General features: G+C 73.5%; 3 protein-coding genes and 2 pseudogenes (1 of these 5 running past the window's edge). All 5 read left to right on the top strand.

Annotated features, from left to right (window positions below; all coding sequences use genetic code 11):
* Positions 1-3,311: pseudogene (locus tag EEJ42_RS10870) on the top strand (type I polyketide synthase); its annotated part reaches 1,995 nt to the left of the window's first position; the annotation flags it as partial.
* Entirely contained in the window at positions 3,305-28,819 is a 25,515-nt protein-coding gene (locus EEJ42_RS10865) for a type I polyketide synthase (protein ID WP_425472875.1), read from the top strand. The pseudogene EEJ42_RS10870 and the gene EEJ42_RS10865, both read left to right, overlap by 7 nt.
* Positions 28,820-28,929: 110 nt before the next feature.
* Positions 28,930-33,843, top strand: a pseudogene (locus EEJ42_RS10860) (type I polyketide synthase); the annotation flags it as partial.
* 279 nt (positions 33,844-34,122) lie between these two features.
* Entirely contained in the window at positions 34,123-49,662 is a 15,540-nt protein-coding gene (locus EEJ42_RS10855; RefSeq protein ID WP_425472874.1) for a type I polyketide synthase, read from the top strand.
* Positions 49,663-49,713: 51 nt separating this feature from the next.
* Positions 49,714-57,671, top strand: a 7,958-nt coding sequence (locus EEJ42_RS10850) for a type I polyketide synthase (protein ID WP_123099744.1), incomplete at its 3' end; no start/stop codon positions are given.

Here is a 57,671-nt window from a genome sequence, read left to right as displayed (position 1 = left end):
TGGCCGAGGGGCGCGGCGGCCCCGGGCTCGTCGAGGGCTCGGTGACCGGTGGCCGGATGGCGTTCCTGTTCACGGGACAGGGCAGCCAGCGGCTCGGGATGGGGCGAGAGCTGTACGAGGCGTATCCGGTGTTCGCGGAGGCGCTGGACGCGGTGTGCGCGGAGCTGGACCAGCACCTGGAACGGCCGCTGCGGGATGTTCTCTTCGGGGACGACGCTTCGGTGCTGGACCAGACGGCGTTCACGCAGCCTGCGCTGTTCGCGGTCGAGGTGGCGCTGTTCCGGCTGGTCGAGGCGTGGGGTCTGCGTGCGGACTTCCTGTCCGGGCACTCGATCGGTGAGTTGGCCGCCGCGCATGTGGCGGGCGTGTTCTCGCTGGCGGATGCGTGCGCGCTCGTGGCCGCGCGTGGGCGGTTGATGCAGGAGCTTCCGGCCGGTGGCGCGATGATCGCGGTGCAGGCGTCGGAGGACGAGGTGACGCCGCTGCTGACCGAGCGGGTGAGCATCGCCGCCCTCAACGGGCCCACCTCCGTGGTCATCGCGGGTGACGAGGACGCCGCTCTGGAAATCGCCGCGGCCTTTGAGGCGCAGGGGCGGAAGACCAAGCGGCTGACGGTCAGCCACGCCTTCCACTCGCCGCGTATGGACGGGATGCTGGACGCGTTCCGTGAGGTGGCCGAGGGGCTTTCGTACGAGGCCCCGCGTATCCCGATCGTGTCCAACCTGACGGGCGAGCTGGTCTCCGCCGAGGAGATCACCAGCCCCGACTTCTGGGTGCGCCATGTCCGCGAGGCGGTGCGCTTCCTCGATGGTGTCCGCACCCTCGAAGCGCAGGGCGTGACGACGTACGTCGAGCTGGGCCCCGACGGTGTCCTCACCGCCATGGCGCAGGACTGCGTCACCGCCGACGACAACACCGCCTTCGCGTCCGCCCTCCGCAAGGACCGCCCCGAGGCGGAGGCCGTCACCACGGCGCTCGCCCAGGCGTACGTCCGAGGCGCCGGGGTGGACTGGACGGCGTTCTACGCCGGGGCCGGTGCGTCCCGCGTCGAGCTGCCCACGTACGCCTTCCAGCGCCGCCGCTACTGGCCCGACACCACCCCTGAAGGGGCCGTCGAAACCACCGTGGACGCGGTGGACGCGCGGTTCTGGGACGCCGTGGAGCGCGAGGACTGGCAGTCGCTGGCCACCGAGCTGCGCGTCGAGGGCGACCAGCCGCTCAGCGCGGTGCTGCCCGCGCTGTCGTCGTGGCGCCGCACCCGGCGCGAGGAGTCCGCCGCCGACGGTCGCCTCTACAACGTGACGTGGAAGCCGCGCCCGCAGGCACCGTCCGGTGCCCCGTCCGGCACCTGGCTGGCCGTCGTCCCCGCGAGCCTCGCCGAGGACCCGCGGGTCGCGGCGGTGGCGGACGACCTGGCGCGGCGCGGAGTGCGCGTCGTACGCGTCGAACTGGACGTGGCGGACACCGATCCCCACGCCCTCGCCGTGCATCTCGCGTCGGCCGACGGCCCGGTGGCCGGTGTCCTGTCGCTGCTGGCGCTGGACGAGCGACCGCACCCGGAGCATCCGGCGGTGCCGGTCGGTCTCGCGCTGACCGGTGCGCTGGCCGAGGCGCTGGCGCTGCGGGGCGACGAGGCTCCGGCGCGCCTGTGGTGCGTCACCCGGGGCGCGGTCTCGACCGGGGCCGGCGACGCGCTGGACAGCGCCACCCAGGCCCAGGTCTGGGGCTACGGCCGGGTCGTGGCGCTGGAGCAGCCCGAGCGCTGGGGCGGTCTGGTCGACCTGCCGGACACGCTGGACGAACGGGCGCTGGACCGGCTCGCGGGCGTACTCGCCGGGGCCGACGACGAGGACCAGGTGGCCATCCGGTCCGCCGGGGTCTTCGTACGCCGCCTGGTGTCCGCTCCGCGTGACCCGGCCACCGCGGCCGCCGAGCCGTGGACGCCGCGCGGCACCGTGCTGGTGACGGGTGGCACGGGCGCGCTGGGGCGGCATGTGGCGCACTGGCTGGCCGACCACGGTGCCGAGCGGCTGGTGCTGCTCAGCCGCCGGGGCCCGGACGCACCGGGCGCGGCCGAGATCGTGGCCGAACTGTCCGGCACCGACACCGCCGTGACCGTCGAGGCATGCGACGTGGCCGACCGCGAGGCACTCGCGGCGCTCGTGGAGAAGCTCGCGGCCAACGGCACCCCCGTACGGGCCGTGGTGCACTCGGCGGGCATCTCGCAGGAGCCCGGTACGGGCAGCGAACTCCCCGAGTTCGCCCGGATCGTGGCGGCGAAGACCACCGGAGCGCTCCACCTCGACGCCCTCTTCGGGGAGGGCGCCGAACCGCTCGACGCGTTCGTGCTCTTCTCCTCCATCGCCGGGGTGTGGGGCAGCGGTGGCCAGGGCGCGTACGCGGCGGGCAACGCCTTCCTCGACGCGCTCGCCGAACAGCGCCGCGCCCGTGGCCTCACCGCCACGTCCGTGGCCTGGGGCCCGTGGGCGGAGAGCGGCATGGCCACCGAGGGCGACGCCGAGGAGCAGCTGCGCCGCCGCGGCCTGCCGCCGATGGCGCCGGACCTGAACATGGCCGCCTTCCAGCGGGTGCTGTCCCGCCGGGAGACCGCCGTGACCGTGGCCGATGTCGACTGGGAGCGTTTCGCCCCGTCCTTCACCGCCGCCCGCCCCCGCCCGCTGATCGACGACCTGCCGGGCGTCCGCACCCTGCTGCGGGGCGGCGCCGACGGTGAGTCGGCGGACCGGGGGACGGACGCGGACGGCGCGTCCGCGCTGCGGGAGCGTTTGGCGGCGCTGCCCGCGGGCGACCGTGAGGACGCGGTGCTGGAGGTGGTCCGTACCCATGTGGCCCGCGCCCTCGGTCACTCCTCGGCCGACGAGGTCGAGGCCGGACGCGCGTTCAGCGAGCTGGGCTTCGACTCGCTCACCGCGGTCGAACTGCGCACCCGGCTGGGCGCGGCCACCGGTCTCCGGCTGCCGACGAGCCTCGTCTTCGACTACCCGAACCCGGCCGCGCTCGCTGCGCATCTGCTCGGCGAGCTGGCACCTGCCGCTCCCGGCCACGTTCCGGCTGATGTGGATCTCGATCCGCAGGACGCCGAACTGCGCCGCACCCTGGCCACCATCCCGATGAGCCGGATCCGGGAGGCCGGTCTGCTGGACACGCTGCTCCAGTTGGCCGATCCGCAAGCAGCGACCCCTGGCACGAGCCGCGCCGAAGATGACGCCGAGTCCATCGACGACATGGACGTCCAGCACCTCATCGACATGGCGCTCGACCTCGACGGCCTCGACGGCACCGAATCCTGACGCGGCCCAAGCACGGAGTACACGACACGATGACTACCCCCAACGAAAAGCTCGTTGACGCGCTGCGGGCCTCGCTGAAGGAAACCGAGCGGCTGCGTCGGCAGAACCAGCAGCTCACCGACGCGTCCCGGGAACCGATCGCGATCGTCGGTATGAGCTGCCGGTTCCCCGGTGGCGTCGGCAGCCCCGAGGAGCTGTGGCAGCTCGTCGCGGGCGGCCACGACGCCATCTCGGGGTTCCCGACCGACCGCGGCTGGGACATCGAGTCGCTGTACGACCCGGACCCGGAGCACGAGGGCACCTTCTACGCCCGCGGGGGCGGCTTCCTCTACGACGCGGACCAGTTCGACCCCGGGTTCTTCGGGATCTCGCCGCGTGAGGCGCTCGCCATGGACCCGCAGCAGCGGTTGCTGCTGGAGACGTCGTGGGAGGCGTTCGAGCGGGCGGGCATCGACCCGGCGGTGCTGCGCGGCTCCCGCACCGGCGTGTTCGTCGGCGCGTCCACGCAGGCGTACGGGGCGGGTGAGTACGACCTGCCGGAGGGTGTCGAGGGCCATCTGCTCACCGGCACCGCCTCCAGCGTCGCGTCCGGGCGGCTCAGTTACGCCTTCGGCCTCGAAGGCCCGGCCGCCACCATCGACACCGCATGCTCGTCGTCCTCGGTCGCGCTGCACCTGGCGGTCCAGGCGCTGCGGCAGAGCGAATGCTCGCTCGCCCTGGCGGCGGGCGCGACCGTGCTCGCGTCGCCCGATGTGTTCGTGGAGTTCAGCCGTCAGCGCGGACTGTCCGCCGACGGCCGCTGCAAGTCCTTCGCTGCGTCGGCCGACGGCACCGGCTGGTCCGAGGGCGTGGCCGTGCTGCTGGTCGAGCGGCTGTCGGACGCGGTACGCAACGGCCACCAGGTGCTCGCGGTCGTGCGCGGTTCGGCGGTCAACCAGGACGGTGCGTCGAACGGTCTGACGGCGCCGAACGGCCCGTCGCAGCGGCGCGTCATCCGCCAGGCCCTGGAGAACGCCCGCCTCACGCCCGCCGACGTCGACGCGGTCGAGGCCCACGGCACGGGTACGACGCTGGGCGACCCGATCGAGGCGCAGGCCCTGATCGCCACCTACGGCCAGGACCGGCCGGAGGGGCAGCCGCTGTGGCTCGGCTCGCTGAAGTCGAACATCGGCCACACCCAGAACGTCGCCGGAATCGGCGGCGTCATCAAGATGGTCATGGCGATGCAGCACGGGGTGCTGCCGCAGACCCTGCACGTGGACGAGCCGACGCCGCACGTCGACTGGTCGGCGGGTGACGTGTCGCTGCTCACCGAGGCGCGGGAGTGGCCGGAGACCGAGGGCCGTCCGCGCCGGGCGGGCGTGTCGTCGTTCGGCGTCAGCGGCACCAACGTCCACACCATCATCGAGCAGGCGCCCGAAACCGAATCGGCGGAGGCCGCCCCGGCTCCGACGGTGGCCCCCGCCATGCTCCCGTGGGTCCTGTCCGGACGCGGCGCCGCCGCGCTGCGCGCCCAGGCCGAGCGCCTGGCCGCGCACGTCCAGACCCACCCCGACCTGCGCCCGCTCGACCTCGGCCACGCGCTCGCCACCACCCGGTCCGCCTTCGACCACCGCGCGGTGGTCGTCGCGGGCGACCGCGACGGCTTCCTGACCGGGCTCGGCACCCTGGCGACCGACGGGGACACCCCGGGGCTGGTGCAGGGTTCGCCGGTGCCGGGCAAGGTGGCGTTCCTGTTCACCGGGCAGGGCAGCCAGCGGCTGGGGATGGGGCGTGAGCTGTACGAGGCGTATCCGGTGTTCGCGGAGGCGCTGGATGAGGTGTGCGCGGAGCTGGACCAGCACCTTGAGCGACCGCTGCGGGATGTGCTGTTCGGGGATGACGCTGCGGTGCTGGACCAGACGGGGTTCACTCAGCCTGCGCTGTTCGCGGTCGAGGTGGCGTTGTTCCGGCTGGTCGAGGCGTGGGGTGTCAAGCCGGACTTCCTGTCCGGGCACTCGATTGGTGAGCTGGCTGCCGCGCATGTGGCGGGTGTGTTGTCGCTTGCGGATGCTGCGAAGTTGGTGGCGGCTCGTGGGCGGTTGATGCAGGAGCTTCCGGCCGGTGGCGCGATGATCGCGGTGCAGGCGTCGGAGGACGAGGTGGCCCCGCTGCTCACCGAGTGCGTCAGCATCGCGGCCCTCAATGGGCCCACGTCTGTGGTCATCGCGGGTGACGAGGACGCGGCGCTGGAGATAGCCGCCGGTTTCGAGGCACAGGGTCGTAAGACCAAGCGGCTCACGGTCAGCCATGCGTTCCACTCGCCGCGTATGGACGGGATGCTGGAGGCGTTCCGCGAGGTGGCGCAGGGGCTGTCGTACGAGGCCCCGAAGATCCCCATCGTGTCGAACCTGACCGGCACCGTGGTGTCCGCCGAGGAGATCACGACTGCCGATTTCTGGGTGCGTCATGTCCGTGAGGCGGTGCGTTTCCTCGACGGTGTCCGGGCCCTCGAAGGCAAGGGCGTCACGACGTTCATCGAGCTGGGCCCGGATGGTGTGCTCTCTGCGATGGGGCAGGAGTGTGTGTCCGGTGAGGAGGCGGCGTTCGTCTCCGTCTGCCGCAAGGACCGCTCCGAGGTGGAGTCGCTGACGACCGCTGTCGCGCGGGTGTTTGTGCGGGGCGTGGCGGTGGACTGGGCTGGCTTCTTCGCGGGGACCGGTGCGTCCCGCGTGGACCTGCCGACGTATGCGTTTCAGCATGAGCGGTTCTGGCTGGAGCCGGGCGCCGGGTCTGTGGGTGATGTGGCGTCGGTGGGGTTGGAGCTGGCGGGGCATCCGTTGCTGGGTGCGGCGGTGTCGTTGGCGGAGTCCGACGGGCTGTTGTTCACGGGTCGGTTGGGTGTGGATTCGCATCCGTGGCTGGCCGACCATGTGGTGCGCGGTGCGGTCGTGGTGCCGGGTACGGCGTTTGTGGAGTTGGCGGTGCGGGCCGGTGACCAGGCCGGTTGTGACCATCTCGATGAGCTGACCTTGCATGCGCCGCTGGTGCTGCCCGAGCGTGGCGGTGTCCGGCTTCAGGTCACCGTCGGCGCCCCGGACGAGGGCGGACGGCGATCCCTCACCGTCTCCTCCCGCGCCGAGAACGCCGCCCCCGACGCGGCATGGGTCCGCAACGCGAGCGGTGTGCTGGCCTCCGGTGCCCCGAGCCCGTCGTACGACCTGACCGAGTGGCCGCCGACCGCCGCCGAGGCGATCGAGACCGACGCGCTCTACGGCCGACTGGCCGAGGCGGGCGTGCAGCACGGCCCGCTGTTCCAGGGCCTGACGGCGGCCTGGCGGCGCGGTGACGAGCTGTTCGCCGAGGTCCGGCTGCCGGAGGACGCCAACCCCGGCGCCGAGCGGTTTGCCGTACACCCGGCGCTGCTGGACGCCGCCCTGCACACCCTGTGCGCCAACGGGGATGCCCCGCAGCTGGCCGCGGACTGGCAGGGCGTCTCCCTGTACGCGGAGGGCGCGTCCGCGCTGCGCGTACGGATCGGGTCGGCCGGAGCCGACACCGTGAGCGTGGCACTCGCCGACGCCGCGGGTGAGCCGGTCGCCACCATCGACGCACTGCGCTGCCACCCGCTCCCCGAAGACCTCGGTGGCGACGCGGACGCACAGTGGCAGCACCTGTTCCGGCTGGAGTGGGTGGCTCCCCAGGCCCCGCAGGCCGCCGAGGCCGGACCGGACGCCGTCGCCCGCCGCGTCGTCCTCGGTGACGAGGACCCGTACGCCATGGTCGCGAGCGGCGTGGCCGCCACCTCCGTACCGGACCTGGCGGCGCTGAGCGCGTCCGTCGAGGCGGGAGACGCCGCCGCGCCGGAGCTGGTGTTCGCCTCCTTCGCGCCCGTACCGCAGGGCCCGGACAGCGGCCCGGACGAGGACGTGGCCGGAGCCGCCCACCGGGAGGCGCAGCGCGCGCTGGCCCTCGTCCAGGAGTGGCTGGCCGACGAGCGGTTCGCGGACGCGCGGCTCGTGGTGGTCACCCGGGGCGCGCTGGCCGCCGGGGACGAGGAGCAGGTCACCGACCTGGCGCACGCCCCGCTGTGGGGTCTGGTGCGTTCCGCCGAGACCGAGAACCCGGGCCGTTTCGTCCTCGTGGACCTCGACCACGACCCCGACGAAGCCTCCTCCGTCGCCGCGCTGTCCGACGCCCTGGCCACCGGGGAGCCGGAGCTGGCCGTTCGTGCGGGCCGCGCCCTCGCGCCCCGCCTGGCCCGTGCCACGACGGAGGACCGTACCAACGGCGCCGCTCCGGCGTTCGACGCCGATGGCACCGTCCTCATCACCGGCGGCACCGGCGCCCTGGGCCGTCTGCTCGCCCGCCACCTGGTCGCCGAGCACGGCGTACGCCACCTGCTGCTCACCAGCAGGCGCGGCGCGGACGCCGACGGCGCCGCCGAGCTGGCCGCCGAACTCCGCGAGCAGGGCGCCGAGATCACCCTCGCCGCCTGTGACGCCGCGGACCGCGACGCGCTCGCCGCGACCTTGGCCGCCATACCGGCCGAGCACCCGTTGACGGCCGTCGTGCACACCGCCGGTGTGCTGGACGACGGCACGGCGGCCGCCCTGACGCCCGAGCAGCTGGACCGCGTCCTGCGCCCCAAGGTCGACGCGGCCTGGAACCTGCACGAGCTGACGCGTGGCCGCGCCCTCTCCGCGTTCGTCCTGTTCTCCGCCATCGCGGGCACGCTGGGTGGTGCGGGCCAGGCCAACTACGCCGCCGCCAACGTCTTCCTCGACGCGCTCGCCGGACACCGCCGCGCCACCGGTCTGCCCGCCACCTCGCTGGTGTGGGGCCTGTGGGCCGAGTCCGGTGGCATCACCGGCGATCTGAGCGAGACCGATCTGCTGCGGCTGGCCCGCAGCGGCATGGGCGCGCTGTCCGACGACGAGGGCATGGCGCTGTTCGACACCGCCTGCTCCACCGGCCGCACCATGCTGATCCCGGCCCGGCTCGACCTCGCGGCGCTGCGTACCGCCGCCGGCACGGGCCCGGTTCCGGCCCTGCTGCGCGGGCTGATCCGTACGACCGGTCGGCGCACCGCGGCGGGCGCGCTCGCCGCCTCCGGCTCGTCCCTGGCCCAGCGGCTGCGCGCGCTATCGGCGAGCGAGCGCCGCCGTACGCTGCTGGACCTCGTCCGCACCCACGTGGCCACGGCCCTCGGCCACGCCTCCGCCGATGCCATCGAGGCGCGCCGGGCCTTCAAGGAGCTGGGCTTCGACTCGCTCACCGCCGTCGAGCTGCGCAACCGGCTCTCCGGCGCCACCGGGCTCAAGCTGCCCACCACGATCGTCTTCGACTACCCGAACCCCGTCGCCCTCGCGGACCATCTGCGCGCCGAACTCCTCGGCCCGGACGCCGACTCGGGCGACGAGGACGACCGGCAGCCGGACACCGCCGGCACGGCCGCCCCCCTCGCCGACGACCCGATCGCCATCGTCGCCATGGGCTGCCGCTACCCCGGCGATGTGCGCTCGCCCGAGGACCTGTGGCAGCTCGTGGCCACGGACGCCGACGCCATCACCGGATTCCCCGTCAACCGCAACTGGGAGGTCCAGTGGACGGACGAGGACGCCGACGCGGCGCCGTCCGACTACGCCCGCAGCGGTGGCTTCCTGCATGACGCGGACCTCTTCGACGCCTCGTTCTTCGGCATCTCGCCGCGCGAGGCGCTCGCGATGGACCCGCAGCAGCGGCTGCTGCTGGAAACCTCCTGGGAGGTGTTCGAGCGCGCCGGTATCGACCCGGACGCGCTGCGCGGCCGCTCGGTCGGCGTGTTCGTCGGCGCCGCCTACAGCGGCTACGACGCGGGCCTCGAACAGGCCGGCGCGGAGGTCGCGGGCCATGTGATGACGGGCAACGCGGGCAGCGTCATGTCCGGCCGCATCGCCTACGCCCTCGGCCTCGAAGGCCCCGCGGTCACCGTCGACACTGCGTGCTCGTCGTCGCTGGTGGCGCTGCACTGGGCCATCCAGGCGCTGCGGCAGGGCGAATGCACCATGGCCCTCGCGGGCGGTGTCACCGTGATGACGACGCCCGGCCACTTCACCGAGTTCGGCCGCCAGGGCGGCCTCGCCGCGGACGGCCGCTGCAAGGCGTTCGCCTCCGGTGCGGACGGCACGGGCTGGGGCGAGGGCGTCGGCATGCTGCTGGTGGAGCGGCTGTCGGATGCCCGGAAGAACGGCCACCAGGTGTTGGCGGTCGTGCGCGGTTCGGCGGTCAACCAGGACGGTGCGTCGAACGGTCTGACGGCGCCCAACGGCCCGTCGCAGCAGCGTGTCATCCGCCAGGCGCTGGCCGGTGCGGGCCTGTCCGCCGCCGAGGTGGACGCCGTTGAGGCGCACGGTACGGGGACGACGCTGGGCGACCCCATCGAGGCGCAGGCGCTGCTCGCCACGTACGGCCAGGACCGCGATGCCGACCTGCCGCTGTGGCTCGGCTCGGTCAAGTCCAACATCGGCCACGCCCAGGCGGCGGCCGGTGTCGCCGGAATCATCAAGATGGTCATGGCCATCCGTCACGGCCTGCTGCCGCGGACGCTGCACGTGGACGCGCCGTCGCCGCACGTCGACTGGGCGGACGGCGCGGTGTCGCTGCTGACGGAGGCGCGGGAGTGGCCGGAGACGGGCCGTCCGCGCCGGGCGGGTGTGTCGTCATTCGGCATCAGTGGCACCAACGCGCACACCATCATCGAGCAGGCGCCCGTACTCGTCGTTGACGAGACGCAGCCGGAGAACCGGCCGACCGGTGTGCTGCCGTACGCGCTGTCCGCACAGGGCACCGACGCCCTGCGGGCCCAGGCCGAGCGGCTGTACGCCCACCTCACGGCGCACCCCGCCCTCGCACCGGCCGATGTCGCCCACACCCTGGCCACCGGCCGCGCCGTGCTGGACCAGCGCGCGGTGCTGGTCGCCGACGGCCGGGACGAACTGCTGCGCGGGCTCGACGCGCTGGCCCGGGGCGAGTCCGCTCCGGGGCTCATCGACGGCACGGCCGCCGAGGGCGATGTGGCGTTCCTGTTCACGGGCCAGGGCAGCCAGCGGCTGGGGATGGGCCGTGAGCTGTATGACGCCTATCCGGTGTTCGCGGAGGCGCTGGATGCGGTGTGCGATGCGCTGGACCCGCATCTTGAACAGCCCCTGAAGACGGTCCTGTTCGGGCACGATGCGGCGGTCTTGGACCAGACGGCGTTCACTCAGCCTGCGCTGTTCGCGGTCGAGGTGGCGTTGTTCCGGCTGGTCGAGGCGTGGGGTCTGCGTGCGGACTTCCTCTCCGGGCATTCGATCGGTGAGCTGGCCGCCGCGCATGTGGCGGGTGTGTTCTCGCTTGCGGATGCTGCGAAGTTGGTCGCTGCGCGTGGTCGTTTGATGCAGGAGCTTCCGGCCGGTGGCGCGATGGTCGCCATCCAGGCCACCGAGGACGAGGTGGCGCCACTGCTCACCGAGCGCGTGAGCATCGCTGCTGTGAATGGCCCGACGTCCGTGGTCATCGCGGGCGACGAGGACGCGGCGTTGGAGATCGCCGCGTCGTTCGAGGCGCAGGGTCGTAAGACCAAGCGGCTCACGGTCAGCCACGCCTTCCACTCGCCCCGCATGGACGGCATGCTGGAGGCGTTCCGCGAGGTGGCGCAGGGTCTGTCGTACGAAGCTCCGCGCATCCCCATCGTCTCCAACCTGACCGGGGATGTCGTCTCCACCGAGGAGATCACCACCCCGGACTTCTGGGTGCGCCATGTCCGCGAGGCGGTCCGCTTCCTCGACGGTGTCCGCACCCTCGAAGCGCAGGGCGTCACCACCTTCGTCGAGCTGGGCCCGGACGGTGTCCTCACCGCCATGGCCCAGGAGAGCGCCACCGGCACCGGTGCGGCGTTCGTGGCCGCACTGCGTGCGGGACGTTCCGAGACGGAGGCCCTGACCACCGCTCTCGGCCGACTGCACGTCCGTGGGGTGGCGCCGGACTGGGCGGCGTACTTCGCCGGGACCGGTGCGTCCCGCGTCGACCTGCCCACGTACGCCTTCCAGCACCGTCGCTACTGGCCCGAGGCGCCGGTGGCGGGCCTCGCCGCCGCCGGTGTCGACGGCTGGCGGTACCAGGTGTCGTGGAAGCCGCTCTCGCTGGGTTCCGCGTCCCGCATGTCCGGTGTCTGGCTCGTCGTCGCCCCCGCCGAGGACGCGGAGGCGGACACGTGGACGGCCGGTGTCGTCCGCACGCTCACCGAGCGCGGCGCCGAGGTGCGGCAGCTCGCGCTGGTGGCCGAGGACCGCGCGGGCATCGCCGAGCAGCTGCGTACGGTGGCCGATGGCGGCCCCGTCGCCGGGGTTCTCTCGCTGCTGGGCGCCGGGGACGCCGATGCCCTGCTGTCCACGGCCGCGCTCGTGCAGGCGCTGGGCGACGCCGCGATCGACGCGCCGCTGTGGTGTGCGACGCGGGGCGCGGTGTCGACGGGACGTCAGGGCGAGGTCGTGGACCCGGCCCGGGCGCGGGTCTGGGGCCTGGGCCGCGTCGCGGCCCTGGAGCTGCCCGACCGCTGGGGCGGTCTGGTCGACCTGCCCGAGACCCCGACCGACCGGGTGCTGTCGCGGCTGGCAACGGTACTGGCCGGGTCCGGGGGCGAGGACCAGATCGCGGTCCGCCCGTCCGGTGTCTTCGGCCGCCGCCTCGCGCACGCCACCGCACGGCCGGTGCCGGAGTCCGAGAGCTGGAGCGCTCGCGGCACGGTCCTGGTGACGGGCGGTACGGGCGCCCTGGGCGCCCAGGTGGCCCGCTGGCTGGTCGACAACGGCGCCGAGCACGTGGTGCTCACCAGCCGCCGTGGCCTGGACGCGCCGGGCGCGGCCGAACTGCGCGACGAACTCGCCGCATCGGGCGCCCGCGTGACCGTCGCCGCGTGCGATGTGGCCGACCGGGAGGCCCTGGCCGGGCTGCTGGCCGGGCTGCCCGCCGAGATGCCGCTGACGGCCGTGGTGCACGCGGCCGGTGTGCTGGACGACGGCGTACTGGAGTCGCTGACTCCCGAGCGCATCAGCGGTGTGCTGCGGGCGAAGGCCGACGCCGCGCTCGCGCTGGACGAGCTGACGCGCGACCTGGACCTGTCCGCGTTCGTGCTGTTCTCCTCGACCAGCGGCACAGTGGGCGCCGCCGGGCAGGCCAACTACGCCGCCGCGAACGCCTTCCTGGACGCGCTGGCCGAGCGGCGGCGCGCCGAGGGCCTGCCCGCCACCTCCATCGCCTGGGGCCCGTGGGCCGCGGGCGGCATGGCCGCCGACGAGGCGCTGGAGCAGCGCATGCGCCGCGCCGGTATGCCGCCCATGGATGCCGACCTCGCGCTCGGCGCACTCCAGCGCGCCCTCGACCTGGGCGACGCGGCCGTGACGGTCGCGGACGTCGACTGGGACCAGTTCGCCCCGGGCTTCACCGCCGGGCGGCCCAGCCCGCTGCTGGCCGACCTGCCGGAGGTCCGGCACGCCGCTGTGGCCCCCGGCGAAACGGTGGCCGTCGAGTCGGCGTCCGCGCTGGCCCAACGGCTCCTCGGCCTGCCCGAGGCGGAACGCCACCGGGCGCTGCTGGACCTCGTACGGACCCATGTGGCGGACGTGCTCGGCCACGCCGACGTGTCCGACATCAGCGCCGAACGGGCCTTCCGCGACATCGGTTTCGACTCCCTCACCGCCGTCGAACTGCGCAACGGCCTCAACGCCGCCACCGATCTGCGGCTCCCCGCCACGCTCGTCTACGACTACCCGACGCCGATCGCCCTCGCCGACCACCTGTTCGCCGAGCTGCTCGGCGAACCGGCCACCGCCACCGCCACCGGCGGCGCGCTGACCGCGGGTGCGGCGGCCGACGACGACCCGATCGCGATCGTCGCGATGAGCTGCCGCTTCCCGGGCGGTGTCCACACCCCCGAGGCGCTGTGGCAGCTGCTCGAAGCCGGTACGGACGTGATCTCGGGCATGCCCACCGACCGCGGCTGGGACCTGGCCTCGCTCTACAACCCGGACCCGGACGTCGAGGGCACCTCGTACGCCCGCGGGGGCGGCTTCCTGCACGACGCCGCCGACTTCGACCCCGGGTTCTTCGGGATCTCGCCGCGTGAGGCGCTGGCGATGGATCCGCAGCAGCGGTTGCTGCTGGAGACGTCGTGGGAGGCGTTCGAGCGGGCGGGCATCGACCCGGCCACGCTGCGCGGCTCCACCGCCGGTGTCTTCGTCGGCACCAACGGCCAGGACTATCTGTCGCTGCTGCTGGGCGACTCGCAGGGCCTCGAAGGCCACATGGGCACGGGCAACGCGGCGAGCGTCATCTCCGGCCGACTCGCCTACACCTTCGGCCTCGAAGGCCCGGCGGTCACCATCGACACAGCGTGCTCCTCGTCGCTGGTCGCCCTCCACTCGGCGATCCAGGCACTGCGCGGCGGGGAATGCTCGCTCGCGCTGGCCGGTGGTGTGACCGTGATGTCCACCCCCGGTGTGTTCGTGGACTTCAGCCGTCAGCGCGGGCTCGCCGAGGACGGCCGCATCAAGGCGTTCGCGGCCGGTGCGGACGGCACCGGCTGGGGCGAGGGCGTCGGCATGCTGCTCGTGGAGCGGCTGTCGGACGCCCGCCGCAACGGCCACCCGGTGCTCGCGCTCGTACGCGGCACGGCGGTCAACCAGGACGGTGCGAGCAACGGCCTGACGGCGCCGAACGGCCCCTCGCAACAGCGTGTCATCCGGCAGGCGCTGGCCGGTGCGGGTCTGTCCGCCGCCGAGGTGGACGCGGTCGAGGCGCACGGGACGGGCACCCGGCTGGGCGACCCGATCGAGGCGCAGGCTCTGCTCGCCACGTACGGCCAGGACCGCGACGCGGACCGGCCCCTGCTGCTGGGCTCCATCAAGTCCAACCTCGGCCACACCCAGGCCGCGGCCGGTGTCGCCGGTGTGATGAAGATGGTCCTCGCCATGCGCCACGGGGTGCTGCCGCGAACCCTGCACGTGGACGAGCCGACGCCGCACGTCGACTGGTCGGCGGGTGAGCTGGAGCTGCTGACGGAGGCGCGGGAGTGGCCGCGGACCGAGCACCCGCGTCGCGCGGGTGTATCGTCCTTCGGCTTCAGTGGCACCAACGCCCACGCGGTTCTGGAAGAGGCCCCGGCCCTCCCCACCCTTGAGCCCGCCGAGACCGACGCCGAGACCGATCAGGACACGGCGCTCCCGGTCCTGCTGTCCGCCCGGACCCCGGAGGGGCTGCGCGCCCAGGCCGGGCAGCTGCACACCTACCTGACCGCGCGGCCCGACGTACGGACCGCCGACCTCGGCCACGCGCTGGCCGTCGGCCGCTCGTCCTTCGAGGAGCGGGCGGCGCTGGTCGCCGACGACAGGGCCGGGCTGCTGTCCGGCCTGGAAGCGCTCGCCGAGGGCCGTACGACGGCCGGACTCATCGAGGGCTCGGTGGCCGGTGGCCGGGTGGCGTTCCTGTTCACGGGCCAGGGAAGCCAGCGGCTGGGGATGGGGCGTGAGCTGTACAACGCCTATCCGGTGTTCGCGGAAGCGCTGGATGCCGTATGCGATGCGCTGGATCCGCACCTTGAACGGCCGCTGAAGACGTTGGTGTTCGGGGACGACGCCTCGGTGCTGGACCAGACGGCGTTCACTCAGCCTGCGCTGTTCGCGGTCGAGGTGGCGTTGTTCCGGCTGGTCGAGGCGTGGGGTCTGCGGCCTGACTTCCTCTCCGGCCACTCGATCGGTGAGTTGGCCGCCGCCCATGTGGCGGGTGTGCTCTCGCTCGCGGATGCGGCGAAGCTGGTGGCGGCGCGTGGGCGGCTGATGCAGGAGCTTCCGGCCGGTGGCGCGATGGTCGCGGTGCAGGCGTCGGAGGACGAGGTGGCGCCGCTGCTGACCGAGCGTGTCTCGATCGCCGCTGTGAATGGCCCGACCTCCGTGGTCATCGCGGGTGACGAGGACGGCGCCGTACAGATCGCGGCGACCTTCGAGGCGCAGGGTCGTAAGACCAAGCGGCTCACGGTCAGCCATGCATTCCATTCGCCGCGTATGGACGGGATGCTGGAAGCGTTCCGTGAGGTTGCGGAGGGGCTGTCGTACGAGGCTCCGCGTATCCCGATCGTGTCCAACCTGACCGGTGCCGTGGTGTCCGCCGAGGAGATCACGACTGCCGACTTCTGGGTGCGCCACGTTCGCGAAGCGGTCCGCTTCCTCGACGGCATCCGCACCCTGGAGGCGCAGGGCGTCACGACGTACGTCGAGCTGGGCCCGGACGGTGTGCTGACCGCGATGGCGCAGGAGTGCGTGACCGGGGACGATGCGGCGTTCGCATCCGCCCTCCGCAAGGACCGTCCCGAGGCCGAGGCGCTGTCGATCGCCGTCGCGCGGGCGCATGTCCGGGGCGTGGCGGTGGACTGGGCGGCCTACTACGCCCACACCCGGACCACCCGCGTCGACCCGGCCGAGCTGCCCACGTACCCCTTCCAGCGTCAGCGCTACTGGCCGAAGGTGTCGTCGCTGTTCCTCGGCGATGTCGCGGCCCTGGGCCTGGGCGAGGCCGAGCATCCGCTGCTCGGCGCGCGCGCCGAACTCCCCAGTGCGGACGGGACGTTGTTCACCGGCCGCCTGGCGCTGTCGACGCACCCGTGGCTCGCCGACCACACGATCATGGACACGGTGCTGCTGCCGGGCACCGCGTTCGTGGAGCTGGCGATCCGCGCCGGTGACCAGGTCGGCTGCGACGTGCTGGAGGAGCTGACCCTCGAAGCGCCGCTGGTCCTGCCCGAGGAGGGCGGCGTCCAGCTGCGGCTGTGGGTCGGCGCCGCCGATGACACGGCCCGCCGCCCGCTGGAACTGCACTCCCGCGCCGAGAGCCTGTCGGCCGAGGAGCCGTGGACCCGGCACGCGTCCGGTGTGCTGGCGTCCGGTGGCATGGCGGAGGCGTCGTTCGAGCTGAGCGCATGGCCTCCGGCGGACGCGGCCGAGGTGGAGGTCGGCGACCGCTACGCGGATCTGCGGGACGTCGGCTTCGCTTACGGGCCCTCGTTCCAGGGGCTGCGCAGGGCGTGGCGGCGCGACGGCGAGGTGTTCGCCGAAGTGGCGCTGAACGAGGGAGCGGCCGAGGACGCCGCCGCGTTTGCCCTGCACCCGGCGCTGCTGGACTCCGCCCTCCACGCGCTGGGCCTCGCCGGTCTCGGTGGCACCGAGACCGAGGGGCGGCTGCCGTTCGCGTGGACGGGGATGTCGCTGTACGCGAGCGGTGCGTCGACCCTGCGCGTGCGGATGGCCGCGGTGGACGGCGACGGCGTACGGCTGGAGATCGCGGATACGCACGGTGCGCCGGTCGCGGCCGTGGAGTCGCTGGTGCTGCGCCCGGTTTCGGCCGAGCAGCTCCAGAGCGCGCGTACGGCGTACCACGAGTCGCTGTACCACGTGGAGTGGACACCGGCAGCCCCCGCGGACGTGGCCGACGGCCGCTGGGCGGCGCTGGGCCCGGACGCGTTCGGCCTGGGCGCCACGGCGTACCCGGATCTCGCGGCGCTGGGCGAGGCCGTCGATTCGGGCACGCCGCTGCCGGACCACGTAGTGATCTCCCTGGCACATAACGCCGGTCCGGGGCTGCACTCGGACGGCGCGGCACCGGGGCCGTCCGTGGACGGTGCGGCACTTGAAGACCCGGGTGCGGCAAATCAAGCCCGTCCGGCGATTGAGGACACGCCCGAAGGGCGTCCGGGGCCGTACGCAGACGGCGCGGCACTTGAAGGCCCGGGTGCGGCATCAACAGCCCGTCCGGCGTTTGAGGACCCGGGCCTTGGGGCGGAGCCCCAAGTTTCGGGAAGGGGCGGGGTGGGGGATTCCTCCTCGCCCGCCACCACGGCGCATCAGGCCACCACCCAGGTGCTGGGGCTGTTGCAGCAGTGGTTGGCCGACGACCGCTTCGCGAACTCCCGCCTCGTCCTGCTGACCTCGGGCGCCGTGGCCACCGAGCCCGCTGAGCCGGTGACGGACCTGGCAGCCGCAGCCGCGCGCGGTCTGCTGCGCTCCGCGCAGTCCGAGAACCCGGATCGCTTCCTCCTGATCGACCTCGACGCCGACGAGGACTCGCGGGCCGCGCTGCCCGCCGCCCTCGCGAGCGGCGAGACCGAGGTCGCGGTGCGACAGGGCGTCGTCAAGACGCCACGGCTGGCCCGCACCGCATCCGCGGCGACCGCCAACGCGGCCCCCGCGTGGAACCCGGACGGGACGGTGCTGGTCACCGGCGCGTCCGGTTCGCTGGGCGGCCTGTTCGCCCGCCACTTGGTGGCGGAGCGCGGCGTACGCCACCTCCTCCTGGTCAGCCGCCGCGGCGACCAGGCACCGGGTGCGGCCGAACTCACGCATGAATTGCAGGAGTTGGGCGCCGAGGTCCGATGGGCGGCATGTGACGTGGCGGACCGGGACGCGCTCGCCGCGACCCTCGCCACCATCCCCGCCGAGCACCCACTGACCGCCGTCGTGCACACGGCCGGTGTGCTGGACGACGGTGTGATCGGCTCGCTGACGCCCGAGCGCATCGACCACGTCATGCGCCCGAAGGCGGACGCGGCATGGAACCTGCACGAGCTGACCCAAGGCCTCGACCTGTCCGCGTTCCTGCTCTTCTCCTCGGCCGCCGGTGTCTTCGGCGGTCCGGGGCAGGGCAACTACGCGGCCGCCAACGTCTTCCTGGACGCGCTCGCGCAGCACCGCGCCGCACGCCTTCTGCCCGCCACCTCGCTGGCGTGGGGCCTGTGGGCCGGTGGCGGCATGGGCGACACCCTGGACGAGGCCGAGATCACCCGGATGCGACGGGCCGGAGTGCCCCCGCTGCCGGTGGCGGAAGGACTGCGGCTCTTCGACGCCGCGCTGACCGTCGACGCGGCATCGCTCGTACCGATGCGCCTGGACCTCGCGGCGCTGCGCAACCAGCCCGCGATCTCGCCGCTGCTGCGCGGCCTGGTGCGGGCCCCCGCGCGGCGCGCGGTGGACGCGGTCGCGGCCGGTGGCGACGCGGGGCTTGCGGGGCGGCTGGCCGGGCTGAGCGTGGCGGAGCAGGAGCGGTTGCTGCTGGATCTGGTGCGGGCGCAGGTGGCGACCGTGCTGGGCTACGGCGGCGCGGACACCATCGGTGCCGGTCGGGCGTTCAAGGATCTGGGCTTCGACTCGTTGACGGCGGTGGAGCTGCGTAATCAGCTCAACGCCGTGACCGGGCTGCGGCTGCCCGCGACCCTCATCTTCGACTACCCGGACCCCCAGGTTCTGGCCCGCTACCTGCGGACCGAGCTGGTGGGCGACGAACCGGCGGAGGTGCACACGCCGGTGCCGGTGTCGGCCACCGCCACCGACGACGACCCGATCGTCATCGTCGGCATGAGCTGCCGCTACCCCGGCGGGGTCACCACCCCCGAGGAGCTGTGGCAGCTCGTCACGGGTGCCACCGACGCCATCTCCCCGTTCCCCGCCGACCGTGGCTGGGACCTCGACGCGCTCTACAGCGACGACCCCGACCAGGTGGGCACCAGCTACACCCGCGAGGGCGGCTTCCTGCACGACGCGGCCGAGTTCGACCCGGAGTTCTTCGGCATCAACCCGCGCGAGGCCCTGGCGATGGACCCGCAGCAGCGGTTGCTGCTGGAGACGTCGTGGGAGGCGTTCGAGCGCGCGGGCATCGACCCGACGGCGGTGCGCGGCAGCCGGACCGGTGTGTTCGCCGGCGTCATGTACCACGACTATCTGACGCGGCTGACCGCCGTCCCCGAGGGGCTCGAGGGCTATCTCGGCACCGGTGGCGCGGGCAGCATCGCGTCGGGCCGGGTCGCGTACACCTTCGGTCTGGAGGGCCCGGCGGTCACCATCGACACGGCGTGCTCGTCGTCGCTGGTGGTGCTGCACCTGGCCGCACAGGCGCTGCGCAACGGCGAATGCTCGCTCGCCCTGGCCGGTGGTGTCACCGTCATGGCCACCCCGGACACGTTCGTCGACTTCAGCCGCCAGCAGGGCCTGTCCACCGACGGCCGTTGCAAGTCGTTCGCCGCGTCGGCGGACGGCACGGGCTGGGCCGAGGGCGCGGGCATGCTGCTCGTGGAGCGGCTGTCGGATGCCCGGAAGAACGGCCACCAGGTGCTGGCGGTCGTGCGCGGCTCGGCCGTCAACCAGGACGGTGCGTCGAACGGTCTGACGGCGCCCAACGGCCCGTCCCAGCAGCGCGTCATCCGCGAAGCGCTCACCAGCGCACGGCTCACCACCGCCGATGTCGACGTGGTGGAGGCGCACGGCACCGGTACGACCCTGGGTGACCCGATCGAGGCGCAGGCGCTGCTGGCCACCTACGGCCGGGAGCGGCCGGAGGGGCAGCCGCTGTGGCTGGGCTCCCTCAAGTCGAACATCGGCCACACGCAGGCCGCGGCCGGTGTCGCGGGCATCATCAAGATGATCATGGCGATGCGCCACGGTGTGCTGCCGCAGACGCTGCACGTGGACGAGCCCACCCCGCACGTGGACTGGGCATCGGGCGACCTCGAGCTGCTGACCGACGCCCGGCCCTGGCCGGAACTCGGCCGACCGCGCCGGGCGGCCGTGTCGTCGTTCGGCGTGAGCGGGACGAACGCGCACACCATCCTGGAGCAGCCCCCGGCCCCCGAGGAGGCCCCCGCGACCGCTCCGGTGGCGGAACTGCCGACGGTGCCGTGGGTGCTCTCCGGCAAGACCGAGGCCGCCCTGCGCGGCCAGGCCGAACGGCTCCTGGCCCACCTCGGTACCCACGCCGACCTGGACGCCACGGACGTCGGCTACGCGCTGGCCACCGGCAGGGCGGCCCTGGACCACCGTGCGGTGGCGGTCGGCGAGGACCGCGCCGCGCTGGTCGCGGGCCTGGAGGCGCTGGCGCGGGGTGAGTCGGCCGCGGGGCTCGTCGAGGGCTCGGTGGCGGACGGCAAGGTGGCGTTCCTGTTCACGGGTCAGGGGAGCCAGCGCCTCGGGATGGGCCGTGAGCTGTACGAGGCGTACCCGGTGTTCGCGGAGGCGCTGGACGCCGTATGCGATGCGCTGGACCCGCACCTCGAAACGCCGCTGAAGACGGTGCTGTTCGGGGACGACGCCTCGCTGCTGGACCAGACCGGTTACACCCAGCCCGCGCTGTTCGCGGTCGAGGTGGCGCTGTTCCGGCTGGCCGAAGCCTGGGGTGTGCGCGCGGACTTCCTCTCCGGGCACTCCATCGGCGAGCTGGCCGCCGCCCATGTGGCGGGCGTGCTCTCCCTCGCGGATGCTGCGAAGTTGGTCGCGGCGCGTGGTCGCCTGATGCAGGAGCTTCCGGCCGGTGGCGCGATGATCGCGGTGCAGGCGTCGGAGGACGAGGTGACGCCGCGGCTCACGGAGCGCGTCAGCATCGCTGCCCTCAATGGGCCCACGTCGGTGGTGATCGCGGGTGACGAGGGCGCTGTTGTCGAGATTGCGGCGGGCTTCGAGGCGCAGGGTCGTAAGACCAAGCGGCTCACGGTCAGCCACGCGTTCCACTCGCCGCGTATGGACGGCATGTCGGACGCGTTCCGCGAGGTCGCGCAGGGGCTGTCGTACGAGGCCCCGCGCATCCCGATCGTTTCGAACCTCACCGGAAACGTCGTCTCCGCTGAGGAGATCACCAGCCCCGACTTCTGGGTGCGCCACGTCCGCGAAGCGGTCCGCTTCCTGGACGGCGTTCGCACGCTCGAAGCGCAGGGCGTCACCACCTACGTCGAGCTGGGCCCGGACGGTGTGCTCACCGCCATGGCGCAGGAGTGCATCACCGACACCGCCGCCTTCGTCCCGGCGCTGCGCAAGGGCCGTGCCGAGCCGGAGTCTCTGACCGGTGCTCTGGCCGCGCTGCACACCCGGGGCGTCGCCCTCGACTGGCGGGCCTTCTTCGCCGGTACGGGCGCCGGGCGGGTCGACCTGCCGACGTACGCCTTCCAGCGGCAGCGCTTCTGGGTGGAGAACCCGGAGGAGGTCCGCGAGGCGGTGGCGGCCATGGATTCCGTGGACGCCCGGTTCTGGGAGGCCGTGGAGCGCGAGGATCTGACCGCGCTCGCCGGGGCGCTCCAGTCCGAGGACGCGGACGAGCTGTCCTCGCTGAGCGCCGTCCTGCCGATGCTGTCCTCGTGGCGGCGTCGGCGGAGCGAGCGGTCCACCGTCGACGCCTGGCGCTACCAGGTGACGTGGAAGCCGGTGACCGCCCGTGGCGCTGGGACGCTGAGCGGCCGGTGGCTGGTCGTCGCGCCCACCAAGGGAACAGGCGACGTCTGGGCCGAGGGGATCGTACGGACGCTGTCCGCACGCGGTGCCGAGGCGCAGCGGATCGAGCCGGCCGCCGAGGACCGTGCGGGCATGGCCGAGGGGCTGCGCGAGGCGGTCGCGGAGGGCCCGGTGGCGGGTGTGTTCGCGCTGCCGTCCGTCGCCGCGGGCGCCGATGGCCTGCTCCGTACGGCCGCCCTGACCCAGGCGCTGGTCGACCTGGGCGTGGACGCGCCGCTGTGGGTCGCCACGCGCGGCGCGGTCTCCACCGGCCGGTCCGACGGCTTGGTGGACGCGTGGCAGGCACGGGTGTGGGGCCTGGGGCGGGTTGCCGCCCTGGAGCTTCCCGAGCAGTGGGGCGGGCTCGTCGATCTGCCGGAGACGGCGGACGACCGGGCGCTGTCCCGGCTGGCGGGCGTCCTGGCCGGGATTGACGGCGAGGACCAGGTGGCGGTGCGCGCCTCCGGTGTCTTCGGCCGTCGCCTGACCCGCGCCTCCGTCTCCTCGCGCGGCCGCACCTGGCAGCCGGGCACGGGATCCATTCTGGTGACCGGCGGTACGGGCGCGCTGGGCGCGCAGGTGGCCCGCTGGCTGGTGGCCCGGGGCGCCGCACACGTGGTGCTCACGAGCCGCCGCGGTCTCGACGCGCCCGGCGCGGCCGAGCTGCGGGACGAACTCACCGCCTCCGGGGCCAGGATCACGGTCGCGGCCTGCGACGCCGCCGACCGTGACGCGCTGGCCGCGCTGGTGGCCGGGCTCCCGGCCGAGCTGCCGCTGACGGCCGTCATCCACGCCGCCGGTGTGCTGGACGACGGCGTACTGGAGTCGCTGACGCCCGAGCGCTTCGCCACCGTGCTGCGCGCGAAGGCCGACGCCGCCGCCAACCTGCACGAGGTGACGCGGGAGCTGGACCTCACGGCGTTCGTCCTCTTCTCCTCGTTCGCCGGTTCCATGGGCGCCGCGGGCCAGGCCAACTACGCCGCCGCGAACGCCTTCCTGGACGCGCTCGCCGAGCGCCGCCGGGCCGAGGGCCTGCCCGCCACGTCGATCGCCTGGGGCCCGTGGGCCGAGGGCGGCATGGCCGCGGACGACGCGCTGGAGCAGCGCATGCGCCGCGCCGGTGTGCCGCCGATGGCGGCGGACCTGGCCATCGCCGCGCTCCAGCGTGCCCTGGACCTGGACGAGACGACCGTCATGGTCGCGGACATCGACTGGGAGCGGCTGGCCCCCGGCTTCGCCGCGTCCCGGCCGAGCCCGCTGCTGCGGGACCTGCCCGAGGCGCGCACGGCGCTGGAGGCCGAGGCCGGGCAGACGGCCCGTACGGCCGGTGGCGGCGCGGACGAGACCTCGCTCGCGCAGCGGCTCGCGGCCGTTCCGGCGGCGGAGCGCGCACGCGTGCTGCTGGACCTGGTGCGTTCCGCCGTGGCGGACGTCCTCGGCCACGCCGACGCCGAAGCGGTGGAGGCGAGCCGGGCGTTCAGCGAGCTGGGCTTCGACTCGCTGACCGCCGTCGAGCTGCGCAACCGGCTGAACACCGTGACCGGGCTGCGGCTGCCGCCCACCCTGGTCTACGACTACCCGACGTCGACGGCGCTCGCCGACCACCTCCGCACGGAGTTCCTGGGCGACGAGAGCGCGGTCGACACCGCCACCACGTCCGTGGGCGTCGTGGTCGATGACGACCCGATCGCCATCGTGGGCATGAGCTGCCGCTTCCCGGGCGGGGTGGACTCGCCCGAGGAGCTGTGGCGGCTGCTGTCCTCCGGGCAGGACGCGGTGACGGACTTCCCGGCCGACCGTGGCTGGGACGTCGAGTCGCTGTACGACCCGGAGCCGGGCGCCGAGAACACCACCTACGTCCGAGAAGGCGGATTCCTGGCGGACGCCGGGGACTTCGACGCGGCGTTCTTCGGGATCTCGCCGCGCGAGGCGATGGCGATGGACCCGCAGCAGCGGTTGCTGCTGGAGACGTCGTGGGAGGCGTTCGAGCGGGCGGGCATCGACCCGACGACGCTGCGCGGCCAGCAGGTCGGCGTGTTCGCCGGTACGAACGGCCAGGACTACATGTCGCTCGTCCTCCACTCGCAGGACGGCGGCGACGGCTTCATGGGCACGGGCAACGCGGCCAGTGTGATGTCCGGCCGGGTGTCGTACGCGCTGGGCCTGGAGGGCCCGGCGGTCACCGTCGACACGGCCTGCTCGTCGTCGCTCGTCGCGCTGCACTGGGCGATTCAGGCGTTGCGGGCGGGGGAGTGCTCGTTGGCGCTGGCCGGTGGTGTGACGGTGATGTCGACGCCGGGTTCGTTCGTGGACTTCAGCCGTCAGCGGGGTCTCGCGGCGGACGGCCGTATCAAGGCGTTTGCGGCCGGTGCGGATGGCACCGGCTGGGGCGAGGGCGTGGGCATGCTGCTCGTGGAGCGGCTGTCGGACGCCCGCCGCAACGGCCACACCGTGCTGGCGACGGTGCGCGGCAGCGCGATCAACCAGGACGGCGCGTCGAACGGCCTGACGGCGCCGAACGGCCCGTCGCAGCAGCGGGTCATCCGGCAGGCGCTCGCCGGTGCCGGTCTCTCGGCGTCCGAGGTGGACGCGGTCGAGGCCCATGGCACCGGGACGACGCTGGGCGATCCGATCGAGGCGCAGGCGCTGCTGGCCACCTACGGCCAGGACCGGCCGGACAACCTGCCGCTGCTGCTCGGCTCCATCAAGTCCAACATCGGTCACACGCAGGCCGCGGCCGGTGTGGCGGGCGTGATGAAGATGGTGCTGGCGTTGCAGCACGGCGTACTGCCGCAGACCCTGCACGTGGACGAGCCGACGCCGCACGTCGACTGGTCCGCCGGTGAGCTGGAGCTGCTGACGGAGGCGCGGGAGTGGCCGGAGACCGGCCGTCCGCGCCGGGCCGCGGTGTCGGCGTTCGGCATCAGCGGTACGAACGCGCACACCGTGCTGGAGCAGGCCCCGGCCCCGGACGAGGCCCCCGCCACCGGTCCGGTGGCGGAGCTGCCGACGGTGCCGTGGGTGCTGTCGGGCAAGTCCCGGGCCGCCGTACGCGGTCAGGCCGAACGGCTGCTGGCCCACCTCGGCGGCGACGCCGCAGCCATCGATGTCGCGTACTCGCTGGCCACGACCCGCACCGCCATGGACCACCGGGCCGTGCTCACCGCGGACGGCGGGGACGGGCTGCCGGCCGGTCTCGCGGCGCTGGCGCGCGGCGAGTCCGAGGTGCCGGGCCTGGTCGAGGGCTCGGTGGCCGGTGGCAAGGTGGCGTTCCTGTTCACGGGTCAGGGCAGCCAGCGGCTGGGCATGGGGCGCGAGCTGTACGAGGCGTACCCGGTGTTCGCGGACGCCCTCGATGAGGTGTGCGCCCACCTGGACGCGCATCTGGAACGGCCGCTGCGTGACGTTCTCTTCGGTGAGGACGCCGCCGCGCTGGACCAGACCGGATTCACCCAGCCGGCGCTGTTCGCCATCGAGGTGGCGCTGTTCCGGCTGGTGGAGGCGTGGGGTCTGCGTGCGGACTTCCTGTCCGGTCACTCCATCGGTGAGCTGGCCGCTGCCCATGTGGCGGGTGTGCTGTCCCTCGCGGACGCTGCGAAGTTGGTGGCGGCGCGTGGGCGGTTGATGCAGGAGCTGCCCGCCGGTGGCGCGATGATCGCCGTCCAGGCATCGGAGGACGAGGTGTTGCCGCTGCTCACCGAGCGCGTCAGCATCGCCGCCCTCAACGGGCCCACGTCGGTGGTCATCGCGGGTGACGAGGATGACGCCGTGCAGATTGCGGCGTTCTTCGAGGCGCAGGGTCGTAAGGCCAAGCGGCTCACCGTCAGCCACGCCTTCCACTCGCCTCGCATGGACGGCATGCTGGAGGCGTTCCGCGAGCTGGCGCAGGGGCTTTCGTACGAGACCCCGAGCATCCCGATCGTCTCCAACCTCACCGGGGAGGTCGTCTCCGCCGAGGAGATCACCAACCCGGACTTCTGGGTGCGCCACGTCCGCGAAGCGGTCCGCTTCCTCGACGGCGTCCGCACCCTCGAAGCGCGGGGCGTCACCACGTACGTCGAGCTGGGCCCGGACGGTGTGCTCACCGCCATGGCCCAGGAGTGCGTGACCGCCGACGACATCGCGTTCGTCTCCGCGCTGCGCAAGGGCAAGCCGGAGGCCGAGGCGCTGACCAACGCCCTCGCGCGGCTCCACGTCCGTGGCCTGGCCCCGGACTGGGAGGCGTTCTTCGCGGGTACGGGCGCGCGGAAGGTCGGGCTGCCGACGTACGCGTTCCAGCGCAGCCGCTACTGGGTGGACGCGCTGCTCAACCTGGACGAGGTGGCCTCGGCCGGGCTCGGTTCGGCCGGTCACCCGCTGCTGGGCGCGGCGGTTGAGCTGCCCGACGCGGACGCGTACCTCTTCTCCGGGCGGCTCTCGCTCGCGTCGCACGCGTGGCTGGCGGACCACACGGTCGCCGATACGGCCGTGCTGCCGGGCTCCGCGTTCGTGGAGCTGGCGGTGCGCGCCGGGGACCACGTGGGCTGTGGGCTGCTGGCGGAGCTGGACCTCGAGGAGCCGCTGATCCTGCCGGAGCGCGGCGGGGTTCAGCTGCGCGTGTCGGTCGGCGAGCCCGACGGCCAGGGCCGTCGCCCGCTGGCGGTGTACTCGCGCCCGGAGGGTGCGGAGTCCGACCAGCCGTGGACGCGGCACGCCGGTGGCGTTCTCGCATCGGCCGAGGCCCCGGCTCCCGTTGCCGAGTTCGCCGTATGGCCGCCCGCCGGCGCGGAGCCGGTCGACACCGATGCGCTGTACGCGGGCATGGCGCGTGCCGGGCTGCTGCACGGCCCGGCGTTCCAGAGCGTGCGGCACGTGTGGCGGCGCGGCGAGGAGCTGTTCGCGGAGGTGCGCGTCGGCGAGGCGCAGCAGGCGGACGCCGCCCGCTTCGCGCTGCACCCGGCGCTGCTGGACGGTGCGCTCCAGCCGCTGGGGCTGGGCGTGGACGGTGCCGCGGTGGCGGCCTCGTGGCGGGGGCTGAGCCTGTACGCGGTGGGCGCCGAGGCGCTGCGCGTGCGGCTGGCCCCGGCGCACGCGGACGGCGCGGCGGATGGCACGGCGCACGGCGCGGTGTCGCTGGTGGCGGCCGATGAGACGGGTGCGCTCGTCGCCTCGGTGGACGCGCTGGCCGCCGAGCCGCTGGATGTGGACCGGGTCGCCGGAGCGGCGGCGACGTCCGGGCGCCGGGACACGCTGTTCCGGGTCGACTGGGCCCCGGTGGCGGCGGCTTCTGAGAGCACGCCGACGCGCTTCGCCGTGGTCGGCGGCGACGACCTCAAGCTGAGCGTGGCCCTCGACGCGGCCGGGCACACCGCCACGGCCCACGACGACCTCACGGCGCTCGACATGGCAGTCGCGATGGACGGGACGTCGCCGGACACGGTGCTGGTGCCCTTCCTGCCCGAGTCCGGAACAGGCGTCAACGACCTCGTCACGGACGCGCACGCGGCCACCCACCGGGCCCTGGGCCTGGTCCAGGAGTGGCTGAACGGCGGGAGGCCCGGCAGCGCCCGGCTGGTGCTGGTCACCCGCGGCGCCGTCGCCGCGGCCGGGGACACCGAGGTCGCGGACCTGGTGAACGCGCCCGTATGGGGGCTGCTGCGGTCCGCGCAGACGGAGAACCCGGGGCAGTTCGTCCTGCTCGACGTGGACGGCGAGGTGTCGTACCCGGCGATCGCGGCGGCGCTGGACTCGGGCGAGCCCGAGATCGCGCTGCGCGCGGGGGCGGCGTACGCACCGCGCCTGGCCCGGGTCGAGGCCCCGGCCGACGAGCGGGTGGGCGACGCCCTCAACCCCGAGGGCACCGTCCTCGTCACCGGCGCCACCGGTGGTCTGGGCAGGCTGGTGGCCCGCCACTTGGCCACCGCGCACGGCGCCCGCCATCTGCTGCTGACCAGCCGCAGCGGGCCCGCCGCCGAAGGCATGGCCGAACTGGTCGCCGAACTCGCCGCGTTGGGTGCCGAGGCCACGGTCGTCGCGTGTGACGCGGCCGACCGGGAGGCGCTGGCCGGGCTGCTGGCCGGGATTCCGGCCGACCGTCCGCTGACGGCCGTGGTGCACACCGCGGGCGTCCTCGACGACGGTGTCATCGACATGCTGACGCCGGAGCGGGTCGACCGCGTGCTGCGGCCGAAGGTCGACGCGGCGGTCAACCTGCACGAGCTGACCCGCGATCTGGACCTGTCCGCGTTCGTGCTCTTCTCGGCCGCGGCCGGCACGATCGGCGGCGCGGGCCAAGGCGGTTACGCGGCGGCGAACGTGTTCCTCGACGCGCTCGCCGGACACCGCCGCGCCACCGGCCTGGCCGCGCAGTCCCTCGTGTGGGGCATGTGGGCCGAGGCGCGCGGCATGGGCGGCAGGATCGGCGAAGCCGACCTCAAGCGGGCGGCGCGCGGCGGTGTGCTGCCGCTGTCCGCCGAAGAGGGCCTCGCCCTGTTCGACGCAGCCCGCGGGGTGACCGGCGAAGCGGTGCTGGTGCCCGTACGGCTGGACCTGGCGGCGCTGCGCGGCGCCGCCTCCGCCGGGGAGCTGCTGCCGCTCTACCGCGGCCTGGTGCGCACCCCGGTGCGGCGGGCCGCCGACAGCGGCGGCGCGGCCGCAACCGAAAAGGCGGACGCGACCGGGGCGGAGACCCTGGCGCAGCAGCTGGCGCGGCAGTCGGAGGCCCAGCAGGAGCGAACCGTTCTCGACCTGGTGCGCCGCCAGGTGGCCGCCGTCCTGGGCTACGCGTCGAAGGAGCAGGTGGGCGCCGAGCAGGCGTTCAAGGAGCTGGGCTTCGACTCGCTGACGGCCGTGGAACTGCGGAACCGGCTGAACACGGCCACCGGGCTGAAGCTGACGGCGACGCTGGTGTACGACTACCCGACGCCGGTGGCGCTCGCGCGGCAGCTGCGCCACGAGGTGGCGCCGGAGCCCGCGGACACCGGAATGTCCCTCACGGAGGAGCTGGAGCGGTTGGAGAACAGCCTGTCCTCGCTGGCTCCGGAGGACCTGGCGGTGGTCGCGGCGGACGAGGCCGCGCACGCGAACATCACGGTGCGCCTACAGACGCTGCTGGCGAAGTGGCACGACGTGCGTCGCACCGCGGACGACGACGGGGCGGACGCCGAGGCGGACGCGTTCGAAGAGGTCAGCGATGACGAACTCTTCGACTTCATCGACAAGAGGTTCGGCAACGGCTGAACGCGAACGGCACCCACTCCCGCACCCCCCGACGATCCAGAGCACTTGCGAATAGGTGAAGGTCCATGGCGACTGCGAACGAAGCCAAGCTCCGCGAATATCTGAAGAAGGTCACCACCGATCTCACCGCCGCCCATCGGCGTCTCCAGGAGGTCGACGAACAGGCCCATGAGCCGATCGCGATCGTGGGCATGAGCTGCCGCTTCCCCGGCGGTGTCGACACCCCCGAGGAGCTGTGGCAGCTCATGGCCTCCGGTGGCGAGGCGCAGACGGCGTTCCCCGCCGACCGGGGCTGGGACCTCCAGAACCTGTTCGACCCGGACCCGGACACCCCGGACACCACGTATACCCGCGAGGGCGGATTCCTCAGTGACGCCACCCGGTTCGACGCGGCGTTCTTCGGCATCTCGCCGCGTGAGGCGATGGCGATGGACCCGCAGCAGCGGCTGCTGCTGGAGACGTCGTGGGAGGCGTTCGAGCGGGCGGGCATCGACCCGGCCGCCCTGCGCGGCAGCCGCACCGGTGTGTTCGCGGGAATGAACGCCTCCGACTATCTGACGGTGGCGCTCGACGCGGACGACGACTTCGGCGGACACCTGGGCACGGGCAACGCCAGCAGCGTCGTCTCCGGCCGCCTCAGTTACGCCTTCGGCCTCGAAGGCCCGGCCGTCACGGTGGACACGGCCTGCTCCGCGTCCCTGGTGGCGCTGCACCTGGCGGTGCAGTCGCTGCGTCTGGACGAGTGCTCGCTGGCGCTGGCGGGCGGAGTCCATGTGATGTCCACGCCGGGGCTGTTCATCGAGTTCAGCCGTCAGCGCGGGCTGTCCAAGGACGGCCGCTGCAAGGCGTTCTCGGCCGACGCCGACGGCTTCGGCCCGGCCGAGGGCGTGGGCGTGCTGCTGCTGGAGCGGCTGTCGGACGCGCGGAAGAACGGCCACCAGGTGCTGGCCGTCGTACGGGGCTCCGCCGTCAACCAGGACGGTGCGTCCAACGGCCTCACCGCGCCCAACGGCCCGTCCCAGCGGCGCGTCATCCAGCAGGCGCTGGCCAACGCGCGGCTGTCCGGCGCCGATGTGGACGTGGTCGAGGCGCACGGCACGGGGACGTCGCTGGGCGACCCGATCGAGGCGCAGGCGCTGCTCGCCACCTACGGCGCCGACCGCCCCGAGGAACTGCCGCTGCTGCTGGGGTCGGTGAAGTCCAACATCGGCCACACCCAGGGCGCCGCGGGCATCGCGGGCGTGATGAAGATGGTGCTGGCCATGCGGCACGGTGTGGTGCCCGAGTCCCTGCACATCGCCGAACCGTCCCCGCACATCGACTGGTCCTCGGGCGCGGTCTCGCTGGTCAGGTCGGCCACGCAGTGGCCCGAGACGGGCCGTCCGCGCCGCGCGGGCATCTCCTCGTTCGGCTTCAGCGGCACCAACGCGCACACCATCATCGAGCAGGCGCCCGCCGAGGAGCGGGAGCCGGTCGAGCTGGTGGCGAAGCAGCCCGGCGTGGTGCCGTGGGTGGTGTCCGGCAAGAGCGAGGCGGCGCTGCGCGCCCAGGCCCGGCGGCTGCTGGACCGCCTCCACGACGAACCGGCGCTGCGCCCGGTGGACATGGGCCTGTCGCTGGCGACGACCCGCGCCGCGCTGGACGTACGCGGTGTCGTCCAGGGCCGGGACCGCGACGAACTGATGGCCGGGCTGACCGCCCTCGCCGAAGGCGGCATGGCGGCGGGCGTCGAGCGGGGCTCGGTCGTCGCAGGTCAGACGGCATTCGTCTTTCCGGGGCAGGGGTCCCAGTGGGTGCGGATGGGCGTGGGCCTGATGGACGCCTCGCCGGTGTTCGCCGCCCGCATCGAGGAGTGCGCCGCCGCGCTCGCGGAGTTCACCGACTGGTCGCTGGTCGATGTGCTGCGCGGCGTGGGCGGGACGCCCTCGCTGGACCGGGTGGACGTGGTCCAGCCGGTGCTGTTCGCCGTGATGGTGTCCCTGGCCGAGCTGTGGCGTTCGCTCGGCGTCGAACCGTCCGCCGTGGTCGGCCACTCGCAGGGCGAGATCGCCGCGGCGTGCGTGGCGGGCATCCTGTCGCTGAAGGACGCGGCGCGCGTGGTGGCGTTGCGCAGTCAGGCGATCGGCCGGGGGCTGGCGGGCAAGGGCGGCATGGTGTCGCTGGCGCTGCCGGTGTCGGAGGTACGGGAGCGGATCGCGGCGTGGGGTGAGGAGCGGATCTCGGTGGCGGCCGTCAACGGCCCGTCGGCCGTGGTGGTGTCGGGCGAACCGGCGGCGCTGGACGAGCTGCTGGCCTCGTGCGAGGCGGACGAGGTGCGGGCGCGCCGGGTGCCGGTGGATTACGCCTCGCACTCCGCGCAGGTGGAGCTGCTGCGCGACGAACTCCGCACGCTGCTGGCCCCCGTACAACCCAGGACCGCGCGGGTGCCGTTCCTGTCGACGGTGACGGGGGAGTGGGTCGAGGGCCCGGAGCTGGGTGCCGAGTACTGGTTCACCAACCTGCGCCGCACGGTCGAGCTGGAGGGTGCCGTACGCCGTCTCCTCGACGAGGGCTTCGGCGTGTTCATCGAGTCCAGCGCCCATCCGGTGCTGACGATGGGCGTGCAGGACACCGCCGAGGACGCCGGTGTGGACGCGGCCGCGATCGGTTCGCTGCGCCGCGACGAGGGCGGCCTCGACCGCTTCTGGGCGTCCGTCGGCGAGGCGTGGTCGCGCGGCGTCGCCGTGGACTGGCACGCGGTGTTCGACGGCACCGGAGCCCGCCGTATCGACCTGCCCACGTACGCCTTCCAGCAGCAGCGCTACTGGCCCGAGGCCGGGCCGGGGCGCGCGCCGGGGGAGAGTCGGCACGACGCCGTGGAGGCCAAGTTCTGGGCGGCGGTGGAGGCCGAGGACTGGCAGGCCCTGGCCGCCGAGCTGACCGTCGACGGCGACCAGCCGATGAGCGCCGTCCTGCCCGCCCTCGCGTCGTGGCGCAAGCGGGCCCGCGAGCAGTCCACCGTGGACGGCTGGCGCTACCGCGTGACGTGGCGGCCGCTCGCCGAGGCGCCGTCCGCGCGCCCGGGCGGCAGCTGGCTCGTCGTCGCGGCCAGCACCGACGACGCGTGGACGGCCGCCGTGACCGGCGCGCTGACCGGGCGCGGTGCCTCCGTCCAGCAGATCGTGGTGAACCCCGGCGCCGACGGCCGCGACCAGCTCGCCGAGTGGGTGCGTACCGCGCTCGCGGACGCCGATGGTGGGTTCACCGGAGTGCTGTCGCTCCTCGCACCCGCCGGGGACGCGGGGGACACTGCCCTGCCCGCCGGAGCCGCCGCCCAGCTCGCCCTGATCCAGGCGCTCGGCGACGCCGGGATCGGCGCACCGCTGTGGTGCCTGACGCAGGGAGCGGTCTCCACCGGCGGCGACGACCGGCCGGAATGCCCCGAACAGGCCCTCGTCTGGGGCCTGGGCCGGGTGGCCGCACTGGAGCACCTGGAGCGCTGGGGCGGTCTGGTCGACCTGCCCCAGGCGCCCGACGAGCAGGCGCTGTCCCGGCTCATGGGGGTCCTCGCCGCCGAGCACGACGAGGACCAGGTGGCGATCCGCGAGGCGGGCGTCTTCGGGCCGCGCCTGGTGCGCGCCCCGCTCGCCGACACGCCCCCCGTACGGTCCTGGAAGCCGTCCGGCACCACGCTGGTCACCGGCGGTACGGGGCGCCTGGGCGCGGAGGTCGCCCGCTGGCTGGCCCGCAACGGCGCCGAACACCTGGTGCTGGCGAGCCGCCGGGGCGCGGACGCGCCCGGCGCGGTGGAGTTGGAGGCCGAACTGACCGGGCTCGGCGCCAAGGTCACCCTCGCCGCCTGCGATGTGACCGACCGCGCCGCGCTCGCCGATACCCTCGCCGCCATCCCGGCCGACCAGCCGCTGACGGCCGTCATGCACACCGCCGCGGTCATCGAGGACGGGGTGATCGAGGGGCTGACCGCGGATCAGGCCGAGCGTGTGCTGCGGCTCAAGGTGGACGCCACGCGCCATCTGCACGAGCTGACGCGGGAGCTGGACCTGACCGCGTTCGTGCTGTTCTCGCACTTCTCCGCGACGTTCGGCGCACCGGGCCAGGGCAACCAGGCGCCCGGCAACGCGTTCCTGCACAGCTTCGCCGAGCAGCGCCGCGCGGACGGGCTGCCCGCCACCACCGTCTCCTGGGGCCCGTGGGGCGACGGCGGCACGGTGGACGGCGCCACCGGCGACCGGATGCGCCGCCACGGCATCAACGAGATGGCGCCGCTGCCGGCCACCGCCGCGCTCCAGCACGCCCTGGACCGGGACGAGACGGCGCTCACCGTCATCGCCATGGACTGGCGCCGCTTCACCCTCGCCTTCACCGCCGACCGGCCGCGGCCGCTGCTGGACGAACTGCCCGAGGCGCGCGAGGTCGTGGCGGAGATGCGGGCCGACGCGGCCGACGAGGCCGCCGCCGGGGAGGCGCTGGCCGGTCAGCTCGCGACGCTGCCGGAGACCGAGCGCGAGCGGGTGCTGCTGGAACTGGTCCGTGGCGCGGTCGCCGCCGTGCTGGGGCACTCCGGGGCCGAGGCGATCGAGGCGGGCCGGGCGTTCAAGGACCTGGGCTTCGACTCGCTCACCGCGGTCGAACTCCGCAACCGGCTGGGCACGGCCAGTGGGCTCAAGCTGCCGCCGACCCTCATCTTCGACCACCCGACCCCGGCCGCCGTGGCGGCCCATATGCGGGCCGAGATCGCGCCCGACGCGGCGGCCACCGGCGCCCCGGTGCTCGAAGAACTCGACAAGCTGGAGACGGTGCTCGCCGACAGCGCACCCGACAACATCACCCGGGCGCGCATCACCATGCGCCTCCAGTCGCTGCTGGCGAAGTGGAACGAGTCCGACGACACGGCGGCCCCGGCCGAGCCCGCGGCGGCCCCGTCCGAGGCCCTCGCCCAGGGTGCGGCCGAGGCCGATCAGCTTCAGTCGGCCAGCGACGAAGAGCTGTTCGCATTCATCAACAAGGGTCTGGGAAGGGCATGACGAGAATTCTGCTATTGACGTCGTTCTCGATGTCGGACAGGATTTTCCTCACCCTTGAATAGAGTTCTCCAATACCGGCTGCCCCCTATCGAGACCCTGGGTCACCAGGGGGTCATAGGGGGCAGCTAGGGGTTGTCGGGAGGGTTAACCCGCGCATAGCCTCTCGTGGAGAAGTCGACTAATTGGTTGTTGGTTACCGGCTCCCCTGTTGAGGATCTGTGGAGCATTTCCGATGCCGTCTGCCGTAAATGGATTGCGTAAATGGCGAATGAAGAGACGCTGCGGGACTACCTCAAGCTGGTAACGGCGGATCTGCATCAGACTCGCCTCCGCCTGCAAGAGGCCGAGGCGAAGAACCACGACCCCATCGCCATCGTGGGGATCGGCTGCCGTTATCCCGGAGGCGTCCGGTCGCCCGAGGACCTGTGGCGCATCGTCAGCGAAGGCGTCGACGCGGTCAGCGACTTCCCGGTCGACCGCGGGTGGAATGTCGACAGGATGTACCACCCGGACCCGGACCACCCCGGCACCAGTTATGTGCACGAGGGCGGATTCGTCGACGGAATCGCCGACTTCGACCCGTCGCTGTTCGGCATCAGCCCCCGTGAAGCGCTCGGCATGGACCCCCAGCAGCGGCTGCTGCTGGAAACCTCCTGGGAAGCCTTCGAGCGGGCCGGAATCGACCCGCTTTCGGCGCGCGGCAAGCAGGTCGGCGTATTCGTCGGCACCAGCAACCACGACTATCTCGGGGCGATCCTCAGCTCCAACGAAAACTTCGAGGGCTACTTCGGCACCGGCAACGCCGCGAGCGTCGCCTCCGGCCGCCTCTCGTACACCTTCGGCTTCGAGGGCCCGGCGGTCACCGTCGACACCGCCTGCTCGTCGTCCCTGGTGGCGCTCCACCTCGCCGTCCAGGCGCTGCGCCAGGGCGAATGCTCGCTCGCCCTGGCCGGCGGCGCGACCCTGATGTGCGCGCCCGGTGTCTTCGTCGACTACAGCAAGATGCGCGGGCTGGCCCTCGACGGCCGCTCCAAGCCCTTCGCCCCGGAGGCCGACGGCTTCTGCCTCGGTGAGGGCGTCGGCATCCTGCTGGTCGAGCGGCTGTCGGACGCCCAGCGCAAGGGCCACCCGGTGCTCGCCGTGGTCCGCGGCTCCGCCGTCAACCAGGACGGCGCGAGCAACGGCCTCACCTCCCCCAACGGCCCCTCGCAGCAGCGCGTCATCCTCCAGGCGCTCGCCAACGCCCGGCTCTCCCCGGACCAGGTCGACGCCGTCGAGGCACACGGCACCGGCACCGCCCTGGGCGACCCGATCGAGGCACAGGCGCTGCTCGCCACGTACGGCCAGGACCGGCCCGCGGGCAAGCCGCTGCTGATCGGCTCCATCAAGTCCAACATCGGCCACGCGCAGGCGGGCGCCGGTGTCGGCGGCGTCATCAAGATGGTCATGGCCATGCGCCACGGGGCGCTGCCCAAGACCCTCCACCTCACCGAGCCCACCCCGCACGTCGACTGGACCGCCGGGGACGTCGAACTGCTCACCGCCACCCGCGAGTGGGCGCACGACCCGGAGGGCGCCGAGCCGCGCCGCGCGGGGGTGTCGTCGTTCGGCATGAGCGGCACCAACGTGCACACCATCCTGGAGGAGGCCCCCGCCCCGGCCACCTCCGCGGCTCCCGCCCCGGCCGATGTCGTGAAGCCGGAAACGCCGCAGGCCACGCCGGTCCTGACGCCGGTCGCGCTGTCCGGCAAGAGCCAGGACGCGCTGCGCGCCCAGGCCGCCCAGCTGCACGCGCACCTCACCGCGAACCCCGGCCACCGCCCCGCCGACATCGGCTACTCGCAGGCCGTCACCCGCGCCGCGCTCGACCGCCGCGCCGTGGTCGCCGCGGCCGACCGGGACGAACTGCTCGCGGGCCTCGCGGCGCTCGCCGAGGGCCGCCACCACCCCGAGGTCACCGAGGGCCTGGCCGTCGAGGGCAACATCGCGTTCCTCTTCACCGGCCAGGGCAGCCAGCGGCTCGGCATGGGCCGCGAACTGTACGAGAACCACCCGGTGTTCGCCGAGGCGCTGGACGCGGTCTGCGCCCAGCTCGACCGGTTCCTCGACCGGCCGCTGAAGGACGTGCTGTTCGGCGACGACGCCGCGGCGCTCGACCGGACCGGCTACACCCAGCCCGCCCTGTTTGCCGTCGAGGTGGCGCTGTTCCGCCTCGTCGAGTCGTGGGGCCTGCTGCCCGACTTCCTCTGCGGCCACTCCATCGGCGAGATCGCCGCCGCCCACGTGGCCGGGGTGCTGTCCCTCACCCACGCGTCCGCCCTGGTCGCCGCGCGCAGCCAGCTCATGCAGCAACTCCCCGGCGGCGGCGCGATGATCGCCGTGCAGGCGTCCGAGGACGAGGTGGCGCCGCTGCTGAGCGAGCGCGTCTCGATCGCCGCCCTCAACGGCCCGACGTCGGTCGTGGTCGCGGGCGACGAGGACGCGGCTCTGGAGATCGCGGCGAGCTTTGAGGCACAGGGTCGCAAGACCAAGCGGCTCACCGTCAGCCACGCGTTCCACTCCCCGCACATGGACGCGATGCTGGACAACTTCCGCCAGGTCGCCCAGCGCCTCACCTACGAGGCCCCGCAGATCCCCATCGTCTCCAACCTCACCGGCGACCTGGTGAGCGCCGACGAGATCACCACGCCCGAGTTCTGGGTCCGCCACGTCCGCGAGGCCGTCCGCTTCCTCGACGGCGTGCGCCGCCTCGAGGACCTCGGCGTGACCACCTTCGTCGAACTGGGCCCCGACGGGATCCTCTCGGCCATGGCGCAGGAGTGCGTGACCGAGGCGAAGACCAGGACGTTCGCGTTCCTGCCCGCCCTGCGCCCCGGCCGCCCCGAATCCCGCACCGTCCACCAGGCGCTCGCCCACGCCCACGTCCGCGGCGTCCCGGTCGACTGGAACGCGTACTACGCGGGCACCGGCGCCCGCCGCGTCGACCTGCCCACCTACGCCTTCCAGCGGCAGCGCTACTGGCCCGCCAACCCCTTCTCGTACGGGGAGGAGTCCGCAGCCGGGACCAGCGCACCGGCCGTCGCCGACGCCCGGTTCTGGGAGGTCGTCCACAGCGAGGACCTGGCCGCCCTGGTCGACACCCTCGGGCTCGACGGCGACCAGCCGCTCAGCGAGGTGCTGCCCGCGCTGTCCGCGTGGCGCCACCGCAACCACGTCGACACCACCGTCAACGGCTCGCGCTACCGCACCACCTGGAAGCCGCTGCCGTCGTTCCAGGCCCCGCCCCTCACCGGCACCTGGCTCGTCGCCACCCCCGCCGGACACGACGGCCACCCCTGGATCGCCGGGCCGCTGCGGGTCCTGGCCGAACGCGGCATACGCGTCCACCAGATCACCGTCGACGGCACCACCGACGACCGCGCCACGGTCGCCGAACACCTCCGCGCCGCCCTGGAGCCGGGCGAGGCGGCGCGTATCGACGGCGTGCTGTCCCTCCTCGGCCTCGACGAGCGCCCCCACACCGCGCACCCCGCGCTCACCGCCGGACTCGCGGGCACCCTCGCCCTCGTCCAGGCCCTCGGCGACGCCGGTACCGACGCCCCGGTGTGGTCCGCCACCCGCGGCGCCGTCTCCGTCAGCCGCTCCGACCGGCTCACCAGCGCCGCCCAGGCCCAGGTCTGGGGCCTCGGCCGCACCGTCGCCCTCGAACAGCCCGACCGCTGGGCCGGTTCGATCGACCTCCCCGAGACCGCCGACGACCGCGCCCTCGCCCGGCTCGCCGACATCCTCGCCGGACCCGACGCACTCCGCGACGAGGACCACCTCGCGATCCGCCCCCAGGGCGTCCACGCCCGCAGGCTGGCCCGCGCACCGCACCACGAGACCACCGGCGACGGCTGGTCCACCCACGGCACCGCACTGATCACCGGCGGCACCGGCGCCCTCGGCGCCCACGTCGCCCGCTGGCTGGTCGCCCACGGCACCGACCACGTGCTGCTCGCCGGGCGCCGCGGCCCCGACGCCCCCGGCGCGAACGAGCTGGCCAACGAACTCACCGCCCAGGGCGCCGAGGTCACCATCGCCGCCTGCGACGTCGCCGACCGCGACGCCCTCGCCGCGCTCCTCGCGACCGTACCGGCGGAACACCCGCTGACCACCGTCGTCCACGCCGCCGGTGTGCTGGACGACGGCGTGCTCGACGCCCAGACCCCGCAGCGGCTGGCCGACGTGCTGCGCGCCAAGGCCGACGCCGCACGCCACCTGGACGAGCTGACCCGCGGACACGACCTGTCCGCCTTCGTGCTGTTCTCCTCCATGGCCGCCACCTTCGGCGCCGCCGGCCAGGCCAACTACGTGGCCGCCAACGCCTACCTCGACGCGCTCGCCGAACAGCGCCGCGCCGAGGGCCTGCCCGCCACCTCCATCGCCTGGGGCGCCTGGGCCGACGGCGGCATGGCCACCGACGAACTCGTCGCCGAACGGCTCCGGCAGTCCGGGCTGCCCGCCCTCGACCCGGAAGCCGCGACCACCGCCCTGGGCGCCGCGCTCGACCTGGGCGAGACGTTCTCCCTCGTCGTGGACATCGACTGGGACCGCTTCGCGCCCGGCCTCACCGCCAACCGCCCCAACCCGCTGATCGCCGACCTCCCCGACGCCCGGCGCGCCCTCGACGCGGCCCGCGCCGCCGGTGCGGCCGCCCCCGGCGCCACGCCCGGCGACCCGTCGTCGCTGGCGCGGGAGCTGGCCGGTGCCGCGACCGACGAGGAACGCGACCAGCTCGCCCTGGACTTCGTCCGCACCCAGGTGGCCGTTGTCCTCGGCTACCCCGGGCCGGACTCCGTGGAGCCCAGCCGCGCCTTCCGCGACCTCGGCTTCGACTCGCTCACCGCGGTCGAGATCCGCAACCTGCTCGGCACGCTCACCGGGCTGCGGCTGCCCGCCACCATCATCTTCGACTACCCGACGCCGATCGCCCTCGCCGACCACCTCCAGGCCGAACTCATCGGCTCGCGCCCGGCCGTCACCGGCGCGTCGTCCGTGGGCGTGGCCGTCGACGACGACCCGATCGCGATCGTCGGCATGAGCTGCCGCTTCCCGGGCGGTGTCCGCACCCCCGAGGAGCTGTGGCGGCTGCTGTCCTCCGGGCAGGACGCGGTGACGGACTTCCCGGCCGACCGCGGCTGGGACGTCGAGTCGCTGTACGACCCGGAGTCCGCAGCCGAGCACACCAGCTATGTGCGCGAGGGTGGATTCCTCGCGGACGCCGCCGAGTTCGACCCCGTCTTCTTCGGGATCTCGCCGCGCGAGGCCCTGGCCATGGACCCGCAGCAGCGGTTGCTGCTGGAGACGTCGTGGGAGGCGTTCGAGCGGGCGGGCATCGACCCGACGACGCTGCGCGGTCAGCAGGTCGGCGTGTTCGCCGGTACGAACGGCCAGGACTACCTGCCCGTGATCCTCGCCGCCCCCGATGGGTCGGAAGGCTTCATGGGCACGGGCAACGCGGCCAGTGTGATGTCCGGCCGGGTGTCGTACGCGCTGGGCCTTGAGGGCCCGGCGGTGACGGTCGACACGGCGTGCTCGTCGTCGCTGGTGGCGTTGCACTGGGCGATTCAGGCGTTGCGGGCGGGTGAGTGCTCGTTGGCGCTGGCCGGTGGTGTGACGGTGATGTCGACGCCGGGTTCGTTCGTGGACTTCAGCCGTCAGCGGGGGCTTGCGGCCGATGGCCGTATCAAGGCGTTCGCGGCCGGGGCCGATGGCACCGGCTGGGGCGAGGGCGTGGGCATGCTGCTCGTGGAGCGGCTGTCCGAGGCCCGGCGCAACGGCCACCCGGTGCTCGCCGTCGTGCGCGGCTCGGCCATCAACCAGGACGGTGCGTCCAATGGTCTGACGGCGCCGAACGGCCCCTCGCAGCAGCGTGTCATCCGGCAGGCGCTGGCCGGTGCGGGTCTGTCCGCCGCCGAGGTGGACGCGGTCGAGGCGCACGGGACGGGCACCCGGCTGGGCGACCCGATCGAGGCGCAGGCGCTGCTTGCCACGTACGGCCAGGACCGCGACGCGGACCGGCCCCTGCTGCTGGGCTCCATCAAGTCCAACTTCGGTCACACGCAGGCCGCGGCCGGTGTGGCGGGCGTGATGAAGATGGTGCTGGCGTTGCAACACGGCGTGCTGCCGCAGACCCTCAACGTCGACGAGCCGACACCCGAGGTCGACTGGTCGGCGGGCGCGGTCGCGCTGCTGACGGAGGCGCGGGAGTGGCCGGAGACCGGCCGTCCGCGCCGGGCCGCGGTGTCCTCGTTCGGCATCAGCGGCACCAACGCGCACACCATCATCGAGCAGGCCCCGGCCCTTGATGAGGAAGCCGAGACGGTCTCCCGGACCGGCGGCCCCGCCGCCTGGGTGCTGTCGGCCAAGACCCCCGAAGCGCTGCGCGACCAGGCCGCCCAGCTGCGCGCACACCTCGACTCCCGCCCCGAGCTGGACGACGGCGACGTGGCGTTCACGCTCGCCACGCGCCGTACGGCCTTCGAGGAGCGGGCCGCGCTGGTCGCCGACGACCGCGCCGGGCTGCTGACCGCTCTGGACGCGCTGGCAGCGGGCGAGTCCGCCCCGGGCCTGGTCGAGGGCTCGGTGGCCGGTGGCAAGGTGGCGTTCCTGTTCACGGGCCAGGGCAGCCAGCGGCTGGGCATGGGCCGCGAGCTGTACGAGGCGTACCCGGTGTTCGCGGACGCGTTGGACGAGGTGTGTGCCCACTTGGACGTGCATCTGGAACGGCCGCTGCGTGACGTCCTGTTCGGGGACGACGCTGCGGCGCTGGACCAGACCGGCTTCACCCAGCCCGCGCTGTTCGCGGTCGAGGTGGCGCTGTTCCGGCTGGTCGAGGCGTGGGGTGTGAAGGCGGACTTCCTGTCCGGCCACTCCATCGGTGAGTTGGCTGCCGCGCATGTGGCGGGTGTGCTGTCGCTGGAGGACGCCGCCGCGTTGGTGGCGGCGCGTGGTCGCCTGATGCAGGAGCTTCCGGCCGGTGGCGCGATGATCGCCATTCAGGCTTCGGAGGACGAGGTGGCGCCGCTCCTGACCGAGCGCGTCAGCATCGCCGCCCTCAACGGGCCGACGTCGGTGGTCATCGCGGGTGACGAGGACGCGGCTGCCGAGATTGCGGCGGACTTCGAGGCGCAGGGTCGTAAGACCAAGCGGCTCACGGTCAGCCACGCGTTCCATTCGCCGCGTATGGACGGGATGCTGGAGGCGTTCCGTGAGGTTGCGGAGGGGCTGTCGTACGAGGCTCCGCGCATCCCGATCGTCTCCAACCTGACCGGTGCCGTGGTGTCCGCCGAGGAGATCGCGACCGCCGACTTCTGGGTGCGCCATGTCCGCGAGGCGGTCCGCTTCCTGGACGGCGTGCGCACCCTCGAAGCCCAGGGCGTCACCACCTACGTCGAACTGGGCCCCGACGGTGTGCTCACCGCCATGGCCCAGGAGTGCGTGTCTGGCGAGGAGGCGGCCTTCGCCTCCGTCTGCCGCAAGGACCGCCCCGAGGCCGGGACGCTGCTGTCGGCCGTCGCGCGGGCGCACGTCCGTGGCGTGGCGGTGGACTGGGCTGCGTTCTACGCCGGTACGGGCGCCGCGCAGGTCGAGTTGCCCACGTACGCCTTCCAGCGGCAGCGCTACTGGCCGAAGGTGTCGCCGCTGTTCCTCGGCGATGTGGCCGCGGTGGGCCTGGGCGAGGCCGAACACCCGCTGCTCGGCGCGAGCGCCGAACTGCCGGACTCGGACGGGACGCTGTTCACCGGCCGACTTGCCCTGTCCACCCACCCCTGGCTCGCGGGTCACACGATCCTGGACAGCGTGCTGCTGCCGGGCACCGCGTTCGTGGAGCTGGCGATCCGCGCCGGTGACCAGGTCGGCTGCGACTACCTCGAAGAACTGACCCTCGAAGCGCCGCTGGTCCTGCCCGAGCAGGGCGGTGTGCAGCTACGGCTCTCGGTGGGCGCGGCCGACGAGTTGGGCCGCCGCCCACTGACGCTGCACTCGCGCCTGGAGAGCCTGCCCGCCGAGGAGCCGTGGACCCGGCACGCGACCGGTGTCCTGGCGTCGGGTGGTCGTCCGGAGGCGATGTTCGAGCTGGGCGCCTGGCCGCCCGCCGACGCCACCGAGATCGACCTCGAAGGCCGCTACGACGGCCTGCTGGACATCGGTTTCGCGTACGGCCCGGAGTTCCGGGGCCTACGCAGGGCGTGGCAGCGCAACGGCGAGGTGTTCGCCGAGGTGGCGCTGCCCGAGGACGTGGCGGAGGATGCCGCCGCGTTCGGTCTGCATCCGGCGCTGCTGGACTCCGCCCTGCACGCCATCGGGCTCGACGGCCTGGGCAACACGGGCGGCGAGGGGCGGCTGCCGTTCGCCTGGACCGGGGTGTCGCTGTACGCGAGCGGCGCGTCGGCGCTGCGCGTCCACCTGGTGCCCGCGGGCAACGACGGCGTGCGGCTGGAGATCGCCGACACCACCGGCGCGCCGGTCGGGGCCGTCGAGACGCTGGGGCTGCGCCCGGTGTCGGCCGAGCAGCTCCGGAGCGCGCGTACGGCGTACCGCGAGTCGCTGTTCCGCCTGGAGTGGACGGCGTCCGGGCCCGTGGCCTTGACGGACGCCCCGGTCGAGGGCCGGTGGGCCGTCCTGGGCACGGACACGCCGGGGCTCGGCGGCACGGCGTACGCGGACCTCGCGGCGCTGGCCGAGGCCGTCGCCTCGGGCACGGTTCCGTCGCCCGAGTACGTCGTCGTGGCGCCGTCCACGGATGGTGGCGACGTTGCCGCGGGCGCGCACCGGGCCGCCGCCGAGGCGCTGGCCACCGTCCAGCAGTGGCTGGGCGAGGAGCGGTTCGGGGACGCCCCGCTGGTGGTCGTGACCCGTGGCGCGGTGGCCGCCGACGCCGGTGAGCCGGTGGCGGACCCGGCCGGTGCGGCCGTCTGGGGTCTGCTGCGCTCGGCGCAGTCCGAGAACCCGGGCCGTTTCGTCCTGGTGGATGTGGACGACCGTGACGAGTCGGCGCAGGCGCTGCCCGCCGCCGTGGCGTCGGGCGAGCCGCAGCTTGCGATCCGCGCGGGTGTGGTGTCGACGCCACGGCTGTCGCGGGTGCCCATGGAGTCGGGCGAGCCGGGGGCGGACGACGCCCGTGGCCTGGACCCCGAGGGCACGGTGCTGGTGACCGGTGCGTCCGGTTCGCTGGGCGGGCTGGTGGCGCGCCATCTGGTGGCGGAGCGTGACGTACGGCAGCTGCTGCTGGTGAGCCGCCGCGGCGAGCAGGCGCCGGGTGCGGCCGAACTGACCGCAGAGCTGGCCGAGCTGGGCGCTCAGGTGCGCTGGGCCGCGTGTGATGTGGCGGACCGGGACGCGCTCGCAGCGACGCTCGCCACCGTCCCCGCCGAGCATCCGCTGACGGCCGTGGTCCACACGGCCGGTGTGCTGGACGACGGCGTGATCGGGTCGCTGACGCCCGAGCGCATCGACCACGTCATGCGCCCGAAGGTGGACGCGGCGTGGAATCTGCACCAGCTGACGGCGGACCTCGACCTCGCGGCCTTTGTCCTGTTCTCGTCCTCCTCCGGCGTGTTCGGCGGCCCGGGACAGGGCAACTACGCCGCATCCAACGCCTTCCTCGACGCACTCGCCCAGCACCGCGCCGCACACCTTCTGCCCGCCACCTCGCTGGCCTGGGGCCTGTGGGCCGGTGCCGGTATGGGCGACACCCTGGACGAGGCCGACATCAACCGCATGCGGCGGGCCGGACTTCCGCCGCTGCCGGTGGCGGACGGCCTCGCGCTGCTCGACACCGCGCTGACCGTGAACGCGGCGTCGCTGGTGCCGATGCGGGTGGACCTCGCGGCGCTGCGCAACCAGCCCGCCATCTCGCCCCTCTTCCGCGGCCTGGTGCGCATCCCCGCGCGGCGCGCGGTGGACGCGGTCGCGGCCGGTGGCGACGCCGGTCTTGCCGGGCGGCTGGCCGGGCTGAGCGTGGCGGAGCAGGAGCGGCTGCTGTTGGACCTGGTCCGCGCGCAGGTGGCGACCGTACTGGGCTACGCGGGCGCGGACACCATTGGCTCCGGGCGGGCGTTCAAGGATCTGGGCTTCGACTCGCTGACGGCGGTCGAGCTGCGTAATCAGCTCAATTCCGTCACCGGGCTGCGGCTGCCCGCCACCCTCATCTTCGACTACCCGGACCCGCAGGTGCTGGCCCGCCATCTGCGGACCGAGCTGGTGGGCGAGGAGCAGCAGACGGCGATACACACGCCGGTGCCGGTCACCGCCGCCACCGACGACGACCCGATCGCCATCGTGGCGATGAGCTGCCGCTACCCCGGCGGGGTCACCACCCCCGAGGAGCTGTGGCAGATGCTCGCCGCGGGCGAGGACGGCATCACGCGCTTCCCGGACAACCGCGGCTGGGACCTCGACGCCCTGTACGACCCGGACCCGGAGACCCCGGGCACCTCGTACGCCCGCGACGGCGGATTCCTGCACGACGCCGCCGAGTTCGACCCGGCGTTCTTCGGGATCTCGCCGCGCGAGGCGCTCGCCATGGACCCGCAGCAGCGGCTGCTGCTGGAGACCACCTGGGAGGCGTTCGAGCGCGCGGGCATCGACCCGTCGTCCGTACGCGGCAGCAAGACCGGTGTGTTCGCGGGCGTCATGTACCACGACTACGGATCCCGGCTGCACTCCGTGCCGGACGGGGTCGAGGGCTACCTCGGCACCGGCAGCTCCAGCAGCGTGGTGTCCGGCCGCGTCGCGTACACCTTCGGCCTGGAGGGCCCGGCCGTCACGGTCGACACGGCCTGCTCGTCGTCGCTGGTGGCGCTGCACCTGGCCGCACAGGCACTGCGCAACGGCGAATGCTCGCTGGCGCTGGCCGGTGGTGTCACGGTGATGTTCACCCCGGGTACGTTCATCGACTTCAGCCGCCAGCGCGGGCTGGCCCGCGACGGCCGCTGCAAGTCGTTCGCGTCGGCCGCCGACGGCACCGGCTGGGGCGAGGGCGCGGGCATGCTGCTGCTGGAGCGGCTGTCCGACGCTCGGAAGAACGGCCACGAGGTGCTGGCCGTCGTGCGCGGCAGCGCCGTCAACCAGGACGGTGCGTCGAACGGTCTGACGGCGCCGAACGGCCCGTCGCAGCAGCGCGTCATCCGGCAGGCCCTCGCCAACGCCCGCCTGGCCACCGGCGAGGTCGACGTGGTCGAGGCGCACGGCACGGGGACGACGCTGGGCGACCCGATCGAGGCGCAGGCGCTGCTCGCCACGTACGGCCGGGAGCGGGACGCGGAGCAGCCGCTGTGGCTCGGCTCCGTCAAGTCCAACCTGGGCCACACCCAGGCCGCCTCCGGTGTCGCCGGTGTCATCAAGATGGTGCTGTCGATGCGCCACGGTGTGCTGCCGCGCACCCTGCATGTGGACGAGCCGTCGCCGCACGTCGACTGGGAGGCGGGCGCGGTCTCGCTGCTCACCGAACAGCAGCCGTGGCCGGAGACCGGCCGCCCGCGCCGCGCCGCGGTGTCGTCGTTCGGCATCAGCGGCACCAACGCGCACGCCATCATCGAGCAGCCGCCCGCCTCCGAGGCCGACGAGGCCCCGGCGGACACCACGGCCCTGCCGTACGTCCCCGTGCTGCTCTCGGCACGCGACGAGGACGCCCTGCGCGCCCAGGCGCGGCGGCTGCGCTCGCGGATCGCCACCGGCACTGATCTCACCGACCTCGGGTTCTCCCTTGCGACGACCCGCGCCGCGCTCGAACACCGCGTCGCCCTGGTCGCCGACGGCCAGGACGAGGTGCTGGGCGCGCTGGACGCGCTGGCGCGCGGCGAGCACCCGGCGGCAGAGCTGCGCGGGGTCGCCGCCGACGGTGGCAAGGTGGCGTTCCTGTTCACGGGGCAGGGCAGCCAGCGGCTCGGCATGGGCCGCGAGCTGTACGCGACGTTCCCGGTGTTCGCGGAGGCGCTTGACGAGGTGTGCGACGCGCTGGACCCGCACCTCGAACGGCCGCTGAAGACGGTGGTGTTCGGGGACGATGCCTCGGTGCTGGACCGGACCGGCTTCACCCAGCCCGCGCTGTTCGCGGTCGAGGTGGCGCTGTTCCGGCTGGTCGAGGCGTGGGGGCTGCGTGCGGACTTCCTCTCCGGGCACTCCATTGGCGAGCTGGCTGCCGCGCACGTGGCGGGTGTGCTCTCCCTCGCGGACGCGGCGAAGCTGGTCGCGGCGCGTGGCCGTCTGATGCAGGAACTCCCCGCCGGTGGCGCGATGGTCGCGGTGCAGGCGTCGGAGGACGAGGTGGCGCCACTGCTCACCGAGCGCGTCAGCATCGCCGCCCTCAACGGCCCCACGTCGGTGGTCATCGCGGGTGACGAGGACGCCGCTCTGGAGATCGCGGCGTCCTTCGAGGTGCAGGGTCGTAAGACCAAGCGCCTCACCGTCAGCCACGCCTTCCACTCGCCGCGCATGGACGCCATGCTCGCGGACTTCCGCAAGGTCGCGGAGGGCCTGACGTTCAACGCCCCGACGATCCCGCTGGTCTCCTGCCTCACCGGCACCGTGACCACGGCCGACGAGATCCGCATGCCGGACTTCTGGGTCCGCCATGTCCGCGAGTCCGTCCGCTTCGTCGACGGTGTGCGCACCCTGCGCGACAACGGGGTGACCACCTTCGTGGAACTCGGCCCCGACGGGGTGCTCTCCGCGATGGGCGAGAACTGCCTCGCCGAGACGGAAGCCGAATCAGAGAACGACGGCGACCGGGCGGCGTTCGTCCCCGCCCTGCGCAACGGCCGCCCCGAGGCCCAGGCGCTGGCCACCGCCCTCGCGCAGCTCCATGTGCGGGGCGTGGCCCTGGACTGGGCGTCCGTCTACGCCGGGCGCGGCGCCCGCCGCGTCGAGCTGCCGACGTACCCCTTCCAGCGTCAGCGCTACTGGCTCGACGTGGGCATCTCCGCCGAGGACGTGGCCTTCGCGGGCCTCGGCACGGCGGGTCACCCGCTGCTGGGCGCGGCGGTGGAACTGCCCGACACCGGCGGCTTCGTGTTCACCGGACGGCTGTCGCTGCTGACGCACCCCTGGCTGGCCGACCACGCCGTCATGGACACCGTCCTGCTGCCCGGCACCGCCTTCGTCGAACTCGCCCTGCGGGCCGGTGAGGAGGCGGGCTGCGACACGATCGAGGAGCTGACCCTCCAGGCCCCGCTGATCGTGCCCGAACAGGGCGCCGTACAGCTGCGGCTGGAGCTGGCCGCGGCCGACGGGACGGGGCGGCGCCAGCTGACCCTGCACTCCCGCCGGGAGGACGTCCCCGCCGACGAGCCGTGGATCCGGCACGCCACCGGTTTCCTCACCCCGGGCGCGCCCGCTGAGCAGGTGGCGGACGTCGACCTCACCGTGTGGCCGCCCGCCGACGCGACCGCCCTCGAAACCGAGGCGTTCTACGAGCACGCGGCCGCCGCCGGACTCGGCTACGGCCCGGTCTTCCAGGGCCTGCACGACGCCTGGCGGCGCGGCGACGAGCTGTTCGCGACCATCCGGCTGCCGCGCGGCCAGGAGCCCGAGGCCGCCACGTACGGCGTGCATCCCGCCCTGCTGGACGCCGCCCTGCACACCCTCGGCCTCGATACGCCGGACGGCGCGGAGAGCGAGGGCGCGCGGCTGCCGTTCGCGTGGACGGGCGTACGGCTGCACACCGGGGGCGCCGCATCGCTGCGCGTACGGCTGCGCCCGGCCGCCGAAGGCGTGTCGCTCCACCTCGCGGACGGCACCGGCACCGCCGTCGCCACCATCGACGGCCTGGTGCTGCGCCCGCTGTCGGCCGACCAGCTGAACGCCTCGCGCGCCGCGTACCACGAGTCGCTGTTCCGCCCGGAGTGGACGGCCCTGTCGACCCCCGTGTCCGCCACCGGCATCCCGGTCGGCGAACGCTGGGTGACCCTCGGCGCCGACGCCGCCTTCACGGCCGCGGGCGAGCGGCTGGACGATTACCCGCACCTGACCGCCCTCACCGACGCGCTCGACGGAGACGGCACCGCGCCCGACGTGGTGCTCGTCCCCCTCACCGGGGGCGGGGCGTCGCTGCCCGAGGCGGCCAAGGCCGCCGCCCGGGACGCCCTGGACCTCGTCCAGGCGTGGCTGGGCGACCAGCGGTTCGCCGACACCCGCCTGGTGTTCGTGACCCGTGGCGCGGTCGCGGCACGCCCCGGTGAGGACATCGCCGACCTGCCCCACACCACCGTCTGGGGCCTGGTGAAGTCCGCCCAGTCGGAGAACCCGGGCCGGTTCGTGCTGGTGGACGTCGACGGCACCGACGCCTCCCAGCGCGCCCTGCCGACGGTGCTCACCACCGACGAACCGCAACTCGCGCTGCGCTCCGGCACCGCACACGCCTACCGCCTCGCCCGGGTCCCGGCCCAGCCGGACACCCCGCAACCGGCCGGATTCGGCGACCCGCAGGGCACCGTGCTGCTCAGCGGCGCGAGCGGCGCCCTGGGCGGCCTGTTCGCCCGCCACCTGGTGGCCGAGCGCGGCGTACGGCAGCTGCTGCTGCTCAGCAGGCGCGGCGGCGACGCCCCCGGCGCGGCCGAACTCGCCGCTGAGCTGGGCGCGTTGGGCGCCACGGTGACCTGGGCGGCCTGCGACACCGCCGACCGGGACGCCCTGGCCGCCGTCCTTGCCGCGATCCCGGCCGAGCACCCGCTCACCGCCGTGGTGCACACCGCGGGCGTTCTGGACGACGGTGTGATCAGCTCGCTGACCGGCGAGCGGATCGACGCGGTGCTGCGCCCCAAGGTGGACGCCGCGTGGAACCTGCACGAGCTGACCCGCGAGCTGGACCTGTCCGCGTTCGTGCTCTTCTCCTCGGCCGCCGGAGCCTTCGGCAGCTCGGGACAGGGCAACTACGCCGCGGCGAACACCTTCCTGGACGCGCTCGCCCAGCACCGCGCGACGCACGGCCTGCCCGCGTCGTCGCTGGCCTGGGGCCTGTGGGCGGCGGCCGACGGCATGGCGGGCAGCCTGGAGTCCACCGACGTGAGCCGCATCTCGCGCGGTGGCTACGAGGCGCTGCCGCAGGACGAGGGCCTGGCCCTGTTCGACGTGGCAGGCACCCTCGCCGAGGCCGTGTTCGTCCCCATCCGCATCGACACCGGCGCCCTGCGCGGCCAGGCCGCCGCCGGACTGCTGCCGCCGCTGCTGCGCGGCCTGGTCCGTACCCCCGTACGGCGCTCCGCCGACACCGGAGCCACCGGTGCCGCCGGAACCGCGGCCGACTCCGGTGCCGGTTCGCTCACCGAGCGGCTCGCGGGCCTGTCGGACACCGAACGCGACCGCGAGCTGCTGGAGCTCGTACGGACCCATGTGGCGGCCGTCCTCGGACACGCCACACCCGACGACGTCGACGCCGGTCGTGGCTTCCTCGACCTGGGCTTCGACTCGCTCACCGCCGTGGATCTGCGCAACCGACTGGGCGCCGCCGCCGGACTGCGGCTGCCGGTCACGCTGATCTTCGACTACCCGACGCCCACCGCCCTCGCCGGGTATCTGCGCGAGGAACTCGGCCTGGACACCACGGCCGCACACCAGCCCGTGCACGCGGAACTCGACAAGCTGGAAGCGATCCTCGCCACGATCGCCCCCGACGACGCCGAGAGCCCCGGCATCACCACCCGCCTGCGCGACCTCCTGTCGAAGTGGAATGAAACGCACAGTGCTACGGACAGCACCGCACAAGACCGTGAAATCCAGTCCGCGACAGCAGACGAGATCTTCGATCTCCTCGACGACGAGCTCGGGCTCTCCTGACCGGCTCCACAAGAGCTTTCGGACTCATCTCAGCACCGCGGAGACGGCGTAATGGCGACGGCGAACGAAGAGAAGTACCTCGACTACCTCAAGCGGGCCACCACCGACCTGCGCGAGGCGCGGCGTCGGCTGCGCGAGGTCGAGGAGCGCGAGCAGGAGCCCATCGCCATCGTCGCGATGAGCTGCCGCTACCCGGGCGGCGTGCGGACGCCCGAGGAGCTGTGGGAGCTGGTCGCCCGCGGCGGTGACGCGGCCTCGCCGTACCCCACCGACCGCGGCTGGGGTACGGACGTCCTCTTCGATCCCGAGCCGGACAGCGGCCAGGAGCCGTACGTCCGCGAGGGCGGTTTCCTGCACGACGCGGCCGAGTTCGACCCGGCGTTCTTCGGGATCTCGCCGCGCGAGGCCCTGGCCATGGACCCGCAGCAGCGGCTGCTGCTGGAGACGTCGTGGGAGGCGTTCGAGCGCGCGGGCATCGACCCGACGACGCTCCAGGGCAGCCGGACCGGCGTGTTCGCGGGCGTCATGTACCACGACTACGCGTCCCGGCTGTTCTCCGCGCCCGAGGACGTCGAAGGCTTCCTCGGCAACGGCAGCTCCGGCTCCATCGCCTCCGGCCGCGTCGCGTACACCTTCGGCCTGGAAGGCCCGGCCGTCACCATCGACACGGCCTGCTCCTCTTCCCTGGTCGCCCTGCACTTCGCCGCCCAGGCGCTGCGCCGCGGCGAGTGCTCGCTGGCGCTTGCCGGTGGCGTCACGGTCATGGCCACCCCCGGTACGTTCACCGAGTTCAGCCGCCAGCGGGGGCTGGCCACCGACGGCCGCTGCAAGTCGTTCGCGGAGGCCGCCGACGGCACCGGCTGGGGCGAGGGCGCGGGCATGCTGCTGCTGGAGCGGCTGTCCGACGCCCGCGCCAACGGCCACCAGGTGCTCGGCCTCGTCCGCGGCTCCGCCATCAACCAGGACGGCGCCAGCAGCGGCCTCACCGCCCCCAACGGCCCGTCCCAGCAGCGCGTCATACGCCAGGCCCTGGCCGGGGCCCGGCTCTCCGCCGGACAGATCGACGTGGTCGAGGCGCACGGCACGGGGACCACGCTGGGCGACCCCATCGAGGCGCAGGCGCTGCTCGCCACCTACGGGCGCAACCACAGCGAAGAGCAGCCGCTCTGGCTGGGCTCCATCAAGTCCAACATCGGCCACACGCAGGCCGCCGCCGGTGTCGCGGGCATCATCAAAATGGTCATGGCGATGCGCCACGGCGTCCTCCCGCAGACCCTGCACGTCGACCAGCCCACCTCCAACGTCGACTGGTCCGCCGGCGCCGTCTCGCTGCTCACCGAGACCCGCGCCTGGCCCGACACCGGACAACCGCGCCGCGCCGCGGTGTCCTCGTTCGGCATCAGCGGCACCAACGCGCACACCATCCTGGAGCAGGCGCCCGACCCGGCCACTGAGGAGTCGCAGCCCGCCGCTGACGACGCCGCCCCCGCCACCGCGCTGCCGCTGTGGACCGTCGCGGCCAAGACCCGGACCGCGCTGCGCGCCCAGGCCGCGAACCTCCGCGCCCACCTCGACGCAAACCCCGGACTCCCGCTCGCCGACGCCGCGTTCTCCCTGGCCACCGGCCGGGCGGCCTTCGAGCACCGCGCGGCGATCGTCGCCGACGACCGCGACGGCCTGGTACGCGCCCTCGACGCGCTGACCCGCGAGGAGCCCGCGACCGGGCTGTTCGACGGCAAGGTCGCGGGCGGCAAGGTGGCGTTCCTGTTCACGGGGCAGGGCAGCCAGCGCCTCGGGATGGGGCGCGAGCTGTACGAGGCGTACCCGGTGTTCGCCGGTGCCCTGGACGAGGTGTGCGCCGAGCTGGATCAGCACCTTGAGCGGCCGCTGCGTGACGTCCTGTTCGGCGAGGACGCCTCGGTGCTGGACCGGACCGGTTTCACCCAGCCCGCACTGTTCGCGGTTGAGGTGGCGCTGTTCCGGCTGGTGGAGGCGTGGGGGCTGCGGCCCGACTTCCTGTCCGGGCACTCGATCGGTGAGCTGGCCGCCGCGCATGTGGCGGGTGTGTTCTCGCTCGCGGACGCCTGCCGGTTGGTGGCGGCGCGTGGGCGGTTGATGCAGGAGCTTCCGGCCGGTGGCGCGATGATCGCCGTCCAGGCGTCGGAGGACGAGGTGGCCCCGCTCCTCACCGAGCGCGTCAGCATCGCCGCGGTGAACGGGCCGACCTCCGTGGTCATCGCGGGCGACGAGGACGCGGCGCTGGAAATCGCGGCGGACTTCGAGGCGCAGGGGCGGAAGACCAAGCGGCTCACCGTCAGCCACGCCTTCCACTCGCCCCGTATGGACGGGATGCTGGACGCGTTCCGCGAGGTGGCGCAGGGGCTGTCGTACGAGGCCCCGAAGATCCCCATCGTGTCGAACCTGACCGGCGCCGTGGTGTCCGCCGAGGAGATCACGACTGCCGACTTCTGGGTGCGCCACGTCCGTGAGGCGGTGCGCTTCCTCGACGGTGTGCGCGCCCTCGAGGACCGTAACGTCACCACGTTCGTGGAACTGGGCCCGGACGGCGTCCTCAGCGCCATGGCACAGGACTGCCTGACCCGTGACGACGCCACCCTTGTCTCCGCGCTGCGCACCGGCCGCCCCGAGGTCCGGAGCCTGGCCACCGCCCTCGCGCAGGCACACGTACGCGGCGTCTCACCCGACTGGAACGCGGTGTTCGCCGGGACGGACACGACCCGCACCGACCTTCCGCTGTACGCCTTCCAGCGCGAAACGTACTGGCTGGACGCCGGATACCCGATGGGCGACGTGACGTCCGCCGGGCTCGGCGCCGCAGACCACCCCCTGCTGGGCGCCGCGGTGGCGCTCGCCGACACCGACGGCTTCCTCTACACCGGCCGCCTCGCCCTGGACACCCACCCGTGGCTGGCGGACCACACGGTGGCCGGTTCGGTGCTGCTGCCCGGGACCGCGTTCGTGGAGCTGGCGGTGCGCGCCGGTGACCAGGTGGGATGCGATCTGCTGGAGGAGCTGACCCTGGAGGCGCCGTTGGTGCTTCCCGAGGTGGGTGGCGTGCAGCTTCAGCTGTCGGTGGGCGCGCCCGACGCGTCCGGGCGGCGCGCGCTGACGGTGTACTCGCGGCCCGAGGACGCGGCCGTGGACGAGGTCTGGGAGCGGCACGCCTCGGGTGTGCTGGGCTCGGGGGCGTCGTCTTCCGCCTCCTTCGACCTGGGCGTATGGCCCCCGGAGGGCGCGAAACCGGTCGCGGTCGAGGGCCTGTACGAGGGACTGGCCGACGCCGGGCTCGCCTACGGCCCGGTGTTCCGCGGGCTGAAGTCCGCGTGGCGGCTGGGCGATGACGTCTACGCCGAGCTGGAGTTGGCGGAGGACGCGCGGTCCGAGGCGGGAGCGTTCGGTCTGCATCCGGCGCTGCTGGATTCGGCGCTGCATGCGGTGGGTCTGGGTGGCCTGATCGAGGGCGAGGACGGGGCTCGGCTGCCGTTCTCGTGGTCCGGTGTGTCGCTGCACGCGGTCGGTGCGTCGGTGCTGCGGGTGCGCCTGTCGGCCGTGGGCGCGGACGCGGTGGCGTTGGCGGTGGCCGATGGTGCGGGTCGTGCCGTGCTGTCGGTGGACTCGCTGGTGTTGCGGCCGGTGGCCGTCGAGCAGATCCGCGGCGCGCGGGGCGGGCGCCAGGAGTCGCTGCACCGGCTCGACTGGGCCGAGGTGTCGGGCGCGGGTGCGGCGGGGAAGTGTGTGCTGCTTGGGTCCGACCCGCTGGACTTGGCGTCGTCCGGGCAGCGGTTCGACACGTACGCGGACTTGGACGCGCTCGCGGCTGCGGTCGACGGGGGTGCGGAGTCCCCGGAGTACGTAGTGGTGTCCCTGGCAAATCAAGCCCGTCCGGCGATTGAGGACACGCCCGAAGGGCGTTCCGGCCTGCACGCCGATGGTGCGGCAACTTCAGCCCGTCCGGCGTTTGAGGACCGGGGTCAAGGGGCGGAGCCCATTGTTTCGGGAAGGGGCGGGGTGGGGGAAAGCCCCTCGCCCGCCGAAGCCGCACATCACGCCACCACCCAGGCCCTCCACCTCCTCCAGACCTGGCTGAACGACGACCGCTTCGCGGACGCCCGGCTGGTCCTGCTGACCTCGGGTGCCGTGGCCGCCGGTACGGACGAGCCCGTCACCGACCTGGCCCACGCCGCCGTGTGGGGCCTGGTGCGCTCCGCCGAGTCGGAGAACCCGGGCCGGTTTGTGCTGGTCGACGTCGATGGTGCGGCTGATTCGCGTGCGGCGGTGTCGGGCGCGCTGGCGTCGGGTGAACCGCAGGTGGCGGTGCGGGACGGTGTGCTGCGGGCGCCGCGTCTGGCGCGGGCCGTGGTGGACGCCGAGCAGACGGCTGACTTTGGTGCCGAGGGCACGGTGCTGGTGACCGGTGCGAGTGGCACGCTGGGCGGGCTGGTGGCCCGTCATCTGGTGGCGGAACGTGGCGTACGGCAGTTGCTGCTGGTCAGCCGTCGTGGCGCGGAGGCTCCGGGCGCTTCGGAACTCGGTGCCGAGCTGACGGAGCTGGGTGCCGAGGTGCACTGGGTTGCGTGCGATGTGGCGGACCGGGATGCGCTGGCCGAGGTGCTGGGGTCGGTTCCGGCCGAGCGTCCGCTGACCGGGGTTGTGCACACGGCGGGTGTGCTGGACGACGGTGTGATCGGCTCGCTGACGGCTGAGCGGCTGGCCACCGTACTGCGCCCGAAGGTGGACGCGGCCTGGAACCTCCACGAGCTGACGGCTGATCTGGATCTGAAGGCGTTCGTCCTGTTCTCGTCCGCTTCCGGTGTCTTCGGTGGCGCGGGGCAGGGCAACTACGCGGCGGCCAACGCGTATGTGGATGCGTTGGCGCAGCACCGTAGGGCGCGTGGGCTGGCCGGTACCTCCCTCGCCTGGGGCCTCTGGGCGGAATCCAGCGCGATGACCGGCGCCTTGGACGATGCCGATGTGTCCCGGATGAGCCGGGGCGGCGTTGCCGCGCTGTCGGCCGCCGAGGGGTTGGAGCTGTTCGACGCGGCGTCTGGTGCGGGCGAGGCGTTGCTGGTGCCGGTGCGGCTGGACTTGGCGGCGGTGCGGGCCGAGGCCGCGGCGTCGGGTGTGGTGGCGCCGTTGATGCGTGGGCTGGTGCGGGTGCCGGGGCGGCGTACGGCGGAGGGCTCGGCCGCATCGGGTGCGCTGGCGCAGCGGCTGGCCGGGCTCGGCGAGGCCGAACAGCTCGACCTGCTGCTGGGGCTGGTCCGTACGCAGGTCGCCGCCGTCCTGGGCTACGGCTCCGCCGATTCCGTGGACCCCGATCGCGCGTTCCGCGACCTGGGCTTCGACTCGCTGACCGCCGTCGAGCTGCGCAACCGGATGAACGCGGCCACCGGCATGCGGCTCCCCGCCACCCTGGTCTTCGACTACCCGACCTCCCTCGTTCTCGCCGAGCACCTTCGGGCGGAACTCGCGGGCACACACGGCCAGTTGGCCGTACCGGCGTCAACCGTGGGCGCGGTCGACGACGAGCCGATCGCCATCGTCGCCATGAGCTGCCGCTTCCCGGGCGGAGTGCGCACCCCCGAGGAGCTGTGGCAGCTGCTGTCCTCCGGCCGGGACGCGATCTCCGGCTTCCCCGTCGACCGCGGCTGGGACCTGGACGCGATCTACCACCCGGACCCCGAGCACCCGGGCACCTCGTACACCCGCGAGGGCGGCTTCCTCCACGAGGCCGCCGACTTCGACCCCACCTTCTTCGGGATATCGCCGCGCGAGGCCGTCGCCACCGACCCGCAGCAGCGGCTGCTGCTCGAGACGTCGTGGGAGGCGTTCGAGCGCGCGGGCATCGACCCGACGACCCTGCGCGGCAGCCAGACCGGTGTCTTCGCGGGCGTCATGTACCACGACTACGCCACGCTCGTGGAGCAGGCCCCCGACGGCGGCGGCGAAGGCGCGATCGGCTCCGGCAGCACCGGCTCCATCGCCTCCGGCCGGGTCGCGTACGCCCTCGGGCTGGAGGGCCCGGCGGTGACGGTGGACACGGCCTGCTCGTCGTCGCTCGTCGCCCTGCACTGGGCGATGCAGGCCCTGCGGGCGGGGGAGTGCTCGCTGGCGCTGGCCGGTGGCGTCACGGTGATGGCCACCCCGGCCACCTTCATCGGCTTCAGCCGCCAGGGCGGCCTGTCCGCCGACGGCCGCTGCAAGGCGTTCTCGGCGGACGCGGACGGCACCGGCTGGGCCGAGGGCGCGGGCATGCTGCTCGTGGAGCGGCTGTCGGACGCGCGGCGCAACGGCCACCCCGTGCTGGCGGTCGTACGCGGCAGCTCGGTCAACCAGGACGGTGCGTCGAATGGTCTGACGGCGCCGAACGGTCCGTCGCAGCAGCGCGTCATCCGCGCGGCCCTGGCCGGCGCGGGTCTGTCGGCCGCCGAGGTGGACGCGGTGGAGGCGCACGGTACGGGGACCACGCTGGGCGACCCGATCGAGGCGCAGGCGCTGCTCGCCACGTACGGCCGCGACCGGTCCGAGGACCAGCCCCTGCTGCTGGGTTCCATCAAGTCCAACATGGGCCACACGCAGGCCGCGGCCGGTGTCGCCGGTGTGATGAAGATGGTCCTCGCCATGCGTCACGGGGTGCTGCCGCAGACCCTGCACGCGGGCGAGGCGTCCCCGCATGTCGACTGGTCGGCGGGCGCGGTGTCGCTGCTGACCGAGCAGACGCAGTGGCCGGAGACCGGCCGTCCGCGCCGCGCGGGTGTGTCGTCGTTCGGCATCAGCGGCACCAATGTGCACACCATCATCGAGCAGGCTCCGGTGGTCGAGGCGGAGCCCGTCGCTGACATCACCCCGCCGGTGCTGCCCTCGGTGATCTCCGGCCGCAGCGCGGCCGCCCTGCGCGCCCAGGCCGAACGCCTGCGGGCCCACGTGGACGCCCATCCCGAACTGCGCCCCGTCGACCTCGGCTACTCGCTCGCGACCACCCGTTCCGCCTTCGACCACCGCGCGGCCGTCGTCGCCGAGGACCGTGCCGGGCTGCTGGCCGGTCTGGAGGCGCTGGCGGAGGGCCGCAGTGCCGCGGGGCTCGTTGAGGGTTCGGTGGCCGGTGGGCGGGTGGCGTTCCTGTTCACGGGTCAGGGGAGCCAGCGGCTGGGGATGGGGCGTGAGCTGTATGACGCCTATCCGGTGTTCGCGGAGGCGCTGGATGCGGTGTGCGATGCGCTGGACGAGCATCTTGAGCAGCCGCTGAAGACGGTGCTGTTCGGGGATGATGCGGCGGTCTTGATTCAGACGGCGTTCACGCAGCCTGCGCTGTTCGCGGTTGAGGTGGCGTTGTTCCGGCTGGTGGAGGCGTGGGGTCTGCGTGCGGACTTCCTGTCGGGCCACTCGATTGGTGAGCTGGCTGCGGCGCATGTGGCGGGTGTGTTGCCCCTTGCGGATGCGGCGAAGTTGGTGGCGGCTCGTGGGCGGTTGATGCAGGAGCTTCCGGCCGGTGGCGCGATGGTGGCGGTGCAGGCGTCGGAGGACGAGGTGGTGCCACTGCTCACCGAGCGCGTCAGCATGGCCGCTGTGAATGGCCCGACGTCTGTGGTCATCGCGGGTGACGACGACGCTGTGGTTGAGGTTGCCGCGTCGTTTGAGGCGCGGGGGCGTAAGACGAAGCGGCTCGCGGTCAGTCATGCGTTCCATTCGCCGCGTATGGACGGGATGCTGGAGGCGTTCCGTGAGGTTGCGGAGGGGCTGTCGTACGGGGCTCCGCGTATCCCGATCGTGTCGAACCTGACCGGGGATGTCGTCTCCGCCGAGGAGATCGCGACCGCCGACTTCTGGGTGCGGCATGTCCGTGAGGCCGTCCGCTTCCTCGATGGTGTGCGTGCTCTGGAGGCCCAGGGGGTCAGCACCTTTGTGGAGCTGGGTCCGGACGGTGTGCTCACCGCCATGGCGCAGGAGTGTGTGACCGGCGACGACGCCGCCTTTGCGTCCGTCTGCCG

Source organism: Streptomyces botrytidirepellens (assembly GCF_003721215.1).
Taxonomy (GTDB): domain Bacteria; phylum Actinomycetota; class Actinomycetes; order Streptomycetales; family Streptomycetaceae; genus Streptomyces; species Streptomyces himastatinicus.
This window is presented reverse-complemented; position numbering and strand designations above follow the sequence as displayed.